The following is a 50786-nucleotide window of genomic DNA, read 5'->3' on the forward strand; positions in this document are numbered from 1 at the left end:
CAGTAGGCAGTAGGCAGTAGGCAGTAGGCAGTAGGCAGTAGGCAGTAGGCAGTAGGCAGTAGGCAGTAGGCAGTAGGCAGTAGGTGTTCCGCAATGCGGCCTGCGCCTACTGCCTATCCCTTGGCGCAATCAAATGCCTTCGCCGGCGAGTTCTTCCGAAAGGGCGGCCACTTGGTCCTGGGCGCTGCGCATCATCGGATAGATGGCCAGAACTTTCTGCCAGGCCTCGAGTGCGGACTGCTTGTGGCCGGTCAGCGCCATGATCTGCGCCAGGCCGGCCAGCGCGCCGAAATGGCGCGGCTCGAGCCGCAGCGTATGGTCGACGTCGGCCATCGACTTGCCGTAGTTCTTCATCATGAAATGCACCGTGGCACGCCGGTTCCAGCCCTCGGCATAGGTCGGCCGTAGGGTGACCACCTGGTCGAGGAAATCGAGCGCAACGTCGAATTTCTGACCCTCGATGGCCTTTTGCGACCATTGCATCATCAGGTCGATCGAGGCGCTGCCAGACTGGGACCATTCCGCCAGAATGCTGCCGGCAATGCGCTCGGCGGCGCGTTCGTTGCGCTCTCGCCTGAGGTCACTGAACAGTTGGTCGAGACGGGCCTGCCTGGTCGTCGCCAGCGGTGGCGTCTCCGGGGCAACGGCTGGTGGAACGACCGCGTCATCCGCCCGTGCCGGCAGCGAAAAGGTGCCGGTCAGAAGCAGGGCGGTGAAGAATCCAAATATAATCCGCATCACCGGAGTCTAGTGGCGGGCGGTGGAACGTCAAACTGAATTTGGCGTGAAAGGCCGGCGACCGGCAACAAGCATCAATTGGCGGAGGCTTCAAGCCTCCAGCCGAAAACTCAGCCCTGGCGTGCCTTGTAGCGCGGGGCGGTCTTGTTGATGATGTAGACGCGGCCCTTGCGGCGAACCAGCTGGTTGTCGCGGTGACGCGCCTTGAGCGCCTTGAGCGAATTCTTGATCTTCATGGTCTTGCCTGTCGGTGTGGACCCGGTCGGGTCGAAATTTTAAGGCGCGCCAGAAGACGCGCCCTTGAAACGTGGGTGGCTCATAGACGAGGTGCCTCGCCCGTGTCAACCGCAAGCACGCTCCGCCTCCCGATATCATCAAATATCCGCCATGTCGGCCGTGCGGCATTGCGCGGCGATGGTCGGGCTGGGATGATGCCTTGTGTTCAAATGACTCGGGTGACAACGATGCGCCGAACGCTTCTGTCCGCGTGCCTTGTCCTTCTGGCGGGAGCGCCGATGGCTCGCGCACAGGAATGCGACCGCTCCGATGACAGCCAGCAAATGCTGAACATCTGTGCCGGCGAAGACCGTCAGGCGGCCGACGCCAAGCTCAATGCGGCCTATCAGCAACTGATCGGCTCCGAAGATGCCGAGGGCAAGAGATTGCTGCAGACCGCGCAGCGTGCTTGGATCGCGTTTCGCGACGCCGAATGCGCGCGCACCACTGCGAGCTCCGAGGGCGGATCTATCCACCCGATGGAGGTGTCGCTATGCCTGACCAAGCTGTCAAATGAGCGCATCGAACAGTTGGCGGCTTCGGCCACTTGCGAAGAAGGCGACGTCAGCTGCGCCGGCCCCAGCGAGGACGAGAGCGACGGAGCACAATAGGTTCGCGGGTCAGGCGCGGCGGTTGATCCGTGTGAAATGGCCCATCTTGCGGCCCGGGCGCGCCTGCGACTTGCCATAGAGATGCAGCATCAGATCAGGCTCGGCGAGCAGGGCCGGGACGCGCAGCACATCGTCGCCGATCAAATTCTCCATGACGCAGTCCGAATGACGCTTCGGGTCGCCGAGCGGCAGGCCCGCAACGGCACGGATATGCTGCTCGAACTGTGAGATGGCGCAGGCGGCTTCGGTCCAGTGCCCCGAATTATGCACACGGGGTGCGATCTCGTTGGCCAACAGCGAGCCGTCGGCCAGCACGAAGAACTCGACGCCGATGACGCCGACATAATCCAGGGCCGACACTATTTTTGCCGCTGCCGCACGCGCTGCGTCAGCCGTTTCCGGTCTGATGGCGGCAGGCAAGGTCGAGGTGTGGAGAATGCCGTTGCGGTGAATGTTCTCGGCCGGGTCGTAGGCGGCGACAGTGCCATCCTGCCCACGCGCCGCGATCACCGATATTTCGCGCTCGAACGGCACGAGGCTTTCCAGGATCAGAGGCACGTTACCCATCGCCTCGCAAGTGCCGGCGAAGCCGCCCGTTTTCATGTTGCGGAAAACGCGCTGCCCCTTGCCGTCATAGCCCATGCGGCGCGTCTTTAAGATGCCGCTGCCACCGAACGTCTTCAGCGTGATGGTCAGTTCGTCGTCATTGTCGACCGAGCGGAACTCGGCGGTGGCAATGCCGATCGTATTGAGGAAGGTCTTCTCGTTTACGCGGTCCTGCGCCACGTCGAGCGCGCGCGCCGGCGGATAAACCGGAACCCTGGCGGCAAGCGCATCGGCAGCCGCGACTGGCACGTTTTCGAATTCGTAGGTCACCACGGCGCTCACTGCCGCCAGCTCGGCAAGGGCTGCTGGGTCGTCGTATGCGGCCGTGATCTGCCGGTTGGCCACTTGCGCGGCCGGACAGTCCGCCTGCGGCTCAAGCACCACGGTGCGGTAGCCCAGGCGCGCGCCGGCCATTGCCAGCATGCGACCGAGCTGGCCGCCGCCGATGATGCCGATGGTCGATCCGGCGGGCAGGCTCACGGCGTGTCCGTCGGCTCTCTGGCGACCTTGGCGGTCTGCGCGGCGCGCCAGGCATCCAGGCGCTGTGCAAGCTTGTCGTCGTTCAGCGCCAGTACTGCGGCGGCCAGAAGGGCCGCATTGGCCGCGCCAGCCTTGCCGATGGCAAGAGTTCCCACGGGGATGCCGGCCGGCATCTGGACGATGGACAGAAGCGAATCCTGTCCCGAAAGCGCCTTCGATTCCACCGGGACGCCGAATACAGGCAATGGCGTCAATGCCGCTGTCATGCCGGGCAGATGCGCGGCACCGCCGGCACCGGCGATGATCACCTTGTAGCCGGCCGCCTTAGCGCCCTTAGCGAAATCATAGAGCCGCTCGGGCGTGCGATGCGCGGAGACGATCAGCCGCTTGTGCGGCACGCCCAGTGCCTCCAGCGTCTCGGCGGCCTGGCGCATGGTCGCCCAGTCGGACTGGCTGCCCATGATGATGGCGACGTCCGCGCGTTGATCGTCCAAGCTGCTGCCCTCCGGCGACAAAGGCGCGCCTTAGCGGAATTCGGGCGAGGCCGCAAGGATTCGCGGCTCGGCGGCTCCGGCGGCGATGCAATGCGGCCTACGCCGCGGCCTTGCGGAAGCGGGCGACGAAGTCATCGAGTTCGGGCCGCTCCATGTCGGAGATCGCCCAATAGGAGAAGGCGCCGTCGCTCCACTGCACCATTGAGAAGCCACCCGACGACAGGTCCGCGGGCTGAGTGATCTTGCCGCCCTGCTGCGGTTCGGCGACCAGCGTGATCAAATGCTCGCGGTGGCGGTAGACCAGCGCCGGCACCGGCCGGTCCGATATCACCTCGACCCGGCCGCCGATCAGCGCGTAGCCATCCTGGGCCAGGTCAGGCGCCGGAGGCGACACGCCGATGCGGGCATCGAGCCATGGTTTCACTGTATGGCGGTCGGAAGAGACGATGTCGATCGGGCTCGCGGCAAGCAGGCTGCGGCGATGGCCGTTGGCGGCAGCCACAGCGAAGCCTTCCTGGGCGCCGGTGAACATCACCCACTGCGTCGCGCCGCTGGCCAGTACCGCACTGATCATGATCGACGCTGCCATGGCGCGCCAGTCGAACGAGCCGAAGTGACGCGCGCCCGGGCGTGTGCGCGTCTGGGAGGGTCTTGATCCGGCGTCCCGCCTCTGGCCACCACCGGCGACGGAGATCAACCCCGGCAGCGCTGACGGCGTATCCCGTTGCGGCTCCGCAGCGTGCGCCTGAACGGCTGGCGCTGCAATCGCCGCGATGCGGGCGCGAAAGGCATCGCTGACATCCGGGCGCCGCAGGCGGCTTACCGCGCCTTGCAACGCGATGATGCGCGCATGCTCCGCGGCAAGTTTGGGATCGGCTGCGATGCGGCGTTCGACCGCGAGTGCGGCCGCCGCATCGAGCTCGCCATCGACAAGGGCATGGATCATCAGCTTGATACCTTCGGGATCGTTGGGCAGTCCGTCGTCGTGCGTCATGACGCTCTCCCCAGTTCCGACGCGAGCAGGCCGCGGGCGCGGGCAAGCCTCGACATCACCGTGCCGACCGGCACGCCAAGCATGGCCGATATGTCGCGATAGCTCAGACCGTTGATATCGCGCAGCACCAACGTTTCGCGAAACGATTGCGGTAGCGCTGCGATAGCGGCTTCCAGGGCTGCCGTATCGGCCCTGGCAATCAGGCTCGCCTCCGGACCGTCCTCGTCGGGCAGGCTGGTGCCGTGAGCGGCGGCCATGTCGTCGAGATCGGCAAGGTCGCCAACGGCCAGCATGCCGCGCGGCCGGTTGCGCGACATCCAGGTGTAGGAGGTGTTACGCACGATTGTGAGCAGCCATGCCCGGGCATTGCCGCCTGCATAGCCTGATATGCCCGCATGCGCCTTGATGCAGGCATCCTGCACGACATCCTCGGCGTCCGCGCTGTTGCCGGTCAGCCAGCGCGCGAGCGCCAGCGCATCGCCGAGATGCGGCAGCACCACCTCGTTGAAGCGCTCCGCCAAGGCCCTCTCGCTCAAAACAGCACCATGATCCGCTCCCGGCCGCGTCGCCTCAAGATGCGACGGCGATCGTGCTCTGCTCGCAGGGGCAAAGGCCCCGGAAACAGGCAGAGCCGTGAGCCTTGCCGAAACTGAATTCATCTGCGTCACCGGTGTCAAGCGCTACAGAGGACGGCCTGACAACGATCACGCTCGGCAGCGCATGGCGACGGCCGGCGCCGCAGACATGGTCGCTGTGCTCGCAATGACGGTGCATGCCGATCTCCTCAACGCCAGCAGTGGCGTATGCTGAGAAGACCTATCGCGGCGCCGGTTTATTCCCGCCGCGTGCGGGCGCGGCCGTTCACAGTCGCGTGATCAGCCGATATTCCGAAATACTGGTCGGCTTGAGGCTCAATCCGGCCAGCGCGACACCCCCGACGAGTCCTTGCGCGGCGCCTTCATCGCGTCGGCAGGGCGGTCCTTCGCGGTCAGTATGGCGCGTAGCTGGTCGGCGACGATGTCTGCTTCTCCGGGATGGAGATTGCAGGGATCGAGGAAGAAATGGCCGCGCTCGACCTCGTGATTGCGCACGATGATCGGCGGCGAACCCTTGGCCAGCGCGGAAGCGAGGCCAGCCGCGCTGAAGCCGCTCTCGGCCGTGACGAAAATCTGGAGCCGGTCGAGTGGATTGGCGGTCGGATCGGGAATGATCTGGGCAAAGATGCCGGGCAGTCCCTGCAAGGCGTCCTTCCAGAGGTTCAGCGCGGCTTCCTCGCGCCGGCGGATGCCGTCATGGTCGCGCTTCTCCCAGGCTTCGAGCGCCGCCATGGTGCCGGCGATGCTTTCCTTGCCGACTTTCATGGCGCGCGCCACGCCGCGGTTCTGCAGATAGGCTGAACGCACCAACTCCTTGCGGCCGGTGACGATGCCGCTGGTCGGGCCGCTCAGGAATTTGTGGCCGCTATAGATGACGATGTCGGCGCCGCGCGCGAGAAAACCGCGAAGATCATATTCGGATGCGGCGTCGACGATCACCGGGACGCCCTTGGCGTGGCAGATCTCGCAGAACTCTTCCAGCGACAGCATGCCGTACTGCACGGTGTGGTGGGCAACGACATAAAGGCCGGCCGCTGTGCGGTCGTTGATGGCGTCGCGGACATGATAGTCCTGGGTGACGCTGACCGTGCCGGCGGGCACCACCCTGGCGCCGGCGACACGGATCGACTGGTCGACCGGAGCGCCGTAATTGACGATATGGCCCAGCTGGATGACGACCTCCGATTTCAGATCGCCGGTATCGTCAGGCAGCCGTTCGATGGCGAGCAAATTGTTTCCCGTCATGGCGCCGGCAATGGCCATGGTGATGCCGCTGGCGCAGCAGGCGGTGATGAAACCGGCCTCGCCACCTGTCAGCCGGGCGACGATGGTGCTCGCAGCCCGCTGCAAATCGTCCATCTCGACCCATTGCGACGCCATTTCCGACATGGCGCGGATCGCTTCGGGCACGATGATAGAGGCGCCGAGCGCGGTCATGGTGCCGGAGACGTTGATGATGGGCCGCAGGCCCAGCCGTTCGCGGATTGTGCTGTTCGAGCCGGCGGCGGAGGTGGTGTTCATGTCCGTGGGTCCATTTCTAGAAGCTCAGGCGGCGATCTCGACGATCGCCTCGATTTCAACGGTGATGTTTCCGGGCAGCGAGCCGACGCCGATCGCCGAGCGGGCATGACCGCCGAGCTTGTCGAAAACGCTGGCGAAAAGGTCCGAACAGCCATTCACCACTTTAGGATGATCGCCAAAGGTCGGGATGGCGTTGACGAAGCCGAGCAATTTGACGACGCGCACGATGCGGCCGAGGTCGCCGGCGGCGGCGTGCATGACGGCAAGCAGATTGAGGCCGGTCAGGCGCGCATGCCCGTAAGCCTGTTCGACGCTGACGTCTTCGCCGACCTTGCCGGTGCAAAGCGTTCCGTCGGCCCGCAATGGCCCCTGCCCGGAGAGAAAGATCAGCCGTCCGCTCTCGGCATGAGAGACGTAGTTGGCGATCGGGCTGGGCGGCTTGGGCAATGTCAGGCCCAGTTCGGCCAGCCGCATATAAGGCGTCATGCAATAGGCTCCTTGCGGCAACTGTGGCTGCCTGGTTCTAGAAATGCGAGGCGCGAAAGCGCGCCAGGAATGAGCGAAGGCGCTCGTTGTCGGTCTCGGCCGCGAGAATGTCCCTGGGCGGTCCAATCGCGCTGACACCGCCATCGGCCATGAAGACGATGCGGCTCGACGCATCGCGGGCAAAGGCCATTTCGTGGGTGACCATCACCATGGTCATGCCGTCCTGCGCCAGGCCCCGCACGACTTCGAGCACCTCGCCAACCAGTTCCGGATCCAGCGCGGAGGTGATTTCGTCGAGCAGCAGGATCTTGGGCTCCATCGCCACGGCGCGGGCGATGCCGACGCGCTGCTGCTGGCCGCCGGAGAGTTCGGCCGGGAGGCTGTCGGCCTTGTGGCCGAGACCGACGCGGCCGAGCCAGTGCTCGGCGATCGAGCGCGCCTCGGCGGTGCTCTTGCCCCGCACCTTGGTGAGGCCAAGCATGATGTTGCCGGCCGCCGTCAGGTGCGGAAAGAGATTGAAGCTCTGGAACACCATGCCGGTCTCTGCGCGCATCGCAGCGAGGTCGCGTTCGCCGCGGCGCTGGCGGCTTCCGCCCTCGCGAAAGCCGACCTCCTTGCCGTCGATGCGGATCGAGCCGCTGTCGTAGCTTTCCAGGAAGTTGACGCAGCGCAGCAGCGTGGTCTTGCCGCTGCCCGACGGGCCGATGACAGTCACCACCTCGCCGCGCGACACTTTGAGGCTGACCGAGCGCAGGACCTGGACGGTGCCAAAGGCCTTGGAAACGTCGCGGACGTCAAGAAGGGCCGGGATCTCTTGCGTGTTCGTTGCCATTGCTATTCCCGGATAAAGGTGAAACGCCGCTCGAGCCGCCGGCTGGCGAGCGAAAGCGTGTAGTTCACGGCGAAGTAGATGAGCGCGCCCAGTATATAGAGTGGCATCGCCTCATAGGTGCGGCCGATGACCTGATTGATCGCCTGCATCAGATCGGTGATGCCGAGCAGCGACACCAGGGCGCTGCCCTTGACGGCGTCGGTGACGCCATTGATCCAGGGCGGCAGGAAGCGGCGGAAGGCCTGGGGAAATATGACAGAGGTCAATTGCTGGCGGAACGTCAGCCCTATGGCCATCGCCGCCTCGGTTTGTCCCCGCGGAATCGAGCCGACGGCGCCGCGGAGATACTCGACGACCTGCGCCGTCTTGAACAAGGTCAGCGCCGTCACCGCGGCCCAAAAAGACGGCAGATGCAGGCCGATGGCAGGAAGTCCGTAATAGACGAAGAAGATGAGCACCAGGATCGGGATGCCGCGGATCGTGTCGCTAAAGATGCGTACCGCCCAGCGCAACGGCACCGGGCCGTAGACCAGGCCGACGCCCAGGATAACGCCGGCCATGAGCGAGAACAGCACGACCAGGAACGACACCCAGAGGGTGAGGGCGAAGCCCTCGGCCAGGAACGGTAAGGCATAGATGATCTGGCCGAGCATCAACGCGCCGCCCTGAACCGGCGCTCGAGCAGCCGCAAGCTGAACAGCATGATGTAGCCGGTGAAGAGATACATGGCCGTGGTGACCAGATAGACCTCGACGATGCGGAATGTGTTGAAATTGATCCACTGGGCGCCATAGGTCAGCTCAGGCACCGAGATGACCGAGGCGATCGAGGTGTCCTTGAAGAGCGATATGAACGTATTGGACAGCGCCGGCAGCGTGATCCTCAGCATCGTGGGCAGGCGGACATGCAGCAACCTTTGCCAGGGCGTCAGGCCAATCGCCCTGCCGGCGTCCATCTGGCCACGCGGAACGGCTTCGAGCCCGGAGCGGAACACTTCGACCAGATAGGCGCCGCTATAGAGCGATAGCGTCGCGATGAACGAGGTCTGCGCGCTGTAGGCCAGATCGGCAACGGTCGGCAGGCCATAAAAGACGAGGTAGACGAGCAGGATAAGCGGCACGTTGCGGATGAATTCTACATAGGCGGCGATGATGCCGCGCACCATCCGCCCGGCGGAGACATACCAGACCGCCAGCACCAGGCCGATGACGATGCCGATGGCAATCGAGATGACGGCCAGTTCAAGGCTGAGCAGCAGGCCACCCCACAGCTTGTCGAAATGCCGCCAGATCAGGTTGAAGTTAAGGGCATAGCCCATGCGTCCGCCTCAGTGCGAAGGGCGTCGAGTGGATCGCGGGAGGGCTGGAATGCCGCCCTTCCGCAACCGTTGGTTCAGATGACCGGTAAGCCGGGCAACCCGGTTAGATGACCGGGAAGCCGGGCAACCCGGTTAGATAACCGGGAAGCCGGGATGGCGAGCCGGCGGTTCCTGGCCGAAATAGTCCTTGAACGCGGCATCGTACAGCGCCGTTTCATGGCCGAACATGGCGATGGTGAAGGTCTGGTTGACGAAGGTCAGCCAGTCGAGGTCGCCCTGCCGCAGCGCTGCACCGTACAGCATCGAGAACCAGCTCTTGCCGGCGTCGAAATATTTGTCGGGGTTGCGCGAGGCGAGCCAGCGCACGGTGGAGAGATCGACCGCGGCCGCGTCGACGCGCTTGGATTCCAGCGCCTGCAGCACGTTGGCCTGGGTGTCGATCTGCATGACCTGCGATTCCGGCAGGGCCATGTGCACCGACGCTTCGGCATCGACATTCTGGAGGATGGAGACACGCGTCGCCGAACCGCCGGCGAGCAGCTTGTCGAAGGTCTTGTTCTCGGCCGTCGGCAGCGTCAGCAGGGCCACACCCTCGACATAGTAAGGCCTGGAGAAATTGATGAGCTGCGAGCGCTGGGCGCTCATTGTCATGAATTGGATGGTGATGTCGACCTTGTTGGTGGTGACGTTTGGAATGCGCTGAGCCGGATCCTGCATGACGAACTCGACCTTGGTCGGGTCGTCGAACAGCCCCTTGGCGAGGATGCGCCCCATGGTGATGTCCATGCCGACCAGTTCGCCTGCGTCGTTCTCGAAATGCCACGGCGCGTTGGTGCTGCCGGTGCCGACGATCAGCTTGCCGCGGTCGAGCACGGTGCGCAGCAGGCTGTCGGAAGCCGCCTGGGCCGCAGCCTTTTGAGTGTCGACTGCCGCCAGCACGCCGGCCGTGGCCAGCCCGGCCATTCCCATTTTCAGAAAATCACGTCTTCCGGATGTGTCGTTCACGGCGACCTCCTTTGGTGTTGTGTTCCCCTTTGCACAGACAGACACACGACTATTAAACGCAAACCGATTGTCTCTTACAAGAGACCCATGTATCCTGTACAAGACAGATACTAACACGAGGAATCGACAATGCAAGACGGCAGTGCTTTGACAGTCTCAGCGGCAGAGAAGACGCCCGGCACCCGTGAAAAGGGTCTCACCCGGGTGCTCGAGATCCTGGACTTCCTGCACATGACGCAGCGGGCGACTGGCATTGGCGACCTTGCCAAGGGCGTCAACGCACCCCGTTCGACGACCTACACGCTGGTGCGCTCACTGGTCGATGCGGGGCTGCTGGAAATGGCCGGCGACGGCAACCGCGTCTATTTCGGCAAGAAGCTCTATCTCTATGGAATGGATTATGTGCGCGGCAACGACCTGCTGCGGCGAGGCCGCCAGGAGGTCGATCATCTGTCGCGCGAGACCGGCGAAACCTCCGAATTGTGCATGCTGCAGAGCGGCCGTTACACGATCGTCCATTCAAGCCCGGGAACCAGGCCATTTCGTATCAGTTCTGCCACCGGCCTGCAGATTCCGCTGCCCTGGACAGCGTCGGGGCGGCTGCTGCTGGCCGGCCTGGGAAGGCTGGAGATCGAGGCCATGGTTTCGGAAGACGATCTCGTGCTGCCCGACGGTCGCAAGCTGCACCTCGATGATTTCATCACCGATATCGCGAAGTCGGAGATCACCGGCTATTGCGTCACTTCGGGACTTGTCGACGCCTATACGAAATGCCTTGCCGCGCCTGTCTTCTCAGCCCCGGGCAGGGTCGAGGCGACGATGTGCCTGGTGGTGCCGATCGATACGTCCGAGGAGCGCACGGGCAGCCTTCTCGGCCTGCTTCTTGATCGTGCCGCGCGGCTTTCAACCGCCGCTTAGCCACCCAGGCGGCGGCTCAGGCAATGATGTCGGGAATGAGCTTGTCTTCCAGCGCCATCAGCCGGTCCTTCAGGAACAGCTTTTTCTTCTTCATGCGCTGGATCTGCAAAGGGTCGCACTTCATGGCGATCATCGCATTGATGGCCGCGTCGAAATCAGTGTGTTCCTGCTTCAGCCGGGAAAATTCGAGGCGGATGTCGGCCTTTTCCTGATCGGACATTCTCTACCGTGTGCACGTCTGCAGCGCCCGAAAATGGGCCTTATTGGGCGGGGCCGGCATCGTTTCATGACGGCGCGCAGCCCATACCACATTTCATGCTGTCGTGGAATGCTACCAGGGATCATTCGACATCGCCGGCGGATGGTGGCACACTGTCATCGTGCCGTCACAGAAGCGAGCCTGCGGTGGACGCGCCTTTGGCGGTTGCAATCGAGGAAACCATGAAAGGGAGAACCAATCATGTCTCTTGCTTCCCATCTTGATGAGTTGCAGCGGAAACACGGCGACATCGAGCGTGAAATCGATGACGCGATGAACCATCCATCGGTGGACGACCTCCAGATCGTGAATCTCAAGCGACGCAAGCTGGCACTCAAGGACGAGATTGAGAAACTCAGAGCGGCGAAACCGACGACTCATTGATCCCCTCCTGACATAACCGCTGCATAGCGGTCTCTTCGCCGGCGGCGGCAGCCGCCGGTGTGATGTCTTTCGGTCTCCAGTGCGCGACAAGGCAAGCTGTCTTCACTCAGCTGGATGCGTTTCGGCCATCTTGAGATGACGGCTCGTTTCCGGTCGCGAGGCGGGGCCGATTCCGGCCAGTGTCGACCTGTCGCCATTGACAAGCCATCTTTGCTCCTCCACCTCATGCCGGACTTCAGCGCATCGGCCCGGAGCGTCTTTGTGCGTCCAAGTGGACGCCTGGCGCTCCAGAGACAAAAGGCTGCCGGCATGACCGGATATTTCTCCTCTCCTTTCCCCCGCCGCACGTCGGTCGGCGTCGATGTCGGCGGCGTGGTCGTCGGCGGCGGTGCGCCAGTTGTCGTGCAGTCGATGACCAACACCGACACCGCCGATATAGACCAGACCGTCGCGCAGGTCGCGGCACTGCACCGCGCCGGCTCCGAGATCGTGCGCATCACCGTTGACCGCGACGAGAGTGCCGCCGCCGTGCCACGCATCCACGAGCGCTTGCTGCGGCTCGGCATCAATGTGCCGCTGGTCGGCGATTTCCATTATATCGGCCACAAATTGCTGGCCGACCATCCGGCCTGCGCCGAGGCGCTGGCCAAATACCGCATCAATCCGGGCAATGTAGGCTTCAAGGACAAGCGGGACCGGCAGTTCACCGACATCGTCGAGATGGCGATCAGATACGACAAGCCGGTCCGCATCGGCGTGAACTGGGGCTCGCTCGACCAGGAACTCCTGACCCGGCTGATGGATGACAACCAGAACAGGGGTTTTCCGCTGACGGCGCAGGAAGTCACGCGCGAGGCGATCGTTCAGTCGGCAATTCTCTCTGCCGAGATGGCCGAAGAGATCGGCCTTGCCCGCGAGAAGATCATCCTGTCGGCCAAGGTCAGCGGGGTGCAGGATTTGATCGCCGTCTATACCGAACTCGCCACGCGCTCCAACCACGCGCTGCATCTAGGTCTCACCGAGGCGGGCATGGGGTCGAAGGGCATCGTGGCGTCGTCGGCGGCGATGGGCATCCTCCTGCAGCAAGGCATCGGCGACACGATCCGCATCTCGCTGACGCCGGAGCCGAATGGCGACCGCACGCGCGAGGTGCAAGTGTCGCAGGAATTGCTGCAGACCATGGGCTTCCGGCAGTTCGTACCGATCGTCGCCGCCTGTCCGGGCTGCGGCCGCACCACCTCCACCGTTTTTCAGGAACTCGCGCAGAACATCCAGGCGGATCTGCGCAAGAACATGCCGGTGTGGCGCGAAAAATACCCCGGCGTCGAGAACCTCAAGGTCGCGGTGATGGGCTGCATCGTCAACGGCCCGGGCGAATCCAAGCATGCCGATATCGGCATTTCATTGCCTGGAACCGGGGAGACGCCGACCGCGCCCGTGTTTGTCGACGGCAAGAAGGCCGCGACGCTGCGCGGGCCCTCGATCGCGGCCGATTTCGAAAAAATGGTCGCCAGTTATATCGAGCAAAGGTTTGGTCGCGGCAAGGCCGCGGCGGAGTAGGCGAAATGCAGCGTTTCCTGCGGGCGGCGCTGATTGTCTTGTGCAGTGTGGCCTGCGCGACGGTAGCCCAGGCCGATCCACCGCAATCGGCCAAGCAGAGGCTCATCGACAGGATTTGCACGCTGATCCAGATCCATGCCGACCAGAATGGCCTGCCGCGAGATTTCTTCGCCCGCCTGATCTGGAAGGAAAGCCGCTTCGATCCCAACGCCGTCAGTCCGGTGGGCGCCGAAGGCATCGCCCAGTTCATGCCAGGCACCGCCAAGATGCGCGGCCTCGCCAATTCTTTCGACATCGACCAGGCGATCCCGGCGTCGGCGAAATATCTTGCCGAGATGAAAGGCGCCTACGGCAATCTCGGCCTGGCGGCGGCCGCCTACAATTCCGGCGAAAGCCGCGTGTCGCGCTGGCTGGGCTCCGGCGGGTTCCTGCCGATGGAGACCGAGAGTTATGTCTTCGACATCATGGGCGAGCCGGTCGATAAGTTCACCGACCGCGCCTATGCCGGAAAGGTGGAGCCGCTCGACGCGAAGGCGGATTTCGCCGTTGCCTGCCGCCGCCTTCCGGTGATCATGTCCCGGACCGTTGCGATGGCTTCGATCAATGTAAAACCATGGGGCGTGCAGGTCGCCGGCAATTTCCGGCGCGGTGCCGCGATCAACCAGTGGCTGCGGGTGCGCAACCGCTTTCCGGCCCTGCTCGCGGGACATGATCCGGTGGTCAGTCGCGTCCGCACACCGATCGGCCGCAGGGGCATATACGCGGTCAGGATAGGTGTCGACGACCGCGCCGCCGCCAACGCCGTCTGCCACAAACTGCAAAGCGTCGGCGGTGCCTGCGTAGTGGTGCGCAACCGTTAATTGGTCCCGGGTATCAGCCTTACGGATTGCGTTCGGACCGCGCCGGGTCTGGCACCTGTCTCAGCTGTTGCGCGTCGCCACAAAGGTCGCCGCCTGCTTCAGCAGCATGGCGCCGTCGCCGTAAGGCTCCAGCAGTTCGTGCGCCTGTTCGACGAGGCCGTTGAGTTGGGCCCGCGCCCAGGCGGGGCCATGCAGCGCCACCAGCGTCGCCTTGCCGGCTGCCGCGTCCTTGCCGGTCGCCTTGCCCATCTGGCCGGCATCGGCGGTCAGGTCGAGCAGGTCGTCGGCGAGCTGGAAGGCAAGGCCGATCGCCGAGCCGAACTCTGCCAGCCGCTCGCGGTCTTCGATGGCGGCGCCGGCGAGCAGCGCGCCGGCCTCGCAGGCAAAGCGGATCAGCGCGCCAGTCTTCATGGCCTGGAGCCGGATGATGCCGGCTTCATCCGGCCGGGCGTGTTCGGCGTCGAGGTCGAGCTGCTGGCCGCCGACCATGCCGCCGGGGCCGGCGGCGCGGGCAAGCGCCAGCACCAGGGCCGCGCGTCGCTCGGCCGGCAGCAGGGTGGCGTCGGCGGCGATGATGTCGAAGGCTAGCGTGAGCAACGCGTCGCCGGCCAGGATGGCGGTTGCCTCGTCGAACGCCCTGTGCACGGTCGGCTGGCCGCGGCGCAGGTCGTCGTCGTCCATGGCGGGCAGGTCGTCATGGATCAGCGAATAGCAATGGACGCATTCAAGCGCCGCAGCGACGCGTAGCGCCGCCTCGCCGTCGGCGGAAAACAGTGCCGCGCTTTCCATCACCAGTAAAGGGCGCAGGCGCTTGCCGCCGTTCAGCACGCCATGGCGTATGGCCGCCATGAGGCGTTCGGGCCGCGCGATCTCGCCCGAAAGCGCGCGGTCGTCAAGCAGCCGCCGCAGCAGCACCTCGACGGCCGCCGCCCGCCTGATAAGCGCCATTTCGAACGCCATTTCGTCGTCATTCGTCATGGCCGGGACCGGTAGCGGACACTCAGACGTTGCGCAAGCAGCCAAGCGCCATTATGCCGGAGCAGGGAGAGGCACGGGTTGGGCGACTTGGCGGAACCGATCGTCGATCATGAAACCGAGACGCTGGACATGGCGACGAGATCGAGAGGCGTGAACCGCCGCAATCTCAGGCGCTGGGTCCGGCGCGGCGTCGTTGTGGCCGCGGCGCTGGTTCTGATCCCAACGCTCCTGGTCCTTCTTTATCTGCCGTCCTTCGTGCATCCGGTCTCGATGCTGATGCTGAAGGACCTGGCGACGTTCTCGGGATATGATCGCCGCTGGGTCTCGATCGACGATGTCGCGCCCGTGCTGCCCAATTCGGTCATCATGTCGGAGGACGGCCAGTTCTGCTTTCACCGCGGCGTCGATCTTGGCGAGTTGAGAGGCGTGGTGGACGACGCCCTGGCCGGTGAGGCGACGCGCGGTGCCTCGACCATCACCATGCAGACGGTGAAGAACCTCTTTCTCTGGTCGCGTCCGCTGGGCTCCGTGCGCAAGGTCGTCGAACTGCCGCTGGCCGTCTATCTGGACGCGGTGATGTCGAAGCGACGCATCATGGAAATCTATCTCAACATCGCCGAGTGGGGACCGGGCATCTACGGTATCGAGGCTGCGGCGCAGCATCATTTCGGCATTTCGGCAAAGCAGCTGTCGCGGCGGCAGGCTGCGCTGCTGACCGTTACCCTGCCAAATCCCATTCTGCGCGATCCGGCGAAGCCGGGGCCGGGCCTCAGGAGGCTCGCCAATCTGATCGAGCGGCGGGCCGGCCGCTCCGGCGCCTATGTCGGCTGCCTGAAGTAGCCAACTCAAAAAAAATCGCCGCAGTGCTGGCCAAAACAGCATGGGGCGTGTATAGGCGACCGACTTTCTCAGATTTAGGCCCTGACATGGCCCTTTCACGAGGGCTGGCGGGGCATTTGACCATGTAGTGGAGCATATCCATGGCCGTTCCTAAACGCAAAACCTCTCCGTCCAAGCGCGGCATGCGCCGCTCGGCCGACGCTCTCAAGGCCCCGACCTATGTCGAGGACAAGAATTCAGGCGAAATGCGCCGTCCGCACCACATCGACCTGAAGACAGGCATGTATCGCGGTCGTCAGGTGCTGACGCCGAAGGAAAGCTGAGAACAGCTTTCTTCAAAGGTTCGACTGGAAAGACCGGCCAATGGCCGGTCTTTCCGCGTCTGGCGGTCGATAACGGCTTCTGCATCCATCGTCTTTATGCCGTGCAACGCGCTGCACTGGTCGTTTCGTCGGCGCTGGCTCAAGCCATACGGGCCGGTCCTTAGCTGACATTGATGTCGCACCCGGTCTTCGACCGTGTTCGCGGCGTTTCACGAAAAATCTTGCGGCGTACCTGTGGCGCATTCTACACAGGATTGCCCCACATGGAGACGTCAGATGTTCGGTGCCATCCCGCTGCTCATCGTGCCTTTCGTACTCTACAATCTCGGCCTGCTCGGAATCTTTGGCGGCGGCGAGGATCCGTGGGCGAACGAAATCCTGTCGATCAGCATGATGTCGGGCGGTGTGTTCTCGATGACGCTTGGCGACCTGATGGTGCTGATCGGGCTGATCTTCCTGTTCTTCGAAATGGTCAAGGCGGCGCGCACGACCAGCGCTTCGATCATGGATCATCTGCTGTCGACGCTGGTCTTCGTCGCCTTTCTGGTCGAATTCCTGCTGGTCAAGGGCGCCGCGCATTCCATCTTCTTCACCCTGATGGTCATCGCGCTGTTCGATGTGCTGGCAGGTTTCGCCGTGTCGATGCGATCCGCCAGCCGTGACATCAATTTGAATTGAGCCGGCGCCCTGGCAAGGGTGGGCGGTGAAGACGCCCACCACTACTGCGATGATCGCCCCGGCTTGGTCATTGTCGCAGATGTCGCCTTAAAAATAGCGGTCGCACTATTTCTTCTTGGCGCGGGCCGGTTTCTTGACTGGAACGGCGGGCGCGTTGGCCAGGTCTTCCGCTTCCTTGGCGAGCCTTAGCGCGCGCAACTTGTTGGTCTTGGCCTGGCGGGCGTCGCTTTCGGCGGCGTATTCGGCCATCGCCTTCTGGCGGACCGTTGCCGCCTCTTCCTGCTTCTTGAAACGCAAGTCGGCGCGGGCGCGGGCGGCATCCCTGGAGTTTTCAACCAAGAGCTTTGTCCAATCCGGTGAACCTTGAGTACCCGCTCCTTGTAGCAGAGCCGGGGTTTCAACGGGAAAATAAGTTGATCAGGCGGCCGTACTTTCGCCAGGCGCCCTGCGTTTCACGACGGCCTCGTAAGCTGCCTGCAAGGTCGCGCGCACGGTGGCGTCCGCCGGCGTGTCGAGCGGCATGCCGAGATGTTCGTGGCGAAGCTCATCCATGAACTTGTCCCACAATGGCGGGCCGCCTTTTTCCAGCAGTTCGGCGCGGATCGAGAGTTCTTCGCTGACCGGCAGCCAGACGCGCCCCCACGCACCCAGATGAGCCAGGATCGGCACCAGCGTGATGGCCATCTCAGTCAGGCTGTAGATCGCCTTCTGTTTGTGGCTGGGATCGTCCGCCTTTGTCAGCATCCCCAGTTCCAAAAGCCGCTTCAGCCTGTCGGCCAGGATGTTGGAGGCGATGCCCTCCATCGAGCCGTTGAGCAATTCGCGAAAGTGGCGCCTGCCGCCGAAAATCATGTCGCGCAGAATGATCAGGCTCCAGCGGTCGCCGAACACCTCCAATGACAGGTTGATGGGGCACCCGGATCGGCGATCGAGACTCATTCGCTTTTTCTCTGAAAACCGGTTGCCTTATCGTATCAGTCTTATTATCCTGCAACCGCTTGCGAAATGCAATCGGTATGACGGCGGGGATACACTCCCGGCGAACTGCCGAATAGATGAGTCAGAAATGTCCCTCACCCTTCATTTCCATCCACTGGCTTCCTTCTGCTGGAAACCATTGATCGCACTCTATGAGAACGAGACAGCGTTCGCTTCCGTGATCGTCGATCTCGGCGACGAACAGTCGCGCACAGCATTCCGGAAAATGTCGCCGTCGGGAAAAATGCCGGTCCTGCGCGATGACGCGCGCGACCGCACTGTGCCGGAATCGAGCATTATCGTGGAATATCTGGCCACGCATTATCCGGGACCTGTCGAATTGCTGCCCACCGACATCGATCTTGCCAGCGAGGTTCGCGTAGCCGACCGATTCTATGATTTCTACGTCCAAGAGCCGATGCAGAAGATCGTCGGCGACCGCTTGCGTCCTGCAGGCAAAACCGATCCGTTCGGCGTCGAGCAGGCGCGCGACCAGCTGCGCAATGCCTATGCCGCGATCGAGCAGGATATGCGCACGAAGACCTGGGCGGTGTCTGAACGCTTCACGATGGCCGATTGCGCGGCGGCTCCGGCGCTTTTCTACGCCAACAAGGTCGAACCGTTCGGCGACACGTTCCCCGCCGTGAAAACCTATCACGACCGGTTGATGGAGCGGCCCTCTTTCGCGCGAGTGATCGAGGAGGCGCGGCCTTACTTCAAGCTCTTTCCTTACAATGACGGCTGATCGCGATGCCGCCGGCCGGGCGCTTGATGCCGAAGACATGCGCCGTACCGTTCCACAGTCAGGCCCGATGCATCAGTCGTCCCAGAACTGGTCAAGCCAGATGTTGAGTCTGAGGAAGCCGGCGCTACTCACCGTATAGACCCGTCTCGTGCCTTGTGCCCTGGCGTTCACCAGGCCGGCATCGAGCAGCACTTTCAAATGTTGTGAAACCGCCGGGCGAGATACTGGCAGCCCTGCGGCCAGTTCATTGACAGTCTTCGGGCCGCGCCGGAGCTCTTCCAGAAGATGGCGCCGGTTGGGATCGGCAATCGCCAGGAAGGCGTCGGAAATCATCATACCTGTTTGTGGGGCAAAGCTCCTTGAACCTCAACCTTCATGGTCATCTTTTCTGCGCGGATCGAGCCGCAATGCTTCAGGCGTCACCGAACGATCGGCCGGTTGCGTCGTGAAGGCGTCGCGGTCGCCGATCGGCACAGGCGCACGGCGGCTGATGCGAAGCAGCGTGTAGCCCGCGAGGCACAGATGCGCCAACGCGGTCGCGAGGAAGAGGCCTTCCGGGCGCATCCAGCCCATCAGGGCCGCGGCCAGCAAGGGCCCGATCATCGTTCCAAAGCCGTAGAGAAGGAGCAGGCCGCCCGAGACCTTGACGAAATCCTCCGACCGGGCGTGATCGTTGGCATGCGCCACGGCGATCGAATAAAGCGTGTAGGCGAAGGCGCCATAGGCGGCGGTGGAGACGATCACGAAGACGCCGGAGCGGGGCTCGGACAGGAAGATGGCGAGCGCGAACAAGGCTGCGCCGAAAGCGGCGCCAGACAGCACGAAGCGCCGGTCGGTCTTGTCGGAGAGACGCCCCGCCGGAAGCTGCATGGCGGCGCCGGCGACCACCACCAGGCTCATCATCAAGGCGATCTCGGCGGTGGAGATGCCGATGCGGGCGCCGTAGACCGCGCCCAGCGTGCCCCAGGCGCCGTTGGCGATGCCGATCAGCACGCAGGCAACGGCGGACACGGGCGAGTTTGCATAGAGGCCTTTGACGTCGAGCGAGACGTCCTGCAGCGGCTTGGGATGTGAGGCGCTCGAGACCGCGGTCGGAATGAGCGACAGGCAAAACAGGATGCCGGTGATCATGAACAGCGAAGCCGATTTCACGTCGCCGCCGGCAACGATCATCTGTCCACCCATGATCGAGGCGTAGGTGACCATCATGTAGAGACCGAAGACGGTGCCGCGGTTTTCGTTGCTGGCTTTCTCGTTGAGCCAGCTTTCGATGACCATGAAAGCGCCGGCCATGGTGAATCCGGTGAAGGCGCGCAGCAGGATCCAGACATAGTCATCGATGATCAGCCCGGTGAGCAGCGCAACGATGGCGCCGGACGCGGCAAAGGCGCCGAAGGCCCGCACATGCCCGGCGCGGCGCACGATGCGCGGTGCGAAAAAGCAGCCGGTGACGAAGCCGCCGGCCCAGGCCGTGCCCATCATGCCGAGGGATGCGGTCGAGAAACCTTCCAGTTGGCCCCGCAGCGGCAAGAGCAGCCCATGCAATCCGGACGCCGCGAGCAGGAAGGCGGTGCCGCGCAGCAATGAGAGGATCGGTCGATAGGTTGCGAACATATTTTGATCCGGCTCGGGTCTGACGGGCGTTCGGTCCTAGGACAGTCGCATTCGGGCTTTTCGGCGGCGAGCCCTACGGCCCCTACGTCTATCCGCGGCGGAAGAGCGCCTCGGCAGCCGATTTGGTGTTGTCCTTGGCCTTGAGTTCGTTTTCAAGCCGGGCGATTTCGTCGCGAAGAATGTCTATCCGCTCGGTTAATTCACCGACCGAGAGCAGTGACAAATCCTGCCCGATCTCGTGTGGGCGCGCCTTCTTCTTCGGTTCGTCGTCGAAGATCGCCATCGTCGGTTCTCCTCCGCCACACCTGATTGGCCATTTGCCTGATCCGGCAATCAGCATACATAGTGCAAGGGCGCCGATGCAAATAGCCGGACGGAAATGGCGAGGAAAGACTGAAGTTCATGGCAAGCGAACAGAAAATTCCGGCAAGGATGACAGCCATCGCGATCTCCGAGCCTGGTGGCCCGCGGGTGCTGAAACCGGAAATGCGCGACGTGCCTGAACCCGGCCCGGGCGAGATCCTGATCAAAGTGCATGCGGCGGGTGTCAACCGGCCGGACGTGCAGCAGCGAAAGGGCGCTTATCCGGCACCGCCCGGCGCGTCGGACTTGCCTGGCCTCGAGGCCTCCGGCGAGGTGGCCGCGCTTGGCGAGGGCGTATCGCGCTGGCGCATCGGCGACCGCGTCTGCGCGCTGACGCCCGGCGGCGGCTATGCCGAATATGTCAAGGTTCATGCCGGCAGCGTGCTGCCCTTGCCGGCCGGCTTCACCCATACGGAAGCGGCGGCGGTACCAGAAAACTACTTCACCGTCTGGCACAATGTGTTCGAGCGCGGGGCACTCAAAAGCGGCGAAACACTTCTGGTCCATGGCGGCTCTTCCGGCATCGGCACCACCGCTATCCAGCTTGCCTCGGCGTTTGGCGCCCATGTCATCACCACAGCCGGCAGCAAGGAGAAATGCGACGCCTGCCTGAAGATCGGCGCCGGCCGCGCGATCAATTACCGCGAGGAGGATTTCGTCGCCGCGGTCAAGGAGGCCACCGGCGGGAAGGGCGCCAATGTCATCCTCGACATGGTCGGCGGCGACTATGTGGCGCGCAACCATGAAGCGGCGGCCGTGGAGGGTCGCATCGTGCAGATCGCCACACAGGGCGGCGCCGTGGCGAGCGCCGACTTCTCAAAGATCATGGTCAAGCGGCTGATCCACACGGGGTCGACGCTGAGGCCGCGCACCGTCGAGTTCAAGGCGGCGGTAGCCGCCGCGCTGGAAGCGCAGGTGTGGCCGCTGCTCGGCACGCGCAGGGTCGCGCCCGTCATGGACATGATCTTCCCGCTCAACGAAGCTTGGCGGGCGCATGAGCGGATGGAAGAGGGGGATCATATCGGCAAGATCGTGCTCGACGTGGGCTAAGAGAGGCCGACTTGCGCCGATGCGGGCCTAGCTGCCGGCATATTGCGAGCGCTGCCTAGAAGTTGAACAAAGCCTTAATGGTGCAATGCAGCATTTGCATCATTGCTATGCAAAATCGGCCGTTCACCTCCCGATCGATGATGACTATTTAAGCAGTCATCGAATCAAACATTGTCTGGAGGACCACCATGAACCCGATCCGCGCATTCCGTAATTGGCGCACCTACACCCATACCGTGCGTGAACTGAACCGGCTCAACGCGCGCCAACTCAACGATCTCGGCATCAGCCGCGCGGACATCGAGACAATCGCCCGTAAGGCCATCTGACATCAGGCCGGGTCTGCTCTTGCAAGCGGACCCGGGCATAGAAGCCAGAGCCGCATAGACGGATTGCCGTCGCGGTTCCAAGCCCGCTGGACCTTGTCCGGCGGGTTTTGTCATTCTGGGACGAGCGGCAAGGCTTATTGGCCGAAGGGTTGACCTCAGTTCCCAGCATGGCATGTTGCCGGGCTGAAACCGGTTACCGCGTGAGGGCGTTGGGAGCCGCCAGGAGCGAAATGCCGAAGAAGCTGCCGACGCCCCATGTCTGATGATCTTATCGACAAGATCTACGAGGCCGCGTTTGTGCCGGACCTATGGCCGGACGTGTTGGAAAGCATAGATGCGGTCTCCGACTCTGTGGCGGGTTCGGTATTCCTGTTCGCTGACGACCAGCCGGTTCGAGGCCGAACCGTCGGGCCGCTGCAAGACCTGCTCGGCGAGTTCCTGGTCGGCGATACGTTGCAATTCTCGACGGCCGTATCACGCATGTGCGCCGTCCAGCCGGCGAGCTTCGTCGATGTCGACAGTTTTCTGACGGCCGAGGAAATCGCGAGCGATCCGGTCCGTATACGGCTGCGCGAGCTTGGCATCGGCGCACACACCTGCACGGCCATCCCGATGCCGAGCGGCGAACTGGCGATTTTCGTCTTTCAGCGACAGCTCGGCGACGGCAATTACGGCCGCGTCCATTTCGACGTGCTTGACGGTCTGCGGCCCACCATGGCCCGCGCAAGCCTGATCGCCGCTCGGCTCGGCCTCGAACGAGCGCAAGGCACCGTTGCCGCCATGACGGCGATGGGCCTGCCCGCGGCAATCCTGTCGTCGAGCGGGCGTGTGCTCGCCGCCAACGCGCTGTTCGAAGCCATGGAATCCATTTTCCTGCCTGTTGCGATGGGTGGGCTGGCAATCGGCGATGCGGAGGCCAACCGGCTGTTCCAGCAGGCCATCCTCGCCGAGCGCCGCGAGGTCGAGCCGTCGGTCCGCTCAATCCCGGTGGCCGCGGGCACGGACACGCCGCCGCTTATTCTCCACTTTCTGCCGTTGCGCCGCGCGGCTCACGAAATCTTTTCCGGCGCGGATATCCTTGTCGCGGCAACGGCCGTGAGCGCCAGTTCGGTCGTGCCGTCGCCGTCGCTTCTGATGGGGCTGTTCGACCTGACGCCGGCCGAGGCCCGCCTCGCTTCGGCCCTGTCGCAAGGCCGTCCGCTAAAGGACGCTGCGGCAAGCTCCAACATCACCGTCAAGACCGGGCGGAGCTATCTCGAACGGATTTTCGCCAAGACCGGGACCCGACAGCAAAGCCAGCTTGTGGCATTGCTTAAAAGCACCGAACTGCCTCAATTGAACAGGGGCGATGACGGTCCATGATCGCCGATGAAACCGACCGCAGCCATGCGTGAGCACGAATGATCGCTTCGCTACCCGATCGCATCTACGAGGCCGCGTTCGTGCCTGAACTGTGGCCGGGCGTGCTGGAGGGCCTGAGCACAGTCTCGAACTCCGCCGCAGCCTCGCTTGTCCTGTTCGAAGACCGCGCCTCTCCGAAATTCATCGCGACGGACTTGATCGCCCCGGTCCTGCAGGCCTTCGACTCCGCCAATGGATGGCAAAAGAGTGAGGAGGTCCAGCTTCTCTTCTCGATGACGCCCCCTTCCGCATTTGTCTTCGACGCCGATTATTTCCCTGCCGAGGCGCTGGAAAGCAATCATCTGCGCCTCGATCGGACCCGGCCGCTGGGGATCGGCGGACAGGTTGGTTCGTTCGTCGTCATGCCGACGGGCGAGATGGCATTGTTTTCAACCGAGCGTTGGCTGGAAAACAATCGCCCCACCACTGAAGACATGGATCGGTTGAACGCGTTGCGGCCGCATCTCGCCCGCGCCGGCCTGATTGCGACAAGGCTCGGCCTGGAGCGGGCAAGAGACACTGTGTCGGCCATGGAGAGAATAGGATTGCCGGCCGCCGTCCTTTCGTCCGCAGGCCGGGTTCTTGCCGCCAACGCGCTGCTCGAAGACATGCCGTCTGTTTTCCGCACGATCGCCTTCGGCGGTCTGGCGGTCGGCGACGCTCAATCCGATCTGCTGTTCCAGCAGGCGGTCGATTCGGTGCGCGGCCGCAGCGCGGTTTCCGTTCGATCGATTCCTGTTGCCGCACAGGACGATCAACCCCCCATCATCGTTCACCTGGTGCCGCTGCACCGCTCCGCCCACGACATCTTTTCAGGCGGCGACATTCTGGTGGTTGCGACGGCGGTGAAAGCCAGTTCGATGGTTCCATCGCCTACCCTTCTTGCAGGTCTGTTCGACCTTACGCCCGCGGAAGCCCGTCTGGCCTCGGCCCTATCGCGTGGCCTTGCGCTGAAAGACGCAGCGGCCGAGTCCAAAGTCACCGTCAAGACAAGCCGGACCTATCTCGAACGGATTTTCGCCAAGACCGGGACGCGGCGGCAGAGCCAACTCCTCGCTCTGCTCAAGAGCACGGAACTGCTCAGCCGAAGATGAGATAGGGTGCATAGACCGGGCGCTTAAGGCGCGTCCCCGCAGGAGATCCGGGCGGCGCACCTCACGTCTCCGTTCTTTGCATATCGCATCAGTGCCCAAGGGCTGCGGCGCCCATCAGCACCAAGGCTGCGCCCAAGACGATGTCCGCATGCTTTCGGAAACGGCTATATTGTCGCCGTACGGTCGGATGAGACATGCCCAGCACAAGCAAGCCGAACCATGCGATGGCAATCGAAAAGACCAGCAAGACCAGGGATATGTAGGTCTCTGCGCGGCTGCCCACATTCAGCGTGGAAGATGCGAAGAACAATGCCGTCGCCGGATTCGCCACCGCCGTAACAAACCCTACCCGGAAGTATCGAGTGACCGGAAAAGGCTTCGGCTCTTTGACGCCAACCCTGGTCGACAGCGCCCGCCTCATCGAATTCCAGCCGATGAAGACCAGCATGGCGCCATACAGGCTGGCAGCGACCTGATGTGCGGCGCCCGTGGCGGGCAAAGCGGCAGTTCCAGTCGCAACCATGGCCGCCAGCGAACTTGCGCCCAAGGCAATACCGGCGGCAGCGGACAGGGCTGTGGCGCGCGAAGCGGTTAGCGCCGCCTGCGTGACGACGGCGAAGTTGGCGCCCGGCAACATGGCTACCATCGCGTAGGAGACGGCGAACGGAAGCAACCCCGCCACAATGGCATGTCCCGTCTCGAACATCGATTGACCCCACCCGCAGCGCCGCTCCTGCACCGCAGGCAGCCGCATTCGACGGGGGAATCTGGACGAAATGTAAGTCTGCGAACAGTCGTCATATGCCGACTGCCCGATGTTTGAGGATCATCAGTGGGTGCGGGCGTCACGAACCTTCGGCAGCTTTGGACTTGATGCTGTCCGCTTAAGCCGGAATCAGCTGCGGCAATCCAAGGTTGACCTCAGCTTCCAGCATGCCATTTTAGCCACGCAGGAATGGATGGCGTGTGGGAGCGCTTGGCGATCCGGGTCCACCAGACGCTGACTCTGAACGAGGCTGTGCGCTCTCATGTTCGATGATCTTACGGACAGGATCTACGAGGCTGCCTTCGTGCCGGATCTGTGGGCGGGCGCGCTCGAAGCGGCGAGCGGCGTTTCGGGTTCTGCCAGCGGCTCGATCTTCGCTTTCAGAGATGGTTCCCCGACGCGCGGCAGGTTCAGCCACGATCCTCCAGGACAAGGCAACGCCCTTGAGACCGTCCGGTCCCTGTTCGATGACTTCCTCATGGGTGACAACTGGAAGTTATCTCCTGGCGTCATGCGGATGTATGCCTTGCAGCCGGCCAGCTTCGTCCATGTAGAAGCTTCCATGACAGCCGACGAGATCGAACGCGATGTGCAGCGGACGCGTCTGCGGACGATGGGCATCGGCGCTCATCTTTGTTCCGCGGTTCCCATGCCGAGCGGAGAACTCGTCACCTTCGTCTTTCAGCGCTGGATCAGGGACGGTGCCTACGATCAGTCGTCGGTCGACCGGCTCGATCAGCTTCGACCCCATTTCGCGCGTGCTGGGCTGATATCGGCGCGGCTGGGCATGGAGCAGGCGAGCGCCACCGTCTCGGCGCTCGAGGCTATCGGGCTGCCCGCGGCCGTGATGACCTCTTCCGGCCATGTGCTGACTGCCAATGTGCTGATGGAGAAAATGCCATCCATGTTCATCGCCACCGCGCGTGGCGGCATGGCACTGGCCGACATATCCGCCAATCTGCTGTTCCAGGAGGCGATCATTCACAACCAGCAAAACCGTGTCGTGCGCTCGATTCCCATTCCGGCGCGGGAAGGCCAGCCGGCGCTTATTATTCATCTGCTGCCTTTGCGCCGCGCCGCGCACGAGATCTTTTCGGGGGCAGACATACTGGTTGCGGCGACGGCAGTGAGCGCCAGCGCCACCCTGCCGTCACCAACGCTGCTTGCGGGACTGTTCGACCTGACTCCTGCCGAGTCGCGGCTGGCCGCCGCGCTATCGCAGGGGCAACCCTTGAAAGAGGCGGCATCCACGCTGAAAATCACGGTGAAAACGGGCCGCACCTATCTTGAGCGGATTTTCGCCAAGACCGGAACCCGCCAGCAAAGCCAGCTTGTCGCGTTGCTCAGGGGCGCCGAGCCGTTACCGGGAGCATTGCGCTGACGGTCGCTCATTGGCAAAACCAGGAGACAGGGCTGCAATTGGCTACCGGCCACGCCCGCTCAGCGGCTCGGTGCTTTTCAGCAACGCCACCAACTCGCTTTGCTGGCGGGTGCGGGTCTTGGAGAAAATCCGCTCGAGATAGGTGCGGGAAGTCTTCACGGTGATGCTAGAAGCTGCCGCGGCTTCCCTCAGCGACCGGCCCGATGCCAGTGTGGTTGCCAGCCGGGCTTCCGCCGGTGTCAGGTCGAACAGGCTGCGGAGATGCGTCTCGAAGCCTTCGCGGATGGTGCCGGCGACCTCTGTCACCATGATCACCGCGCAGCGCTCCGTTGCCAGGCCATAGGCGCGGGCGTCGACGAAGGGTGCGACCGACAGCACCAGCCGCGTCAGGTCCGAGTGCTTTTGATCCGAAGGCACCAACATGGTTCCGCCGAGACCCGGCATTTCTCCGTCGCGCAAGGAGCAAGCATTCACGACGAGGCGCTGCAATTCCTGTGTTTCTCGCGCGCTGGCGGCTGCAATCATACCGTCCCTCAGCCCCAGGGGACCGTCAGGGCGCGCCAGTATCGCCTCGGCCGCCTCGTTCATATGCACAATATGCTGTTGGCCGTTTACCAGAAAGACACCGAAAGGCAGGTGTGAGAATGCCGATGCCAGCGCCGACATGTTCTCCAGCCGCCGGCCTATCTGGCCGGCGCGTATTACATGCGGCACGATCTTTTGCAAAAGGCCGATGTCATCAGCGCCGAACGCATCCTGCCGTGCTCCGCGATGAATATGGAGCAGCCAGTGGGCGCCGTTTGAGGCCAGCAGGTTGCAGGCCAGCCCGTGATACATATCGCGCGGCCTCAGCCAGTCGTGCCAGAGTTCACGGCGGCGGAATGCCGTGTCGTCGGACATTAGCGGCCAGCGATGGACGGTGCCGACGGGCAAGTCCGCCGAAGCCGCAGCCAGAGGGTCCCGCAGCATGGCCTGGATGCCTTTCTGCGAATTGAGTTCCGGATCGGGGGCGGATGCGACTGCTTCGAGCGTCTCGGGGGTAAAGCGCACAATGCAGGAGCGCGAACCGCCGAAGAGGTGGTGCAGGGCAATTATCGCATCGAGCCAGCGTTCCTGGTCGTAGGCCGCCTCATAGATTTGGCCGATCACGGCGGAGACGGCTTCGATGGTGACGTCAGCCATGGGAAGCTTTCCGGTCCTCACGGAGACCAGGTTTCGTGAGGAGGACTAACACACGGAATCGCTCGCAAAAGTTGCGTCCCGCCGATTGGTGTGATCTGTTCCGAGCCTCGGCAAGAATGAACATGTGACCCTACGGCAACAACCCGACCCGACACCGAGTTAGTGGCCTCACAAACGGACGAACAGTCGTCATTTGACGACTGTTCGGTTCGGTGCCTTGTCTGCACTCTCTCCTGCATCGGCAATTCGACGGGAGCTTTAGACGTGATGGCGAGAACAATCGGACGTGCAACGCGCATTTCAGAGACCGCTGCAACAATCGTTTGCGCGGATATCCTGCCATCAGGATGCTCGACAAGCCACGGCCGGTCCGGCCCACGAGACGCACGGATCGTCGCTATCCTTCTCGCTGGATTCATGGGTCTGGCCATCTCTACATTCGCGTCTGAGACAGCGTTTGCAGTTACATGCGGGGCAGGAAACGAAACTGCCGACGAGAACGACAGCCTTGCCTGCGGGGACGGCACGGTTGCCTATGGCGATCAGTCCGTAGCAGTTGGGGTGTTCGCCGCGACAGGAAGTGAGAAAACAAATTCGAACTTTGACACCGCCGTTGGCTACGCCACCAGCGCTTTCGGGGAGAGCCTTGCCGTAGGTGCCCTGGCCAAGGCAGGCTTCGACAGCCAGATCGACCCGAGCCGTTATCACACGGCCATCGGGACTGGAGCGGAAGCCGGGCAGGGTGCAAATGGCCTGGAATATTCCACCGCGGTTGGCTATCTGGCCAAGGCCAATGCATCCAACGCAATTGCCATGGGCGCCTCGGCCGAAGCCAATTTCACGGGCTCGGTCGCGATAGGCGCAGCCGTCAAGACCACGCGCGACAATCAGGTGGCGATCGGCAACGGCCAGAACACCTATACGCTGGCCGGCGTCGCCTCCCAGGCGAGCAAGGACGCGCAGGGCGAGACGACCTATTTGATGACGACCGATGAGAACGGCAATCTTGCCGCCTCGACTTTCGATGTCGCGACATTGGAGGGCCTGCCCGCAAAAGTGACGCAGAACACCACCGCAATCAGCAATCTGACCACCACGGTCTCCAGCCACACGACAGAGCTTGCAGATCACGAGACGCGCATCACAAACAACACCAGCGCGATCGTGGATCTGGACACTCGCGTGACGACCAACACCAACAACATCACTCAACTCGACGGTCGCGTCGGCGCTTTGGAGAGCGGATTCCAGGATCTCGGTGGCCAGATCAGCGAGAACCGCACCGAGGCGCGTGCCGGAACGGCTCTGGCGCTTGCCACGGCAGGGCTGCGTTACGACGATCGACCCGGCAAGCTTTCGCTTGCCGGTGGGTTCGGTAATTTCAAGGGGCAGTCCGGCCTGGCGCTCGGCCTCGGCTACAATCCAAGCCTGGATTTCCGCCTGAACGGCGCGATCTCGGCAACAACCGACCGTGGCGATGTCGGCGTCAGCCTCGGCGCATCCTGGACGCTTAATTGATCTTGGCTTGGACAGTGCCAACTGCACGCCCAAGGCGGACCAGCGTGCGGCCAAGCTGTCTTGGGCGGGGGGCGATCGTTGCCGGAGCCTTTCTGGCGCTGGCGACGATCGCCGGGCCGCCGCTGGCGGCCAATGCGCAGGCCAAGGACAAGCGCGTCGGCCAGAAAATGGCCCGTGCCGCCGATATCGACCGCAATGGGGTGCTGATCCTGACGAGAAGCGCCCTGCTGGCGCTCGATCAGGCCAACAAGACCGGCAACTACACCGTGCTGCGCGACCTTGGCTCGCCCAACTTCCAGACCAACAGCGCCGCCAAACTCGGCGATATTTTTGCCAACCAGCGCAAGCAAGGCCTCGACTTCAGCGCGGTGGCGGTGCTCGAGCCCCAATTGACCCTGCTGCCGCGCATCGAGCCCAGCGGCATGCTGCATATGGCGGGGTTCTTTCCGTCGGTGCCGATGCAGCTCAATTTCGAGCTTCTGTTCGAACCGGTGAACCGGCAGTGGAAGATTTTCGGCGTCTCGGTCAACCTCACGCCGGGCGGGCCGCAAGCGCCCGAGACGCCTGTCGAGGGGCAGCCGAAGCCGGCCGATCCCGGCCCACCCCCGGATGCGCCTTCGATCGCGGTGCAGCCGAAGACGGAAACCAAACCGGCAAAGCCATAGCGTGTGCAGCATCTAGCGATGGTGCGCGCCAGATTTGCCCGGCCCGACATCGGGAGCACCCACATTGACGATTGAAAAAGGACATGAGCGGTACGTTTGCGTACTCGACCCGACAAACGCATGGACGGTCTGGGATTGCGAGATGGAGATGCCTGCTTCCCTGGGCGGCCAGCATCTGACCGGCCGGCCGAAGGAACGGGCCGAGGCTGCCCGCGCAATATTGGAGCGTATCCATAAGAGCAAACTGGACCGGGCCCATGACGGCCGGGTGGATGGTGGTTAGACCGGACCTTTCGATTCGCAATTCGTATTCGATTTGTCCGTGCCAACGAATGGCAGGGTTCGGCCTGGCTTTCCCAAAACCGTTGCGAAACGACCAGAGAGCGGTTATACATGCCGCGAATTTCCCATTTTGGTGGCTCTAAACCACCGCCCGCGCGGGAACGCGGGCGAACGAGAAGGATTTTTACATGGCCAATACGCTGCTGATGCCCAAGGCGACCGCCGTCTGGCTGGTCGACAACACCGCGCTGTCCTTCGAACAGATCGCCCAGTTCTGCGGGCTGCATCCGCTCGAGGTCAAGGCGATCGCCGACGGTGAATCGGCGCAAGGCATCAAGGGCATGGATCCGATCATGACCGGCCAGCTGACCCGCGACGAGATCGCCCGCGCCGAGAAGGACACGAATCAGCGCCTCAAGCTTTCCGATCCAAAGGTGCGGGTGCCCGAATCCAAGCGCAAAGGCCCACGCTATACGCCCCTGTCGAAGCGCCAGGACCGCCCCAATGCGATTCTCTGGCTGGTGCGCAACCATCCCGAACTCAAGGATGCGCAGATTTCGCGCCTGGTCGGCACCACCAAGTCGACGATTGAGCAGATCCGCGAACGCAAGCATTGGAACTCGGCCAATTTGCAGCCGATGGATCCGGTGACGCTGGGCCTCGCCTCGCAGATCGACCTCGACATGGAAGTCAACCGCGCTTCGCGCGGCCGCGAACAGGCACAGCCGGCCGGTGATACGCTGCTGCCGGCGGCCTTGACCGAGCGCCTCGTGCCGGCACCCGAGAAGCCGAAGGACGAGGATGCCGAACTCGACGCCAACGCCGTTTTCGCAAAGCTCTCGGCGCTGAAGTCCAAGAATACGGACAATGACGACGACGAGTGAGATCTCGCACCCATAATGAAAAAAGCCCGCTTCGAGCGGGCTTTTTTGTGAGATCAGGCGGCCTCAGCTTCGCGCCACGCGATCCGGCGCCATGCCGTAATCCTCGCTGCGCTCCACGGCGCGGTAGAAGTCGGCAAGTTGCTTGCCGCGCTCGGGTTTGAAGGTGCGTCCGGCGATGACCACCGAAGCGATGCGATCGATGCGGAAGGCGCGGAAGTCGTCGCGCATCTCGCACCAGGCGACCAAAGTCCACACCTTGCCCCAGAACCACAGGCCAAGCGGGCGAATATCGCGCGCGCTGCCACGGCCGGCCTCGTCCGAATAGTTGACGGTCAGCACCTGCCGTTTCTCGATCGAGCGTTCGATGAGGTCGATGGCTTCACGGGCAGCGTCGCTGACCACCCACATCGGCGTGTGGATCTCTGTGCGGGCGATGCGGTCCTTCTCGGCGTCGGGCAACACGGCGCCGATCTTCACCAGCGCCTCCTCTGCAGCTCGGGCCATGGCGGCGCCGCCAAAGGCGCGCACCATGCGGGCGCCGGCCACCAGGGCCACGATCTCGTCACGCGTGAACATCAGCGGCGGAAGGTCGAAACCTTCCCTCATCATGTAGCCGACGCCGGCCTCGCCGTCGATCGGAACCCCGGTCGACTGCAAGTCGGCTATATCGCGGTAGATGGTTCGCTCGGAAACCTCGAGCCATGTGCCGAGTTTCTGTGCGGTGACCAGACGGCCACCACGCAGGTGCTGCACGATCTGAAAGAGCCTGTCGGCACGACGCATCGTATGGTCCCTCAGTGTTGTGTGCCCACATGTCGTGTTCCGAGACCCGTTCCGGATTTCCCACGACGTGCACTATGGTTTGAGTCCTTCGTGCTTGCGCCGCTCGGCGACGAATTCCGGGCCGAAGGATAATTTGCTCGTTGTCGGCGTGTTGGCATCAAGCACCCGCCAGAAGGGCGCCACGTTGGTCAACGCAATGCCGCGCTCGAGATCCTCGTTTGCGGCTTCGGCGACGGTGCGCAAATGATAGCCTATTGTGACGGGGCATGTCACTTCGGCGCCATTCCCAACAGCTAGTGCCGTGCGAAGTGCACGAACGTCCATATCAAAGCCTTCGGGAATAGTGCGGATGAAGTCGTCGACCTGGCGCGCAGTCGGAACCAGCATCGGTTGGCCCTCGACGACGTCTCCCACCGTACGCGGCGTCGGCTTGACGACGCCTACACCAGGTGCGTTCAGCCTTTCATTCCAGCATTTCATTGATCGCCATCCCCACTGCCGAGGCGCAGCAATGTGCACCATCGCATGTGGCTCCTGACAGCATTCTGTCAGGAGCCTTCAGCATATTCCTTGGCAAACAGCGTTCGCATTTTCGCGAGATCGCTGACCCTGTCGGGATAAAGCGTCCTCAGAAAAGCGAGTGCGAACGTGCCTTGCGCCGAACTTGGCGCGGAAACGATTCTGCCGTCAGCCACCGCATAGGGCACGTCCTGGTAGTTGCGGTCGCCGGCATAGAAGGGGACGTGATCGTTGATCCAGTCCCGGCCATTGCTGGTGTGCCTGGCCTTTTCGAACATGCCCGCCCGGGCTAGTGCTAGCGTCCCGGCGCAGATGCCACCGACGACGCCGCCGCGCGACGCAACAGATCCGAGCAGTTCGGCGACATCCGGCGGAGCCTCGCCAAACCACTGGTCGGAGCCGATAACGGCAATGGCGTCAAGATCGTTATTCTCGTCAGGGCCGGCCGAACGATCAGGGACCAACCTGAAGCCACTGACCCCTGAAACCGGCTTGCCGTCCGGCGTCAGCGATATGGCACGGGCACCGAACCATTCGACCGCCGACGCAGCCAGCAGCCCATATTCCCAGTCGGCAAAGCCTTCTATGAATAGAAAGCCGATTGTCTTCTGATCGCTCATAAGCTCGCTCCATCCCACGCGCGCCTGACCTGGTTTTCACACATGCCGTGCATCCGACCGGCGGCTTTTCTGCACCATGCATTTGATATTTGAGCGTTCGACGCGCCGATATCCAACCGCCGTGCTGACAAACCCTTATCGATTGCCGCAAGCGCCGCGGTCGTCATACATATCGGGCCAGCCGATATCCTTGCGGATGTCTGCTGGAAGGGAGTTCATGAATCGTTGAGTACGGATCTCGTTGCGCATCGTCCGTACCTTGCCGACATAGTGGCGCATGCCGCGCAGAATGCTGTAACCGTCCATCGTCAGTCTCCTCTCTCTGATGGAGACACTATCGCATACCCCTGCTGACAGCAGTCTGTCAGGAGGGCGGCGCCTCGTGCAACGGTGAAGGGGCCAGCTTCGAAGGCAGCCACGGCTATCGGCCCACTGCTGCCACGCGCGGCGCGATCGCGACGCCGGCCAACCGCTTTGACACGCACCGATCTTGCTGGTCAAAGGCGATATGACGAAAATCCTCGCCCTGGTCATTGTCGGTTTCATGGTCATCCAGTTGATCAAGCCGCTGGGGTGGCCGGGGCTGAAACGCCGTGGCGATTTCTGGAAGCTGGCGTTACTGGCCATGGCGGCAATCTCGCTGGCGGCGGCCCTAGGTCATTTGAATTAGGCCGAAGTCAACCGACCGCGCCCGGTCTCCAGTCTGCAAGCACCGGGCCGGCAAGATGCTCGGCCCATGCCCGATAGCCGGCTTCCGAGGCATGAAAGCCGTCGGAGGCAAAGCCGACCTCGGGGTTGGTGATCGGCAGGCGAGGTGCGGGGACCGCGCCGCGCTCCAGGCAAAGGCGCTCGCCCATCCGGTTCATCGCGGCCGCGCGGATTTCGAGGATCTCGCCAAGCAGGCGCGGCATGGCCGGCGCGCGCGTAAACTCAAGCACCGGCGACCATACCACGCGCGCTTCCGGCCACTTGGCGCGCAGCGCATAGAGCAGGCCGCCGAAATCCTTCTTGAAGCGCGGCACGGAGTGGAAATTCTTGGTGTCGTTGGTGCCAATTGCCAGCACGATATGCGTCCACGGATCGGCCGACAGATTGGGCAGCACATGATCTCGGATCTGGCCTGACGTTGCAGAGTTGAAGCCGGCGGCACGCCATCGCACCGCGCGGCCGGTCCGCCGGGAAATCAGCACCGCGAGTTGCGCGGCCAAGCCGTCCTCGGAGTTGCCGATGCCGACCGAGGCGGCCGAGGAATCGCCCAACACCAGAAGCGAGATCGGCGGCGCTTCGCCGGCGAGGTCATGCATGACAGGTCCTTGCGCCGGCAGCATGCGCGTGGTGCGGCGGCGAACGCCCAATCCCTGCCAGATGTAGACGGGGAAGGCGAGCCAGGTGATGAAGGCGGGAAAACGCATGGCATTTACCTGAGACTGTCAGGGCAGGCTTAGCGCATGTTCGGGCCCGCGTGAACGATCTTCAATCGCAGCAACCCGGTTCAGCGGCTCGGCTATCCTGGTATTCGTCGTGCAGCCGCACCCAATCCATGAGGCCATGATAGGGGCCGTTCTCGTTGCGGCCTTTCGGCGTCATATCGAGATAGTCATATGCGCCGATCTGCGCCTCGCCGCCACGGGCGCGCGACATGAAGGTGAGGAAGATGTCGCCATTGTCGTCCCTGAAGAAGACGCTGGTGCCAGGAAGTTCCTTCGATGTCCGAGGACGGGTGTCGAAATTGTAGGTGGTGTCGCCTGCCGCGATCTGCCTGTCGGTGAAGGAGACCTGCATGTCGAAATTGAAATCCGAGGCGTAGGACGATACCCAGTTGAACTTCCAGCCCATGCGCTGCCGGTAGGGCAGAAGCTCGGCCAGCGGCGCACGCGAGATCACCACCAGCGACACGTCGTGATGCCGCAGATGCTGGTCGGCGCCGTCGATATGGTCGGCCAAGAAGGCACAGCCTTCGCAGCGATGGGTAGACCCCGGTCCGAACATGAAGTGATAGACGATCAACTGGCTGTTGACGCCAAACAGGCCCGCCAGGTTCTTGGGCCCTTGCTCGGTCTCGAAGACGTAGTCCTTCCTGATTTTCAGCCAGGGCAGTTCACGTCGCTCGGCGGCAATGCGTTCGCGAAGCCGCGTCAGCTCCTTCTCGCGCGCGAGATGCGCCTTGTGCGCCTGGAACCACTCTTCGCGCGAAACCACCTTGTTGCTAGGCATGGATTTCTCCCTTCAGAAACCCCAAGGACGTTCGCGACAGAAGCGAGCCGACATTGGCGTTTGCCGAAAGGAAAAAAGAAAGGACGCGGACGCAATCCCCCTAGGCCAGATAAGTAGACAAGCCGGGCCACGCCGCCCGGGCTGGAAGGAAGCCCAAAAACAGGCTCAGGCGGCCTGCTCGAGGCTGGCTTTCCATTCTCCAAGCGCGGCCAGATGGTTCATATGGGCGCGATGCGTGAAGGCCGCCTGGGCGGCGGCGACGTTCGATCGGTTGCCTCCCCATGCTTTCTGCGGGGCGGCCTGCAGCGCGCGGCCATAGGAGAAGGTCAGCTTCCAGGGATGCGGCCCGATGGCATTGATGGCGTTGAGGTTGGCTGTCGCCTCCTCGTCCTCCTGGCCGCCCGACAGGAAGGCGATCCCGGGAACCGCGACCGGCACGGTTTGGCGGAACAGCTTTATGGTCTTTTCGGCGACCTCGTCGGGACTGTTTGTCTTGCCGGATTTCCTGCCTGCTATGACCATGTTCGGCTTCAGGATCGTGCCCTCCAGCACCACCCGTGCCGCATGCAACTCGTCATAGAGCTTGATCAGCGTGGCCTTCGAAACCTCGTAGCAGGTGTCGATGTCATGGGAGCCGTCCATCAGCACTTCCGGCTCGACGATCGGCACGATGCCGGCCTCCTGGCAAAGTGCGGCATAGCGGGCGAGCGCATGGGTGTTCGAGCTTATAGCGGTTGCCGAAGGCACGCCCCTGCCGGTGTCGATATCGATCACCGCGCGCCATTTGGCGAAACGGGCGCCAAGTTTGTAATAGTCTGCCAGCCGCTCGCGGAGCCCGTCCAAGCCCTCTGTGATGGTGTCGCCGATGAAGCCGGCCAAGGGCTTGGCGCCGGCATCGACCTTGATGCCGGGGATCGCGCCGCTTGCCTTGATGAGATCGACCAGAGGCGTTCCGTCGGCCCCCTCCTGGCGGATCGTTTCGTCGTAAAGGATCACGCCGGAGATGTAGTTCTTCATCGCCTCCGTGGCGCGGAACATCATCTCCCGGTAGTCGCGGCGGCTGTCGGCGGTCGATTCCACGCCGATGACGTCGAAGCGCTTCTTGATGGTGCCGGAGCTCTCGTCGGCGGCCAGCAGGCCCTTGCCCTCGGCCACGATAGCGGCGGCAATGTCTTCGAGACGGTCGCTCATTTCGCTCTCCTTCAGATCAGTTCTTCGCCAGATGGAAGTCTATCGCCAAAGGATCGGCACCGGAAAGCTTCAATCGAGGAAGGCTGGCGGGATCTACTTCTTCAGCACGTCGACGCCGGGCAGCGGCTTGCCTTCCATCCACTCCAGGAACGCGCCGCCGGCGGTCGAGACATAGGTGAAATCGTCGCCGACGCCGGCATGGTTGAGGGCTGCCACCGTATCGCCACCGCCGGCGACCGAGACCAGCTTGCCTTGCTTGGTACGCGCGGCGGCGTGCTTGGCCGCCGTCACCGTCGCATGGTCGAAGGGCGCGATCTCGAAGGCGCCGAGCGGACCGTTCCAGACCAGCGTCGCGGCGCGATCGATCCATTCGACGACGGTGTTCACGGTCCTGGCGCCAACATCGAGGATCATGCCGTCGGCCGGCACGCTGGAAATGGCCACGGTTTCGCTGGCCGCGCCCGCCTTGAATTCCCGGGCGACGACGCCGTCGACCGGGAGGATGATGGCGCAGCCGGCTTCCGCCGCTTCGATCATGATCTGCTTGGCGGTCGCGGCCAGATCATGCTCGCACAGGGATTTGCCGACATTGGTGCCGCGCGCCGCGAGGAACGTATTGGCCATGCCGCCACCGATGACCAGCGCGTCGACCTTTTTCACCAGGTTCATCAGCAGGTCGATCTTGGTCGAGACCTTGGCGCCGCCGACAATGGCCACCACCGGGCGAACCGGATTGCCCAGACCCTTTTCCAGCGCTTCGAGCTCGGCCTGCATGGTGCGGCCGGCGAAAGCAGGCAGGAGATGCGCCAAGCCCTCGGTCGAGGCGTGGGCGCGATGCGCGGCGGAGAAGGCGTCGTTGACGAAGATATCGCCATTGGCGGCGAGCCTTTCGGTGAAAGCCGGATCGTTCTTCTCCTCGGCCTTGTAGAACCGGGTGTTCTCGAGCAGCAGCACGTCGCCCTCGTTCATGGCGGTGATGGCGCTTGTCGCCGTATCGCCGACGCAATCGCCGGCGAAGCCGACGGGCCGGCCAAGCACCTCTGCCGTCGCCTTTGCGATCGGCTCCAGCGAGAATTCAGCCGAGGGGCCATCCTTGGGCCGGCCGAAATGCGCGAGCAGGACAACCTTTGCGCCCTTGCCCGACAGTTCCGTGACGGTCGGCGCGATGCGCTCGATCCGGGTGGCGTCGGTGACCTTGCCATTGGCGACGGGAACGTTGAGGTCGACGCGCACCAGCACGCGCTTGCCGCTGATGTCGCCGATATCGTCGAGTGTCTTGAAGGCGGCCATACCGGTTCCTTTCCCTGAAAAACGCCGGACCATACCCCGCGCCAACGATGATGCAAGGTCCGGGGCACGCGTGCGCGAAAAAATGATCGGGCCCCCGCGGGGCTTGCCAGATCAGCCCTCGGCCGCCGCCTTCTGTGCCTCCGGCTCCGCGGCCGGCAACGCTTGCGCCGCCGCGTCGGATTGTCCATCCAGGGGCTTGCGCCAGTTGCGCATAAAAGCCCGGAGGCGATCGCCGATTTCGCCGGCACTCAGGAAGACCGGCACCCGCGCCACCGGTGCCGTCGGCTCGAAGGAAAGACCGAGGCCCGTGATCTTGCCCTTCTCATCGACATCTCGGACGATCAATTCGATCGGACCGAGCAGCACGCGGTCGGCATATTCGGCATGGCCGCCGAGCCGGGCCGTGACCAGAGCGCCGACGGTGAGCTTCTTTTCCGCCTCGGTCAGACCGGGAGCGTAAGCTGCTTCCAATTCGGCGGCGGACCGGGCCGGATCGACGGCAAAGGCGCCAAAGAAATCGGCATCCTCGGGATCGACCACGGCACGGCTGGCGAACAGCTTGTCCAGCAGGCGCGGATAGCGGTCGGGAACGAAAATGTAGACCTGGTCGCCAGCGGCAAGGCGGCCCATATCCTGGAAGCGCATCGAGCGCCCGTCCCGCAGCACCAACGATGGCCGGGCCCAGCGCGGGATGCGTTCGCCGCGCGCCACGGGACTGCCCGGAGCCACGCGATAGGCGAGCAGTTCGTGGTGGGCTGAGCCCGGCAATTCGAGTTCGACCTTGTCCAGCGGCCCCAGCCGCGCCGGCACGATCAGGCCGAGCCGGCGCGCCAGCGGTCCAACCGTCCAGCCCTGAATGACCAGCGACACCAGCACGATGATGAAGGCGGCATTGAAGATGAGGCGGCCATTCTCCAGCCCGCCAAGCAGCGGGGTGATGGCGAGAAGAATCGACACGGCGCCACGCAGTCCGACCCAGGACACGAATGCGACTTCGGGGCGCGGCAGGCGGAATGGGACCAGGCAAAGCCAGACCGCGATCGGCCTGGCGACGAATATCAGGAAAAGGCCGAGCAGAACCGCCGGCACCATGATTGCCGGGAATTGCGAGGGGGTCGCGAACAGGCCGAGGATCAGGAACATGATGATTTGCGCCAGCCACGACATGCCATCCTGAAAGCGTTTGAGGATGGTGACGGCGCGGATGTCGGAATTGCCGGCGATGAGGCCGGCTATATACACGGCCAGGAACCCCGAGCCGCCAATGGCGCCGGCGGCTGCGAACACCATCAGCGACAAAGTGAGCACGAAGATCGGCAGCAGGCCATGATCGAGATTGAGCCGGTCGACAAGGCGCACGATGGCGAGACCGCCGAGCATACCGACGACGGCGCCGAGGCCCATATTGAGGAGGAAACCGAGTACAAGACCCGTGAGCAGCACGTTGGTCTCTGGGTTCGCATGGGCGGCGATGATCTCGACCAGGGTGATGGTCAGGAAGATGGCGATCGGATCGTTGGTGCCGGACTCCACCTCCAGGGTGGAGCGCACCCGCTCGCGCAGGTTGATCTCGCCGGCGCGCAACAGGAAGAACACGGCGGCGGCGTCGGTGGAGGCGACAGCGGCGCCGAGCAGGAAGGATTCCAGCCAGGTAAGGCCGATGAGATAATGAGCGGCAGTCCCGAACAGGCCCGTGGTCAGCAGGACGCCGAAGGTGGCGAGCGAGAGCGCAGGTCCGGCGGCCTGCCGGAGCGCGTTGAGCGGCGTGCCGAAACCGGAATCGAACAGGATGACGGCGAGCGCCAGTGAGCCGGCAAAGTAAGCAATGCGGGCATTGTCGAACTGGATGCCGAGGCCGTCGGTTCCGGTGGCCAGTCCGATACAGAGAAACAGAAGCAGCAGGGGCGCGCCGAAGCGAAAGGCGATCAGGCTCGAGAACGCGGCGGCGACGACAAGCGCGGTGCCGACCAGCGTGACGAGATAGATCGCATGCTCCATCCTGAAATCAGCCCCTCAAATTCCCCAGTCTCCGGTGTCATCAGAGAGTGGGGCGAAGACGTGACCAGTGCAAGGCGAAGGGAGGGCTTTTTGCCTATGCCGCTGATTTTCGATCGGTTTGGCCTGCAGGACACACATTGGAAATGCAGCCCGCCCGAACGAAAAACGCCCGGTCGGTGCCGGGCGTTTCGGGTCTCGAAAAATGTCTACGATCAGGCGATGGTCTTGCCGAAGGCGACCGCGGTGTCCGACATGCGGTTGGAGAAGCCCCATTCATTGTCGTACCAGGACAACACCGAAACGAAGTTGCCATCCATGACCTTGGTCTGGTCGAGCGCCATGATCGAGGAACGGGGATCATGGTTGAAGTCGATCGAGACGTTCGGATGATGGGTGACGCCGAGGATACCCTTCAGCCTGCCGTCTGAAGCGGCGATCACCGCCTCGTTGATTTCCTGGACGGTAGTCGCACGCTTGGCGATGAACTTGAAATCGACAACCGAGACATTCGGCGTCGGCACGCGAATCGAGATGCCGTCGAGCTTGCCCTTGAGGTCGGGCAGGACAAGGCCGATCGCCTTGGCGGCGCCGGTCGAGGTCGGGATCTGCGACAGCGCCGCCGCACGGGCGCGGTAGAGGTCCTTGTGCATGGTGTCGAGCGTCGGCTGGTCGCCCGTGTAGGAATGGATGGTCGTCATCATGCCCTTTTCGATGCCGACCGTCTCATGCAGCACAGCCGCCAGCGGTGCCAGGCAGTTGGTGGTGCATGACGCGTTGGAGATGACGATGTGGTCCTTGCTCAGCTTGTCGTGGTTGATGCCGTAGACGACCGTGAGGTCGGCGCCTTCGGCCGGAGCCGAAACGACGACGCGCTTGGCGCCGGCGGTCAGATGCGCGGCGGCCTTGTCACGGGCCGTGAAAATGCCGGTGCATTCGAGCGCGATGTCGATGCCCAGCTCCTTCCACGGCAGCTGCGACGGGTCCTTGATCGCGGTGACCTTGAACGTTTCCTTGCCGACGGTGATCTGGTCGCCGGACACCGAGACCTCATGCGGGAAGCGGCCGTGCACGCTGTCGAAGCGCAACAGATGGGCGTTGGTCTCGACCGGACCCAAATCGTTGACGGCGACGACTTCGATGTCCTTGCGGCCGGATTCATGGATGGCGCGAAGGATGTTGCGGCCGATGCGGCCAAATCCGTTGATGGCAACTCTAACGGTCATTTTTCTCTCCTCGGGAGCTGGAGCAGACAATTCGTCCGCAGCTTCTTAGCGGCGCGAGCGGAAAGAATCCAGTCGCGGTGCCGCAGATTTAAATCGATTAGGGCAGGCTGGCCAGACGAAATCTCGGAGCGGATTCGGCGGTCTTTCGGCCCTAGTGCATGTCGTCGTTCACACCGAAAGGTGTCCTCGGCGTCGGCGCTTCGTCTACCTGGCGTGCAGACGTGCCTCCGCCGCCTTGGCCGCTGCCTCGGCGGTGATGCCGAAATGCGGATAGAGTTGCTCGATCGTGCCGGAGGCGCCGAAGCCGGTCATGCCGATAAAGATGCCATCGGTGCCGATCAGATGATCCCAGCCCTGGCGGATGCCGGCTTCGATCGCCATCTTGACCGGCGCGCCGCCGATCGTCTTCTGGCGGTAGTCGTCGCTCTGCTTGTCGAACAGTTCGAAGCAGGGCACCGACACGACGCGGGTCGGGTGGCCATGCTTCTCCAGCAGGTCGCGCGCGACAAGCGCGATCTCGACCTCGGAGCCGGTGGCGAAAATCGTCACCGCGGCCTCACCGCTGGCGGCTGCCAGCTCGTAGGCGCCCTGGCTGCTCAAATTCTTGGCAGAGTGCTCGGTGCGCACCGTCGGCAGGTTCTGTCGTGTCAGGGCCAGCGTCGACGGCGTCTTTTCCGATTCGATGGCGACCTGCCAGCATTCGGCGGTTTCCACAGCGTCGGCCGGGCGGAAAACGTTGTGGTTGGGAATCGCACGCAATGCCGCCATGTGCTCGACCGGCTGGTGGGTCGGGCCGTCTTCGCCAAGGCCGATGGAATCATGGGTCATGACGAAGATCGAACGGATGCCCATCAGCGAGGCAAGCCGCATGGACGGGCGGGCATAATCGGAGAAGCACATGAAGGTGCCGCCATAGGCGATCAGGCCGCCATGCAGCGTCAGGCCATTGATGGCAGCCGCCATGCCGTGCTCGCGGATACCGTAGTGGACGTAGCGCTGACCGTAGTCGTCCGACGTGATGTTCTTGGTCTGGCTGGTCTTGGTGTTGTTGGAACCGGTCAGGTCGGCGGAGCCGCCAATGGTTTCCGGGACGGCGCCGTTGATGATTTCCAGCGCCATTTCCGACGATTTGCGAGTGGCGAGTTTCGGCTTGTCGGCCGAGAGCTTCTTCTTGTAGTCCGCGATGACGGCGTCGAAATTTGACGGCAGCTTGCCGGCGATGCGTCGCTCGAACTCGGCCTTCAGCTGCGGCTCTGCCTTGGCGAGACGGCCTTCCCAGTCGGTCCGCGCCTTGGCGCCAGCCTTGCCGGCGGCGCGCCAGGCGTCGAGGATGTCGGCCGGAATCTCAAAGGGAGGGGAATCCCAGTTGAAGAACTTGCGCGCTCCGGCGATCTCTTCGGCGCCGAGCGGCGAGCCGTGCGCCTTGTTGGTGCCGGCCTTGGTAGGCGCGCCGAAACCGATGGTGGTCTTGCAGGCGATCATCGTCGGCTTGTCGGAGTGGCGGGCCGCCTCGATGGCGTAGGCGATCGCTTCCGGATCCGTGCCGTCGATATGGCTGGCGTTCCAGCCCGAGGCCTGGAAGCGGGCGACCTGGTCGGTGTTGTCCGACAGCGAGACCGGACCGTCGATCGAGATGTCGTTATTGTCCCAGAAGACGATCAGCTTATTGAGCTTGAGGTGTCCGGCAAGCGCGATGGCTTCCTGACTGACGCCCTCCATCAGGCAGCCGTCTCCGGCCAGCACATAGGTGTAGTGATCGACTAGGTCCTTGCCGAAGGCGGCGTTCATGATGCGCTCGCCGAGCGCGAAGCCGACCGAATTGGCGAGACCCTGGCCAAGCGGGCCGGTCGTCGTCTCGATGCCGGTAGCGTGGCCGTATTCAGGATGGCCGGCGGTCTTCGAGCCCAACTGGCGGAAATTCTTGATCTGGTCGATCGTCATGTCTTCGTAGCCGGTCAGGTGCAGCAACGAATAGAGCAGCATCGAGCCGTGGCCGGCCGAGAGAATGAAGCGGTCGCGATCGGGCCAGTGCGGAGCTTTGGCGTCATATTTCAGGAATTGCGTGAACAGCACCGTGGCGATGTCGGCGCAGCCCATCGGCAGGCCGGGATGTCCGGACTGGGCCTTTTCAACGGCGTCCATGGAGAGAAAACGGATCGCATTGGCCATCCGGTCATGTTGTTCACGCGACGTCATGGTTCCTCCAAGGTGGGGGTTTGGGGACTGGGGAGAGCCCCTGAAAAGGGTGCGCGACACATAGCAGGCACGCGCTTTTAGTCAACAAATCGGTGCGCATTTGCCGGCCTTGTGATGGCCGCGGCGGGCCTACATTAGCCTTAGCGGGGGACAGCCGCGAGACCTTTGTTGACGTCACCTTCACCCGGCGCCTAATGTTTCGGGAATAACGCGTTCTGAATGCGAACGATTCGGTGATGGGCAGGGCACAGGACGAAGGCCATGACCGGGGAAACCACGCTCAAGGAAGTGATCGCCAGGCTGGGCAAGGCCATCGAGGGGCTGGAAAGCGCCGTCGCGGCCAAGCTCGAGCACGAGCGCGACTATTCGGAAGCCGAGGCCGAGGTGCAGCGGATGAATGCTGATCGCTCGCGGCTGGCGCAGGAACTCGATAATTCCGAAGCACGCGCCGAACGCCTGGAAGACGCCAACAAGGAAGTGTCGCGCCGTTTGGTGACCGCCATGGAAACCATTCGCGCCGTGTTGGACAGGTAAGGGGCTGGACAGGTAGGCCAATGGCACAGGTCACGGTTTCAATCGATGGCAAGCAGTATCGCATGGCCTGCGACGAGGGTCAGGAAGAACATCTGATCGACCTGGCCGAACGTTTCGACCGCTATGTCTCCCATCTGAAGGACTCTTTCGGCGAAATCGGCGACCAGCGGCTGACGGTCATGGCCGGCATCATGGTGATGGACGAGCTCTCGGAGCTGCAGAAGCGGGTCAAGGGCATGGAAAGCGAAGTGCTGACCTTGCGCAAGACGCGCGATGAGGCGCTGACCAAGGCCGACAAGAACGACAGCGTCCTGACCAATGCGCTCGGCGCGTTGGCGCAACGCATGGAAGATCTGACCGCGACGCTGGCGGTGAAATCCTAGACCGCGGCGTTGCGCGCAGTAAAATTCCTACAGTCCGCCCCAGGACGGCGAAGATTTTTCGTCGTCGGTCCGTTGTCGACCGCATGAGCATTTTCAAGCTCGGGGCCGAAGTGGTAAAAGGGATGAGGTCCGCCAAGCAGGCGGCGTTCATAAGGGGTAGGGACAAAATGAGCCTTCGCATCAACGATACAGCACCGGACTTCACGGCCGAGACGACCCAGGGGCCGATCAACTTCCATGAGTGGATCGGTGACGGCTGGGCGATCTTGTTCAGCCACCCCAAGAACTTCACTCCGGTCTGCACGACCGAGCTTGGCACGATGGCGGGGCTTGAGGACGAGTTCAAGAAGCGCAACGTCAAGATCATCGGGATCTCGGTCGATCCGGTGGAAAGCCATGGCAAATGGCAGGACGACATCAAGACCGCGAGCGGCCATGCGGTGCACTATCCGCTGATCGGCGACAAGGATCTCAAGGTAGCCAAGCTCTACGACATGCTGCCGGCCGATGCGGGCGAGACATCCGAAGGCCGCACGCCGGCCAACAACGCCACGGTGCGTTCGGTCTACGTCATTGGGCCGGATAAGAAGGTCAAACTGGTGTTGACGTATCCGATGACCACGGGCCGCAACTTCGACGAGATCCTGCGGGCGGTCGATTCCATGCAACTGACCGCCAAGCATCAGGTGGCGACGCCGGCGAACTGGAAGCAGGGAGACGACGTAATCATCACCGCGGCGGTGTCCAATGAGGATGCCATCAAGCGCTTCGGTGCCTATGAAACCATCCTGCCCTATCTCAGGAAGACCAAGCAGCCATCTGCCTGAGGCAGGTGGCCGAAACGGTTTTCGGCGTAGAGCCTTCCGGCGCCAAGTCATGCTTGACTAGGCTATCCGAGTGGACAACCATACCCCCTGGGGCGGCCGCACGAAAAATCATTCCTGCGGCCTTTGGTTGGGGAGCCGAAAATTGAACGCTGACTTGGCGAGGCCGCAGGTCAGCGGCTTCTATGACAAGCCGACCGGGTCGATCCAATATATCGTCGCCGACCCGGCGACAAAGCAATGCGCCATTATCGATCCGCTCCTCGATTTCGACGAGAAGTCCGGCGCTATCGCGACAAGGAATGCCGACGCCTTGCTCGATTTTGTCGAGACGCGGGGGCTGAGCGTCGAGTGGATCCTCGACACTCACCCGCATGCCGACCATCTCTCCGCGGCCCATTACCTGAAACAGAAGACCGGAGCGCCGACGGCGATCGGCGACAGGATCGTTGAGGTCCAGAAATTGTGGAAGGCCATCTACAATTGGCCGGATTTTCCCGCCGACGGTTCACAATGGGACAGGCTTTTCGGCGCGGGCGAGACCTTCAGCATCGGCACCATTCCGGTCACGGTGCTATTCTCGCCTGGGCACACGCTGGCATCGATCACCTATGTGGTCGGGGACGCAGCTTTCGTGCACGATACGCTCTTCATGCCCGACAGCGGCAGTGCGCGGACGGATTTTCCGGGCGGCAGCGCCGAGCGGCTCTGGCGCTCGATCCAGGATATCCTGACCTTGCCGGACGCCACGCGCGTCTTTGTCGGCCATGACTACCAGGGCGGCGGCGCGCGCGAGCCCTTGTGGGAGAGCACAATCGCGGCGCAGAAGCGCGACAATATCCACCTCGCAGCCGCGAGCAACGAGACCGATTTCGTCGCCCTGCGCCAGACGCGCGACAAGACACTGCCGATGCCCAGGCTGATACTGCACGCGCTGCAGGTCAACATGAATGGCGGGCGGCTGCCCGAACCGGAAGCCAACGGAAAACGGTATCTGAAGTTTCCGCTGGATGCGTTGTAGGTTCAACGCACTTCCATTGCGGATACCAATTGGTGGACGCGGCCCTGAAGGAAGGACGAGAAATCCTGCAACAGACGGGATTGCCGGTGAAGCCTTGGTCTGAGTAGCCAGATCCTGAACGTGATTTCCGGTGTGAATGGCAACGCGACGATGCGCTCATCCTTGTATTCGGAGATTGTCAGGCGGTCGACGATGGATATGCCGCAGCCCTGGGCGACAAAGCTGCAGGCGGTGTCCGACTGGGTCGTTTCCATCTGAACCCTCCTGCCGACGCCGAGACCCTCGAAGATCTTGTCGATCGCCAGCCGCGACTGATCGTTCTTCCCAAGCGAAATGAAGGTCTCGCCTTCCAGATCGCCGGCGTGGACGCTCCTCGAACCGGCCAGGCGGTGAGCGCGCGGCATGACACAGACGGCCTGCAACGTGCCGATCTGGGTTGCTTCAACCTCGTCGCGGTCGCCCGGCAGCACCGACACCGCCATGTCGATCTCCTGGCGCGCTATAAGGTCGGCCATGTTGCGGGACTGGGTGGAGTCCAATGAAACGTCTATGTCGGGCTTGTCGCTACAATATTCGGCAACGATCTGCGGCAGCATTCTTCGGCTGATTGCAGGAAAGCCGGAGAGGCGGAGGCTTCCGTACCGGTTGAAGCGAAGGCCTTGCGCGACCAACTCGATTTTCTTCACACCGGCATATACGCGCTCGGATTCCCCGAACAGGATGTTCGCTTCCGAGGTCGGGAATACCCTGCCATTGCGTCGCTGGAACAGCTGGAGGCCGGTCTGACGCTCCAACTGGCGGATCAACTGGCTTACCGCCGGTTGGGATACTCGCAGCATGTCGGCGGCGCCCACCATGCTGCCCGCGATCATGACCGCACGGAACGTCTCCAACTGCTTCAGGTTCATCGAGGATCCCTATAAGCTTTCCTTATCTTACCTCATCGAAATCCGATTGGACATGGCGGATTCAAGATGAAAGTTTATCCATACAAGGGACGGAAAGTCCTCGAAACTGATGAATTCGGTTCGAATAGCACAAAGGGGAATAGCATGATCGAGAAATGGAATTCTTATAGGGCTTTGGCGGCGGACGTGGTTGTACGCAAATTCAGATCGATGGCCTTGGTCACGTTGATCGCTGCGGCCGCCGCCACCCCCGCTCTGGCGCAAGACAAGGGCGTTCTGGATGAGGGCACGCTCACTGTAGCCGCGACGGCGTCCTTTCCGCCCATCGTATCCGTCGATACGAACGGAGCCTATGTCGGGATCGACGCCGATATCGTCGAAGCGATCGCAAAGCAGGCAGGCCTGAAGATCAAGTGGGTCAATATCAAGTTCGACAGCATTATCCCCGGCATCAGCGCCAAACGTTTCGATGTCGGCATGACCGGCATCACCGATACGGTCGAGCGTGAAAAAGTCATCGACTTCGTCAACTATGCGAATGTCGGCTCCGGGATCATCGTTCAGGCCGGCAATCCCAAAGGCGTCAGCAAGCTTGCTGACATTTGTGGTCTGATCGTCGCCTCGCAGACGGGTGACGTCGCCACGACCTACGCCAATGAACAATCAAAAAAGTGCGTTGCAGAGGGACGTCAGCCGGTGGTCGTCAATGAATTTCCGGAGGCCACGCAGTCCATGCTGCAACTGCAGAATGGCCGCGCCGATATCATCATCCATGATTATCCGCTTTCCGCCTATCAGGTGCAGCATTCTGGCGGCAAGCTTCAACTTGCTGGTGGCCAGTTCTCGGAAGCGCCCTACGGCATGGCCATCTTCAAGGGCAACACCGCCCTGCGCCAGACCCTGATGAGCGGGCTGGACGCCATCATCGCCAATGGCGAGTATGGCAAGATTCTCGACAAATATGGCGTGGCGGAGATCGGCATCAAAAAGGCGACATACAACGCGGCATCCAAATAGCGTTCCATCGCGGCGGACCCCCCGATAACATTCGGCGGTCCGCCTCCCGATGTCAGGCCGAAAGGCGCCATGTCCATGTCAGACTTCCCGATCGTTCGCCGCCGGCACCCATGGCGCTGGGTCGCCACGGCTATCCTGGTCCTTCTTGCCGTCATGCTGGCGGCCAAAGTGGCCAGCAACCCGGTCTTCGTGTTCCAGGCGGTGGCCGACTATTTGTTCGAGCCACGCATCCTGTCGGGCGTCGTCGTCACCCTTTATGTCACCTGCGGTTCGATGGCGATCGGCCTTGTTCTCGGCGTTGTCCTGGCGGTGATGCGCGTTTCCGATAATCCGGTGATCAACCGTGCCGCGCAGCTGTTCGTCTGGTTCTTCCGGGGGACGCCGGTGCTGGTCCAGCTGATCTTCTGGTTCAATATTGGCATCATCTTTCCTTCGATCACACTTTCGCTTCCCGGGGGCGAGGTCCTCTTCCATCTTTCGACCAACAGCATCATGACGCCTGCGGTAACCGCCTTGCTTGGCCTTGGTCTGAACGAAGGCGCCTACATGTCGGAGATCGTACGCGCCGGCATTCTGAGCGTGGACAATGGACAGCGTGAAGCTGCCAAGGCGCTTGGACTTCCACCATGGAAGGTGCTGAGCCGCATCGTGCTGCCCCAGGCGCTCCGGGTGATCGTTCCGCCCGCCGGCAACCAGTTCGTGTCGCTGCTGAAGACCTCGTCGCTGGTGTCGGTGATCGCTGCGGGCGACCTGCTGACGCAGGCCACGCGCATCTACAACGAGAACTTTCACATCCTCGAACTCCTCGTCGTGGCCAGCCTTTGGTACCTGGTCCTGACCACGCTCGCGAACATCGGCCAGTATTACATCGAGCGCCGCTATTCGCGCGGGTTCGTGCAGAGCGGCCGCATGACCGCCTTCAGCCGCCTCAGGGGGTTCCGGGGCTCCTCCGCTGGTGCGCTCCCCAAGGGAGACCGGCCAACATGAGCAGCAAGGTCGTTCAGGTCATGAACGTCAGCAAATCCTTCGGCGAAACACAGGTGCTCAAGAATATCAGTGTCGATGTTCGGGATGGTGAAGTCGCCTGCATCATCGGCCCGTCAGGCGCTGGAAAGTCGACCCTTCTGAGATGCATCAACCGGCTTGAAGAGCAGACGAGCGGAATGATTTTCATTGCAGGCGAACCAGTGGGCTTCGCTCAGCGCAATGGAAGCTTTCATGAACTCGACGCGACAGCGCTCGCGCGCCAGCGAGCCGGCATCGGCATGGTGTTTCAGCGGTTCAATCTGTTTCCGCACATGACGGTGCTGGAGAACATCATCGAGGCGCCGGTGACGCTGAGGCGAGCCCGGAAAGCGGATGCGATCGCGAGCGCCGCGGAGTTGTTGGCGTCGATTGGGCTCGCGGACAAGCTGAACGAGTATCCGGCGCAGCTTTCGGGCGGACAGCAACAGCGCGTCGCCATCGTTCGGGCCCTGGCGATGCGCCCGCGCCTGATCCTGTTCGACGAACCAACCTCTGCCCTCGACCCTGAACTGGTGGGCGAAGTGCTGGCGGTCATGAAGCAACTGGCAAAAGACGGGATGACGATGATCGTGGTGACCCATGAGATTGGCTTTGCCAGGGAAGTGGCCGACACAGTGCATTTCATGGTGGACGGAGAAATCGTGGAGAGCGGGCCAGCCGCGACGGTTCTCCAGTCGCCCAGGGAAGCGCGCACCCGTACCTTCCTCAGCCGGGTGATGTAGCATGTCCACTTTGCCGAAGCCGGATGCGTCCCTTGACGCAGCGGATTTGCTCCGTCGACCACTTCACAACGACATCATCGAGCTTTCGGGCGGATATGCTTTCCCGCAATTCCTTCCCGACGTGACGCGGGAAGCCGGGATTGCGGCGACGGTGTACCGGCACGAGACGATGCAGTATGCCGAAGTGCTGGGGCTGGACGACCTGCGCGACCTCATCGTGAGCTTCGTCAAGGCTGACGGCGTTTCCTGCGATCGCGACAACGTCATGATCGTGAACGGTGCCAAGCATGGCCTCGACCTGATCTGCCGGGCTTTTCTACAGCCCGGCGATCGGGTGATCGTGACGGCGCCGAGCTATATGACGGCTCTCAGCATCCTGCGCACACACCAGGTCGAATTCCTGTCCGTTCGGCAGGACGACGACGGGATCGTCACGGGAGATCTCGAAAATCAGCTCTTGAACGATCAGGCCGAGGGCAGGCCGCTACCCAAGCTGCTCTTCGACGTGCCGGAATTTCACAACCCGACCGGGATAACCACCAGCCTGGCGCGGCGCCGGCAATTGGTGGAACTAGCCAACCGCTTCGGATTTCTCATTATCGAGGACGACCCGTATCGCAGGATCAGATTCGAGGGAGATCCGGTCCCTCCGATCAAGAGCCTCGACGACCGAGGCGTGGTGATCGCCTTGGGCACCGCGTCGAAGATCGTGGCGCCGGGTCTTCGGATCGGCTGGGTCATAGCAGAGCCCGACATCATTGAACGCATGGCGGGGTTCAAGGCCGATGGTGGCACCAACCCGTTCAGCCAGCGCATCTTCGCGGAACTGTTGCGGACAAACCAGATCGACGAACTGGTGGCGAAATTGGTCGCAGAACTGCGTCTGCATCGCGATGCGATGATTTCCTCGCTTGCGAAGGCACTGCCTGAGGCGGAGGTCAGGACACCACCTGGAGGATATTTCCTCTGGGTGACGTTCCCAGCCGGGACCGATGCCGACCTGCTCGCCGGACTGGCGCCGACTTATGGCGTCAGGATCTATCCGGGCAGACTGTCTTATGCCGGCCAGCCGGTGCTGCCCGCCATTCGCCTTTGCTATTCCTACGAGGACCCGGAGCGCATCGCTGAAGGCATATCGCGCCTCGGGAGGGCCTATAAGGCGATGCATTCTCAGGGACTGGACGATGCTACGAAGGCGTCCCTCTTGGCCAGGCTCGGCAAAGTTCCGATTCACTAGAGCGTTTCCTGTTTTGGGAGAATCGTAGGATTCCCATCGAGGCTTGTTTGTGATTCAAGATGCTGGCTGGA

Annotated in this window: 61 protein-coding genes; 28 read left to right on the forward strand and 33 right to left on the reverse strand. The window is 62.7% G+C overall.

Annotation, left to right across the window (positions count from 1 at the left end):
- Positions 1–129: 129 nt before the first annotated feature.
- Positions 130–738, reverse strand: a complete 609-nt coding sequence (locus LB513_RS24755; protein ID WP_224666118.1) for a tetratricopeptide repeat protein — start codon at positions 736–738, stop codon at positions 130–132.
- A gap of 110 nt (positions 739–848) precedes the next feature.
- Complete coding sequence (gene ykgO / locus LB513_RS24760) at positions 849–974, reverse strand: type B 50S ribosomal protein L36 (protein WP_006327841.1); 126 nt, start codon at positions 972–974, stop codon at positions 849–851.
- Positions 975–1202: 228 nt separating this feature from the next.
- On the opposite strand from ykgO, the gene LB513_RS24765 reads away from it, so the two are divergent.
- Positions 1203–1625, forward strand: a complete 423-nt coding sequence (locus LB513_RS24765; RefSeq protein WP_411962748.1) for a lysozyme inhibitor LprI family protein — start codon at positions 1203–1205, stop codon at positions 1623–1625.
- Between the two features lie 9 nt (positions 1626–1634).
- Here the strand turns inward: LB513_RS24765 and LB513_RS24770 are convergent, their stop codons facing one another.
- The 4 genes from LB513_RS24770 to LB513_RS24785 all read right to left on the reverse strand — a co-directional run bounded on the left by LB513_RS24770 (position 1635) and on the right by LB513_RS24785 (position 4735).
- Positions 1635–2711, reverse strand: a complete 1077-nt coding sequence (locus tag LB513_RS24770) for a 5-(carboxyamino)imidazole ribonucleotide synthase (RefSeq protein ID WP_224666120.1) — start codon at positions 2709–2711, stop codon at positions 1635–1637.
- Positions 2708–3205, reverse strand: a complete 498-nt coding sequence (gene purE, locus LB513_RS24775; protein ID WP_224666121.1) for a 5-(carboxyamino)imidazole ribonucleotide mutase — start codon at positions 3203–3205, stop codon at positions 2708–2710. The genes LB513_RS24770 and purE overlap by 4 nt, the downstream gene beginning before the upstream one ends.
- A gap of 97 nt (positions 3206–3302) precedes the next feature.
- Complete coding sequence (locus LB513_RS24780) at positions 3303–4199, reverse strand: anti-sigma factor family protein (RefSeq protein ID WP_224666122.1); 897 nt, start codon at positions 4197–4199, stop codon at positions 3303–3305.
- Positions 4196–4735 carry a sigma-70 family RNA polymerase sigma factor gene (locus tag LB513_RS24785; RefSeq protein ID WP_224666123.1) on the reverse strand — a complete coding sequence of 180 codons (540 nt, stop codon included), beginning with the start codon at positions 4733–4735 and terminating at the stop codon, positions 4196–4198. The genes LB513_RS24780 and LB513_RS24785 overlap by 4 nt, the downstream gene beginning before the upstream one ends.
- Before the next feature lie 97 nt (positions 4736–4832).
- Here LB513_RS24785 and LB513_RS24790 point away from each other — a divergent pair, with 97 nt between their 5' ends.
- Entirely contained in the window at positions 4833–5009 is a 177-nt protein-coding gene (locus LB513_RS24790) for a hypothetical protein (RefSeq protein ID WP_224666124.1), read from the forward strand.
- 101 nt (positions 5010–5110) lie between these two features.
- Here the strand turns inward: LB513_RS24790 and LB513_RS24795 are convergent, their stop codons facing one another.
- The 6 genes from LB513_RS24795 to LB513_RS24820 all read right to left on the reverse strand — a co-directional run bounded on the left by LB513_RS24795 (position 5111) and on the right by LB513_RS24820 (position 9915).
- Entirely contained in the window at positions 5111–6316 is a 1206-nt protein-coding gene (locus LB513_RS24795) for an aminotransferase class V-fold PLP-dependent enzyme (RefSeq protein ID WP_224666125.1), read from the reverse strand.
- A 24-nt stretch (positions 6317–6340) separates the two neighbouring features.
- Entirely contained in the window at positions 6341–6802 is a 462-nt protein-coding gene (locus LB513_RS24800; RefSeq protein WP_224666126.1) for a RidA family protein, read from the reverse strand.
- A 37-nt stretch (positions 6803–6839) separates the two neighbouring features.
- Positions 6840–7634 carry an amino acid ABC transporter ATP-binding protein gene (locus tag LB513_RS24805; protein ID WP_224666127.1) on the reverse strand — a complete coding sequence of 265 codons (795 nt, stop codon included), beginning with the start codon at positions 7632–7634 and terminating at the stop codon, positions 6840–6842.
- A gap of 2 nt (positions 7635–7636) precedes the next feature.
- On the reverse strand, positions 7637–8287 hold the full coding sequence (locus LB513_RS24810) for an amino acid ABC transporter permease (RefSeq protein ID WP_224666128.1): 651 nt from the start codon (positions 8285–8287) through the stop codon (positions 7637–7639).
- Entirely contained in the window at positions 8287–8952 is a 666-nt protein-coding gene (locus tag LB513_RS24815) for an amino acid ABC transporter permease (protein ID WP_224666129.1), read from the reverse strand. The genes LB513_RS24810 and LB513_RS24815 overlap by 1 nt, the downstream gene beginning before the upstream one ends.
- A 132-nt stretch (positions 8953–9084) precedes the next feature.
- Positions 9085–9915, reverse strand: coding sequence for a transporter substrate-binding domain-containing protein (locus LB513_RS24820; protein ID WP_224666173.1), 831 nt, complete (start codon positions 9913–9915; stop codon positions 9085–9087).
- Positions 9916–10086: 171 nt separating this feature from the next.
- Between LB513_RS24820 and LB513_RS24825 the strand changes: the two genes are divergently transcribed.
- Entirely contained in the window at positions 10087–10875 is a 789-nt protein-coding gene (locus LB513_RS24825; protein ID WP_224666130.1) for an IclR family transcriptional regulator, read from the forward strand.
- Between the two features lie 16 nt (positions 10876–10891).
- Here LB513_RS24825 and LB513_RS24830 read toward each other — a convergent pair whose 3' ends face one another.
- A complete protein-coding gene (locus tag LB513_RS24830) occupies positions 10892–11095 on the reverse strand; it encodes a YdcH family protein (protein WP_224666131.1) in 204 nt (67 codons plus the stop codon).
- A gap of 240 nt (positions 11096–11335) precedes the next feature.
- Here LB513_RS24830 and LB513_RS24835 point away from each other — a divergent pair, with 240 nt between their 5' ends.
- The 3 genes from LB513_RS24835 to LB513_RS24845 all read left to right on the forward strand — a co-directional run bounded on the left by LB513_RS24835 (position 11336) and on the right by LB513_RS24845 (position 13938).
- Complete coding sequence (locus tag LB513_RS24835) at positions 11336–11518, forward strand: YdcH family protein (protein ID WP_224666132.1); 183 nt, start codon at positions 11336–11338, stop codon at positions 11516–11518.
- A 309-nt stretch (positions 11519–11827) separates the two neighbouring features.
- Positions 11828–13078 carry a flavodoxin-dependent (E)-4-hydroxy-3-methylbut-2-enyl-diphosphate synthase gene (gene ispG / locus LB513_RS24840; protein ID WP_224666133.1) on the forward strand — a complete coding sequence of 417 codons (1251 nt, stop codon included), beginning with the start codon at positions 11828–11830 and terminating at the stop codon, positions 13076–13078.
- Between the two features lie 5 nt (positions 13079–13083).
- Complete coding sequence (locus tag LB513_RS24845; protein WP_224666134.1) at positions 13084–13938, forward strand: lytic transglycosylase domain-containing protein; 855 nt, start codon at positions 13084–13086, stop codon at positions 13936–13938.
- A gap of 60 nt (positions 13939–13998) precedes the next feature.
- On the opposite strand, the gene LB513_RS24850 is transcribed toward LB513_RS24845, so the two are convergent.
- On the reverse strand, positions 13999–14916 hold the full coding sequence (locus LB513_RS24850; protein WP_224666135.1) for a polyprenyl synthetase family protein: 918 nt from the start codon (positions 14914–14916) through the stop codon (positions 13999–14001).
- Between the two features lie 78 nt (positions 14917–14994).
- Here LB513_RS24850 and LB513_RS24855 point away from each other — a divergent pair, with 78 nt between their 5' ends.
- The 3 genes from LB513_RS24855 to LB513_RS24865 all read left to right on the forward strand — a co-directional run bounded on the left by LB513_RS24855 (position 14995) and on the right by LB513_RS24865 (position 16757).
- Positions 14995–15756, forward strand: a complete 762-nt coding sequence (locus tag LB513_RS24855) for a biosynthetic peptidoglycan transglycosylase (RefSeq protein ID WP_224666136.1) — start codon at positions 14995–14997, stop codon at positions 15754–15756.
- A 140-nt stretch (positions 15757–15896) separates the two neighbouring features.
- The gene (gene rpmF, locus LB513_RS24860; protein WP_008834724.1) at positions 15897–16079 is read left to right on the forward strand and encodes a 50S ribosomal protein L32; all 183 of its coding nucleotides are present in this window, start codon (positions 15897–15899) and stop codon (positions 16077–16079) included.
- Between the two features lie 276 nt (positions 16080–16355).
- Entirely contained in the window at positions 16356–16757 is a 402-nt protein-coding gene (locus LB513_RS24865) for a hypothetical protein (RefSeq protein WP_224666137.1), read from the forward strand.
- 105 nt (positions 16758–16862) lie between these two features.
- Here the strand turns inward: LB513_RS24865 and LB513_RS24870 are convergent, their stop codons facing one another.
- Entirely contained in the window at positions 16863–17096 is a 234-nt protein-coding gene (locus tag LB513_RS24870) for a hypothetical protein (RefSeq protein ID WP_224666138.1), read from the reverse strand.
- A 78-nt stretch (positions 17097–17174) separates the two neighbouring features.
- Positions 17175–17696 carry a winged helix-turn-helix transcriptional regulator gene (locus LB513_RS24875; RefSeq protein WP_224666139.1) on the reverse strand — a complete coding sequence of 174 codons (522 nt, stop codon included), beginning with the start codon at positions 17694–17696 and terminating at the stop codon, positions 17175–17177.
- Between the two features lie 127 nt (positions 17697–17823).
- Here LB513_RS24875 and LB513_RS24880 point away from each other — a divergent pair, with 127 nt between their 5' ends.
- Complete coding sequence (locus LB513_RS24880) at positions 17824–18480, forward strand: glutathione S-transferase family protein (protein WP_224666140.1); 657 nt, start codon at positions 17824–17826, stop codon at positions 18478–18480.
- Positions 18481–18552: 72 nt separating this feature from the next.
- Here LB513_RS24880 and LB513_RS24885 read toward each other — a convergent pair whose 3' ends face one another.
- From LB513_RS24885 to LB513_RS24895, 3 genes are all read right to left on the reverse strand, one after another.
- On the reverse strand, positions 18553–18816 hold the full coding sequence (locus tag LB513_RS24885; RefSeq protein WP_224666141.1) for an ArsR/SmtB family transcription factor: 264 nt from the start codon (positions 18814–18816) through the stop codon (positions 18553–18555).
- 30 nt (positions 18817–18846) lie between these two features.
- The gene (locus LB513_RS24890; RefSeq protein ID WP_224666142.1) at positions 18847–20094 is read right to left on the reverse strand and encodes an MFS transporter; all 1248 of its coding nucleotides are present in this window, start codon (positions 20092–20094) and stop codon (positions 18847–18849) included.
- Between the two features lie 88 nt (positions 20095–20182).
- A complete protein-coding gene (locus LB513_RS24895; protein ID WP_224666143.1) occupies positions 20183–20377 on the reverse strand; it encodes a DUF1192 domain-containing protein in 195 nt (64 codons plus the stop codon).
- Between the two features lie 119 nt (positions 20378–20496).
- Here LB513_RS24895 and LB513_RS24900 point away from each other — a divergent pair, with 119 nt between their 5' ends.
- The 4 genes from LB513_RS24900 (at position 20497) to LB513_RS24915 (ending at position 24331) form a co-directional block, all read left to right on the forward strand.
- A complete protein-coding gene (locus LB513_RS24900) occupies positions 20497–21507 on the forward strand; it encodes an NAD(P)H-quinone oxidoreductase (protein WP_224666144.1) in 1011 nt (336 codons plus the stop codon).
- A 188-nt stretch (positions 21508–21695) separates the two neighbouring features.
- Positions 21696–21836, forward strand: coding sequence for a DUF1127 domain-containing protein (locus LB513_RS24905; RefSeq protein ID WP_224666145.1), 141 nt, complete (start codon positions 21696–21698; stop codon positions 21834–21836).
- A 255-nt stretch (positions 21837–22091) separates the two neighbouring features.
- Positions 22092–23198: a helix-turn-helix transcriptional regulator gene (locus LB513_RS24910; protein WP_224666146.1), complete on the forward strand. Its 1107-nt coding sequence runs from the start codon at positions 22092–22094 to the stop codon at positions 23196–23198.
- 38 nt (positions 23199–23236) lie between these two features.
- The gene (locus LB513_RS24915) at positions 23237–24331 is read left to right on the forward strand and encodes a helix-turn-helix transcriptional regulator (protein WP_224666147.1); all 1095 of its coding nucleotides are present in this window, start codon (positions 23237–23239) and stop codon (positions 24329–24331) included.
- 88 nt (positions 24332–24419) lie between these two features.
- Here LB513_RS24915 and LB513_RS24920 read toward each other — a convergent pair whose 3' ends face one another.
- Complete coding sequence (locus LB513_RS24920; protein WP_224666148.1) at positions 24420–25037, reverse strand: LysE family transporter; 618 nt, start codon at positions 25035–25037, stop codon at positions 24420–24422.
- Positions 25038–25359: 322 nt separating this feature from the next.
- Between LB513_RS24920 and LB513_RS24925 the strand changes: the two genes are divergently transcribed.
- Positions 25360–26478, forward strand: a complete 1119-nt coding sequence (locus LB513_RS24925) for a helix-turn-helix transcriptional regulator (protein WP_224666149.1) — start codon at positions 25360–25362, stop codon at positions 26476–26478.
- 42 nt (positions 26479–26520) lie between these two features.
- Here LB513_RS24925 and LB513_RS24930 read toward each other — a convergent pair whose 3' ends face one another.
- On the reverse strand, positions 26521–27660 hold the full coding sequence (locus LB513_RS24930) for a helix-turn-helix transcriptional regulator (protein ID WP_224666150.1): 1140 nt from the start codon (positions 27658–27660) through the stop codon (positions 26521–26523).
- Positions 27661–28077: 417 nt separating this feature from the next.
- Between LB513_RS24930 and LB513_RS24935 the strand changes: the two genes are divergently transcribed.
- From LB513_RS24935 to LB513_RS24950, 4 genes are all read left to right on the forward strand, one after another.
- On the forward strand, positions 28078–29178 hold the full coding sequence (locus LB513_RS24935; protein ID WP_224666151.1) for a YadA-like family protein: 1101 nt from the start codon (positions 28078–28080) through the stop codon (positions 29176–29178).
- A 44-nt stretch (positions 29179–29222) separates the two neighbouring features.
- Entirely contained in the window at positions 29223–29843 is a 621-nt protein-coding gene (locus tag LB513_RS24940; RefSeq protein WP_411962749.1) for a hypothetical protein, read from the forward strand.
- A 64-nt stretch (positions 29844–29907) separates the two neighbouring features.
- On the forward strand, positions 29908–30126 hold the full coding sequence (locus LB513_RS24945) for a hypothetical protein (RefSeq protein ID WP_224666152.1): 219 nt from the start codon (positions 29908–29910) through the stop codon (positions 30124–30126).
- Positions 30127–30313: 187 nt separating this feature from the next.
- Positions 30314–31009: a DUF1013 domain-containing protein gene (locus LB513_RS24950; protein WP_224666153.1), complete on the forward strand. Its 696-nt coding sequence runs from the start codon at positions 30314–30316 to the stop codon at positions 31007–31009.
- Positions 31010–31072: 63 nt separating this feature from the next.
- On the opposite strand, the gene LB513_RS24955 is transcribed toward LB513_RS24950, so the two are convergent.
- The 4 genes from LB513_RS24955 to LB513_RS24970 all read right to left on the reverse strand — a co-directional run bounded on the left by LB513_RS24955 (position 31073) and on the right by LB513_RS24970 (position 33237).
- A complete protein-coding gene (locus tag LB513_RS24955) occupies positions 31073–31792 on the reverse strand; it encodes a helix-turn-helix transcriptional regulator (RefSeq protein ID WP_224666154.1) in 720 nt (239 codons plus the stop codon).
- 72 nt (positions 31793–31864) lie between these two features.
- Positions 31865–32272, reverse strand: coding sequence for a hypothetical protein (locus LB513_RS24960; RefSeq protein WP_224666155.1), 408 nt, complete (start codon positions 32270–32272; stop codon positions 31865–31867).
- 68 nt (positions 32273–32340) lie between these two features.
- Positions 32341–32931, reverse strand: a complete 591-nt coding sequence (locus LB513_RS24965; protein ID WP_224666156.1) for a DJ-1/PfpI family protein — start codon at positions 32929–32931, stop codon at positions 32341–32343.
- Positions 32932–33066: 135 nt separating this feature from the next.
- A complete protein-coding gene (locus LB513_RS24970; RefSeq protein ID WP_224666157.1) occupies positions 33067–33237 on the reverse strand; it encodes a hypothetical protein in 171 nt (56 codons plus the stop codon).
- Positions 33238–33421: 184 nt separating this feature from the next.
- Between LB513_RS24970 and LB513_RS24975 the strand changes: the two genes are divergently transcribed.
- Positions 33422–33601 carry a hypothetical protein gene (locus LB513_RS24975; RefSeq protein ID WP_224666175.1) on the forward strand — a complete coding sequence of 60 codons (180 nt, stop codon included), beginning with the start codon at positions 33422–33424 and terminating at the stop codon, positions 33599–33601.
- A 7-nt stretch (positions 33602–33608) separates the two neighbouring features.
- On the opposite strand, the gene LB513_RS24980 is transcribed toward LB513_RS24975, so the two are convergent.
- From LB513_RS24980 to tkt, 7 genes are all read right to left on the reverse strand, one after another.
- Complete coding sequence (locus LB513_RS24980) at positions 33609–34343, reverse strand: SGNH/GDSL hydrolase family protein (protein ID WP_224666158.1); 735 nt, start codon at positions 34341–34343, stop codon at positions 33609–33611.
- Positions 34344–34404: 61 nt separating this feature from the next.
- Positions 34405–35145 carry a DUF899 domain-containing protein gene (locus LB513_RS24985; protein WP_224666159.1) on the reverse strand — a complete coding sequence of 247 codons (741 nt, stop codon included), beginning with the start codon at positions 35143–35145 and terminating at the stop codon, positions 34405–34407.
- A 165-nt stretch (positions 35146–35310) separates the two neighbouring features.
- Positions 35311–36336: a class I fructose-bisphosphate aldolase gene (locus tag LB513_RS24990; RefSeq protein WP_224666160.1), complete on the reverse strand. Its 1026-nt coding sequence runs from the start codon at positions 36334–36336 to the stop codon at positions 35311–35313.
- A 93-nt stretch (positions 36337–36429) separates the two neighbouring features.
- The gene (locus tag LB513_RS24995; RefSeq protein WP_224666161.1) at positions 36430–37626 is read right to left on the reverse strand and encodes a phosphoglycerate kinase; all 1197 of its coding nucleotides are present in this window, start codon (positions 37624–37626) and stop codon (positions 36430–36432) included.
- A 111-nt stretch (positions 37627–37737) separates the two neighbouring features.
- Positions 37738–39624: a potassium/proton antiporter gene (locus LB513_RS25000; RefSeq protein ID WP_224666162.1), complete on the reverse strand. Its 1887-nt coding sequence runs from the start codon at positions 39622–39624 to the stop codon at positions 37738–37740.
- 212 nt (positions 39625–39836) lie between these two features.
- Entirely contained in the window at positions 39837–40847 is a 1011-nt protein-coding gene (gene gap, locus LB513_RS25005; RefSeq protein ID WP_224666163.1) for a type I glyceraldehyde-3-phosphate dehydrogenase, read from the reverse strand.
- A 204-nt stretch (positions 40848–41051) separates the two neighbouring features.
- Positions 41052–43043: a transketolase gene (tkt, locus tag LB513_RS25010; protein WP_224666164.1), complete on the reverse strand. Its 1992-nt coding sequence runs from the start codon at positions 43041–43043 to the stop codon at positions 41052–41054.
- 261 nt (positions 43044–43304) lie between these two features.
- Here tkt and LB513_RS25015 point away from each other — a divergent pair, with 261 nt between their 5' ends.
- From LB513_RS25015 to LB513_RS25030, 4 genes are all read left to right on the forward strand, one after another.
- The gene (locus tag LB513_RS25015; RefSeq protein WP_010911918.1) at positions 43305–43577 is read left to right on the forward strand and encodes a DUF4164 domain-containing protein; all 273 of its coding nucleotides are present in this window, start codon (positions 43305–43307) and stop codon (positions 43575–43577) included.
- A gap of 20 nt (positions 43578–43597) precedes the next feature.
- Positions 43598–43960, forward strand: a complete 363-nt coding sequence (locus LB513_RS25020; protein WP_224666165.1) for a cell division protein ZapA — start codon at positions 43598–43600, stop codon at positions 43958–43960.
- Positions 43961–44127: 167 nt separating this feature from the next.
- The gene (locus tag LB513_RS25025) at positions 44128–44787 is read left to right on the forward strand and encodes a peroxiredoxin (protein ID WP_224666166.1); all 660 of its coding nucleotides are present in this window, start codon (positions 44128–44130) and stop codon (positions 44785–44787) included.
- A gap of 142 nt (positions 44788–44929) precedes the next feature.
- Positions 44930–45805: an MBL fold metallo-hydrolase gene (locus tag LB513_RS25030; protein ID WP_224666167.1), complete on the forward strand. Its 876-nt coding sequence runs from the start codon at positions 44930–44932 to the stop codon at positions 45803–45805.
- 2 nt (positions 45806–45807) lie between these two features.
- Here the strand turns inward: LB513_RS25030 and LB513_RS25035 are convergent, their stop codons facing one another.
- Positions 45808–46713: a LysR substrate-binding domain-containing protein gene (locus tag LB513_RS25035; RefSeq protein WP_224666168.1), complete on the reverse strand. Its 906-nt coding sequence runs from the start codon at positions 46711–46713 to the stop codon at positions 45808–45810.
- 144 nt (positions 46714–46857) lie between these two features.
- On the opposite strand from LB513_RS25035, the gene LB513_RS25040 reads away from it, so the two are divergent.
- The 4 genes from LB513_RS25040 to LB513_RS25055 all read left to right on the forward strand — a co-directional run bounded on the left by LB513_RS25040 (position 46858) and on the right by LB513_RS25055 (position 50715).
- Positions 46858–47730, forward strand: coding sequence for an ABC transporter substrate-binding protein (locus LB513_RS25040; RefSeq protein ID WP_224666169.1), 873 nt, complete (start codon positions 46858–46860; stop codon positions 47728–47730).
- Positions 47731–47805: 75 nt separating this feature from the next.
- The gene (locus LB513_RS25045) at positions 47806–48717 is read left to right on the forward strand and encodes an amino acid ABC transporter permease (protein ID WP_224666170.1); all 912 of its coding nucleotides are present in this window, start codon (positions 47806–47808) and stop codon (positions 48715–48717) included.
- Entirely contained in the window at positions 48714–49478 is a 765-nt protein-coding gene (locus LB513_RS25050) for an amino acid ABC transporter ATP-binding protein (RefSeq protein WP_224666171.1), read from the forward strand. Before LB513_RS25045 ends, LB513_RS25050 begins: the two co-directional genes overlap by 4 nt.
- Position 49479: 1 nt before the next feature.
- Positions 49480–50715: a PLP-dependent aminotransferase family protein gene (locus tag LB513_RS25055; protein WP_224666172.1), complete on the forward strand. Its 1236-nt coding sequence runs from the start codon at positions 49480–49482 to the stop codon at positions 50713–50715.
- Positions 50716–50786 lie beyond the last annotated feature (71 nt).

This window comes from Mesorhizobium sp. ES1-1 (genome assembly GCF_020164785.1).
Taxonomy (GTDB): Bacteria; Pseudomonadota; Alphaproteobacteria; order Rhizobiales; family Rhizobiaceae; genus Mesorhizobium.

Coding starts and splice junctions, on each gene's coding strand:
- LB513_RS24755 (WP_224666118.1), bottom strand. CDS start 738: ATGCGGATTATATTTGGATTCTTCACCGCCCTGCTTCTGACCGGCACC.
- ykgO (WP_006327841.1), bottom strand. CDS start 974: ATGAAGATCAAGAATTCGCTCAAGGCGCTCAAGGCGCGTCACCGCGAC.
- LB513_RS24765 (WP_411962748.1), top strand. CDS start 1,203: ATGCGCCGAACGCTTCTGTCCGCGTGCCTTGTCCTTCTGGCGGGAGCG.
- LB513_RS24780 (WP_224666122.1), bottom strand. CDS start 4,199: ATGACGCACGACGACGGACTGCCCAACGATCCCGAAGGTATCAAGCTG.
- LB513_RS24795 (WP_224666125.1), bottom strand. CDS start 6,316: ATGAACACCACCTCCGCCGCCGGCTCGAACAGCACAATCCGCGAACGG.
- LB513_RS24800 (WP_224666126.1), bottom strand. CDS start 6,802: ATGACGCCTTATATGCGGCTGGCCGAACTGGGCCTGACATTGCCCAAG.
- LB513_RS24805 (WP_224666127.1), bottom strand. CDS start 7,634: ATGGCAACGAACACGCAAGAGATCCCGGCCCTTCTTGACGTCCGCGAC.
- LB513_RS24810 (WP_224666128.1), bottom strand. CDS start 8,287: ATGCTCGGCCAGATCATCTATGCCTTACCGTTCCTGGCCGAGGGCTTC.
- LB513_RS24815 (WP_224666129.1), bottom strand. CDS start 8,952: ATGGGCTATGCCCTTAACTTCAACCTGATCTGGCGGCATTTCGACAAG.
- LB513_RS24820 (WP_224666173.1), bottom strand. CDS start 9,915: ATGGCCGGGCTGGCCACGGCCGGCGTGCTGGCGGCAGTCGACACTCAA.
- LB513_RS24825 (WP_224666130.1), top strand. CDS start 10,087: ATGCAAGACGGCAGTGCTTTGACAGTCTCAGCGGCAGAGAAGACGCCC.
- LB513_RS24830 (WP_224666131.1), bottom strand. CDS start 11,095: ATGTCCGATCAGGAAAAGGCCGACATCCGCCTCGAATTTTCCCGGCTG.
- LB513_RS24835 (WP_224666132.1), top strand. CDS start 11,336: ATGTCTCTTGCTTCCCATCTTGATGAGTTGCAGCGGAAACACGGCGAC.
- ispG (WP_224666133.1), top strand. CDS start 11,828: ATGACCGGATATTTCTCCTCTCCTTTCCCCCGCCGCACGTCGGTCGGC.
- LB513_RS24845 (WP_224666134.1), top strand. CDS start 13,084: ATGCAGCGTTTCCTGCGGGCGGCGCTGATTGTCTTGTGCAGTGTGGCC.
- LB513_RS24850 (WP_224666135.1), bottom strand. CDS start 14,916: ATGACGAATGACGACGAAATGGCGTTCGAAATGGCGCTTATCAGGCGG.
- rpmF (WP_008834724.1), top strand. CDS start 15,897: ATGGCCGTTCCTAAACGCAAAACCTCTCCGTCCAAGCGCGGCATGCGC.
- LB513_RS24865 (WP_224666137.1), top strand. CDS start 16,356: ATGTTCGGTGCCATCCCGCTGCTCATCGTGCCTTTCGTACTCTACAAT.
- LB513_RS24875 (WP_224666139.1), bottom strand. CDS start 17,696: ATGAGTCTCGATCGCCGATCCGGGTGCCCCATCAACCTGTCATTGGAG.
- LB513_RS24880 (WP_224666140.1), top strand. CDS start 17,824: ATGTCCCTCACCCTTCATTTCCATCCACTGGCTTCCTTCTGCTGGAAA.
- LB513_RS24885 (WP_224666141.1), bottom strand. CDS start 18,816: ATGATGATTTCCGACGCCTTCCTGGCGATTGCCGATCCCAACCGGCGC.
- LB513_RS24890 (WP_224666142.1), bottom strand. CDS start 20,094: ATGTTCGCAACCTATCGACCGATCCTCTCATTGCTGCGCGGCACCGCC.
- LB513_RS24895 (WP_224666143.1), bottom strand. CDS start 20,377: ATGGCGATCTTCGACGACGAACCGAAGAAGAAGGCGCGCCCACACGAG.
- LB513_RS24900 (WP_224666144.1), top strand. CDS start 20,497: ATGGCAAGCGAACAGAAAATTCCGGCAAGGATGACAGCCATCGCGATC.
- LB513_RS24905 (WP_224666145.1), top strand. CDS start 21,696: ATGAACCCGATCCGCGCATTCCGTAATTGGCGCACCTACACCCATACC.
- LB513_RS24910 (WP_224666146.1), top strand. CDS start 22,092: ATGTCTGATGATCTTATCGACAAGATCTACGAGGCCGCGTTTGTGCCG.
- LB513_RS24915 (WP_224666147.1), top strand. CDS start 23,237: ATGATCGCTTCGCTACCCGATCGCATCTACGAGGCCGCGTTCGTGCCT.
- LB513_RS24920 (WP_224666148.1), bottom strand. CDS start 25,037: ATGTTCGAGACGGGACATGCCATTGTGGCGGGGTTGCTTCCGTTCGCC.
- LB513_RS24925 (WP_224666149.1), top strand. CDS start 25,360: ATGTTCGATGATCTTACGGACAGGATCTACGAGGCTGCCTTCGTGCCG.
- LB513_RS24930 (WP_224666150.1), bottom strand. CDS start 27,660: ATGGCTGACGTCACCATCGAAGCCGTCTCCGCCGTGATCGGCCAAATC.
- LB513_RS24935 (WP_224666151.1), top strand. CDS start 28,078: ATGGGTCTGGCCATCTCTACATTCGCGTCTGAGACAGCGTTTGCAGTT.
- LB513_RS24950 (WP_224666153.1), top strand. CDS start 30,314: ATGGCCAATACGCTGCTGATGCCCAAGGCGACCGCCGTCTGGCTGGTC.
- LB513_RS24955 (WP_224666154.1), bottom strand. CDS start 31,792: ATGCGTCGTGCCGACAGGCTCTTTCAGATCGTGCAGCACCTGCGTGGT.
- LB513_RS24960 (WP_224666155.1), bottom strand. CDS start 32,272: ATGAAATGCTGGAATGAAAGGCTGAACGCACCTGGTGTAGGCGTCGTC.
- LB513_RS24965 (WP_224666156.1), bottom strand. CDS start 32,931: ATGAGCGATCAGAAGACAATCGGCTTTCTATTCATAGAAGGCTTTGCC.
- LB513_RS24970 (WP_224666157.1), bottom strand. CDS start 33,237: ATGGACGGTTACAGCATTCTGCGCGGCATGCGCCACTATGTCGGCAAG.
- LB513_RS24980 (WP_224666158.1), bottom strand. CDS start 34,343: ATGCGTTTTCCCGCCTTCATCACCTGGCTCGCCTTCCCCGTCTACATC.
- LB513_RS24985 (WP_224666159.1), bottom strand. CDS start 35,145: ATGCCTAGCAACAAGGTGGTTTCGCGCGAAGAGTGGTTCCAGGCGCAC.
- LB513_RS24990 (WP_224666160.1), bottom strand. CDS start 36,336: ATGAGCGACCGTCTCGAAGACATTGCCGCCGCTATCGTGGCCGAGGGC.
- LB513_RS24995 (WP_224666161.1), bottom strand. CDS start 37,626: ATGGCCGCCTTCAAGACACTCGACGATATCGGCGACATCAGCGGCAAG.
- LB513_RS25000 (WP_224666162.1), bottom strand. CDS start 39,624: ATGGAGCATGCGATCTATCTCGTCACGCTGGTCGGCACCGCGCTTGTC.
- gap (WP_224666163.1), bottom strand. CDS start 40,847: ATGACCGTTAGAGTTGCCATCAACGGATTTGGCCGCATCGGCCGCAAC.
- tkt (WP_224666164.1), bottom strand. CDS start 43,043: ATGACGTCGCGTGAACAACATGACCGGATGGCCAATGCGATCCGTTTT.
- LB513_RS25015 (WP_010911918.1), top strand. CDS start 43,305: ATGACCGGGGAAACCACGCTCAAGGAAGTGATCGCCAGGCTGGGCAAG.
- LB513_RS25020 (WP_224666165.1), top strand. CDS start 43,598: ATGGCACAGGTCACGGTTTCAATCGATGGCAAGCAGTATCGCATGGCC.
- LB513_RS25025 (WP_224666166.1), top strand. CDS start 44,128: ATGAGCCTTCGCATCAACGATACAGCACCGGACTTCACGGCCGAGACG.
- LB513_RS25035 (WP_224666168.1), bottom strand. CDS start 46,713: ATGAACCTGAAGCAGTTGGAGACGTTCCGTGCGGTCATGATCGCGGGC.
- LB513_RS25040 (WP_224666169.1), top strand. CDS start 46,858: ATGATCGAGAAATGGAATTCTTATAGGGCTTTGGCGGCGGACGTGGTT.
- LB513_RS25045 (WP_224666170.1), top strand. CDS start 47,806: ATGTCAGACTTCCCGATCGTTCGCCGCCGGCACCCATGGCGCTGGGTC.
- LB513_RS25050 (WP_224666171.1), top strand. CDS start 48,714: ATGAGCAGCAAGGTCGTTCAGGTCATGAACGTCAGCAAATCCTTCGGC.
- LB513_RS25055 (WP_224666172.1), top strand. CDS start 49,480: ATGTCCACTTTGCCGAAGCCGGATGCGTCCCTTGACGCAGCGGATTTG.